Annotated in this window: 56 protein-coding genes (1 of these 56 only partly in view); 19 read left to right on the plus strand and 37 right to left on the minus strand. The window is 59.3% G+C overall.

Annotated elements, in window-relative coordinates; all coding sequences use genetic code 11:
• Positions 1-207 precede the first annotated feature (207 nt).
• On the minus strand, positions 208-1,689 hold the full coding sequence (locus J1W56_RS17550; protein ID WP_223614597.1) for a sensor domain-containing diguanylate cyclase: 1,482 nt from the start codon (positions 1,687-1,689) through the stop codon (positions 208-210).
• Between the two features lie 415 nt (positions 1,690-2,104).
• On the opposite strand from J1W56_RS17550, the gene J1W56_RS17555 reads away from it, so the two are divergent.
• Positions 2,105-3,316, plus strand: a complete 1,212-nt coding sequence (locus tag J1W56_RS17555) for an MFS transporter (protein ID WP_223614598.1) — start codon at positions 2,105-2,107, stop codon at positions 3,314-3,316.
• A 15-nt stretch (positions 3,317-3,331) separates the two neighbouring features.
• On the opposite strand, the gene J1W56_RS17560 is transcribed toward J1W56_RS17555, so the two are convergent.
• The 4 genes from J1W56_RS17560 to J1W56_RS17575 are packed head-to-tail and all read right to left on the minus strand — an operon-like array spanning position 3,332 to position 6,553.
• Positions 3,332-4,207: an SMP-30/gluconolactonase/LRE family protein gene (locus J1W56_RS17560; protein ID WP_223614599.1), complete on the minus strand. Its 876-nt coding sequence runs from the start codon at positions 4,205-4,207 to the stop codon at positions 3,332-3,334.
• A gap of 2 nt (positions 4,208-4,209) precedes the next feature.
• Positions 4,210-4,854 (minus strand): 2-dehydro-3-deoxy-6-phosphogalactonate aldolase, encoded by a 645-nt coding sequence (locus J1W56_RS17565; RefSeq protein ID WP_223614600.1) that lies wholly within the window; start codon positions 4,852-4,854, stop codon positions 4,210-4,212.
• Between the two features lie 5 nt (positions 4,855-4,859).
• A complete protein-coding gene (locus J1W56_RS17570) occupies positions 4,860-5,789 on the minus strand; it encodes a 2-dehydro-3-deoxygalactonokinase (RefSeq protein WP_223614601.1) in 930 nt (309 codons plus the stop codon).
• Complete coding sequence (locus J1W56_RS17575; protein ID WP_223614602.1) at positions 5,786-6,553, minus strand: SDR family NAD(P)-dependent oxidoreductase; 768 nt, start codon at positions 6,551-6,553, stop codon at positions 5,786-5,788. The genes J1W56_RS17570 and J1W56_RS17575 overlap by 4 nt, the downstream gene beginning before the upstream one ends.
• A 99-nt stretch (positions 6,554-6,652) precedes the next feature.
• On the opposite strand from J1W56_RS17575, the gene J1W56_RS17580 reads away from it, so the two are divergent.
• Positions 6,653-7,435 carry an IclR family transcriptional regulator gene (locus J1W56_RS17580; RefSeq protein WP_223614603.1) on the plus strand — a complete coding sequence of 261 codons (783 nt, stop codon included), beginning with the start codon at positions 6,653-6,655 and terminating at the stop codon, positions 7,433-7,435.
• Positions 7,436-7,448: 13 nt separating this feature from the next.
• Here J1W56_RS17580 and J1W56_RS17585 read toward each other — a convergent pair whose 3' ends face one another.
• The 6 genes from J1W56_RS17585 to J1W56_RS17610 form a co-directional block, all read right to left on the minus strand.
• A complete protein-coding gene (locus J1W56_RS17585; protein WP_404928444.1) occupies positions 7,449-8,474 on the minus strand; it encodes an alpha/beta fold hydrolase in 1,026 nt (341 codons plus the stop codon).
• A 33-nt stretch (positions 8,475-8,507) separates the two neighbouring features.
• Positions 8,508-9,134, minus strand: a complete 627-nt coding sequence (locus tag J1W56_RS17590; RefSeq protein ID WP_223614604.1) for a nucleoside/nucleotide kinase family protein — start codon at positions 9,132-9,134, stop codon at positions 8,508-8,510.
• 34 nt (positions 9,135-9,168) lie between these two features.
• On the minus strand, positions 9,169-9,858 hold the full coding sequence (locus tag J1W56_RS17595; protein ID WP_223614605.1) for a D-lyxose/D-mannose family sugar isomerase: 690 nt from the start codon (positions 9,856-9,858) through the stop codon (positions 9,169-9,171).
• Positions 9,859-9,874: 16 nt separating this feature from the next.
• Positions 9,875-10,654: an ATP-binding cassette domain-containing protein gene (locus tag J1W56_RS17600; RefSeq protein WP_223614606.1), complete on the minus strand. Its 780-nt coding sequence runs from the start codon at positions 10,652-10,654 to the stop codon at positions 9,875-9,877.
• Complete coding sequence (locus tag J1W56_RS17605) at positions 10,654-11,736, minus strand: ABC transporter permease (RefSeq protein WP_223614607.1); 1,083 nt, start codon at positions 11,734-11,736, stop codon at positions 10,654-10,656. Before J1W56_RS17605 ends, J1W56_RS17600 begins: the two co-directional genes overlap by 1 nt.
• A gap of 94 nt (positions 11,737-11,830) precedes the next feature.
• Positions 11,831-12,847, minus strand: coding sequence for a sugar ABC transporter substrate-binding protein (locus tag J1W56_RS17610; RefSeq protein WP_223614925.1), 1,017 nt, complete (start codon positions 12,845-12,847; stop codon positions 11,831-11,833).
• Positions 12,848-13,160: 313 nt separating this feature from the next.
• Here J1W56_RS17610 and J1W56_RS17615 point away from each other — a divergent pair, with 313 nt between their 5' ends.
• From J1W56_RS17615 to J1W56_RS17625, 3 genes are read left to right on the plus strand one after another with little or no spacing between them, the layout of a single operon-like run.
• Positions 13,161-14,309, plus strand: a complete 1,149-nt coding sequence (locus J1W56_RS17615; protein WP_223614608.1) for an ROK family transcriptional regulator — start codon at positions 13,161-13,163, stop codon at positions 14,307-14,309.
• 2 nt (positions 14,310-14,311) lie between these two features.
• A complete protein-coding gene (locus J1W56_RS17620; protein ID WP_223614926.1) occupies positions 14,312-14,758 on the plus strand; it encodes an RbsD/FucU family protein in 447 nt (148 codons plus the stop codon).
• Positions 14,755-15,687 (plus strand): carbohydrate kinase family protein, encoded by a 933-nt coding sequence (locus tag J1W56_RS17625; protein WP_223614609.1) that lies wholly within the window; start codon positions 14,755-14,757, stop codon positions 15,685-15,687. Before J1W56_RS17620 ends, J1W56_RS17625 begins: the two co-directional genes overlap by 4 nt.
• Positions 15,688-15,760: 73 nt before the next feature.
• On the opposite strand, the gene J1W56_RS17630 is transcribed toward J1W56_RS17625, so the two are convergent.
• From J1W56_RS17630 to J1W56_RS17650, 5 genes are all read right to left on the minus strand, one after another.
• Positions 15,761-17,365 (minus strand): ABC transporter ATP-binding protein, encoded by a 1,605-nt coding sequence (locus J1W56_RS17630; protein WP_223614610.1) that lies wholly within the window; start codon positions 17,363-17,365, stop codon positions 15,761-15,763.
• Position 17,366: 1 nt separating this feature from the next.
• On the minus strand, positions 17,367-18,497 hold the full coding sequence (locus J1W56_RS17635; protein WP_223614611.1) for an ABC transporter permease subunit: 1,131 nt from the start codon (positions 18,495-18,497) through the stop codon (positions 17,367-17,369).
• The gene (gene oppB / locus J1W56_RS17640; RefSeq protein ID WP_105733698.1) at positions 18,490-19,413 is read right to left on the minus strand and encodes an oligopeptide ABC transporter permease OppB; all 924 of its coding nucleotides are present in this window, start codon (positions 19,411-19,413) and stop codon (positions 18,490-18,492) included. The genes J1W56_RS17635 and oppB overlap by 8 nt, the downstream gene beginning before the upstream one ends.
• A 79-nt stretch (positions 19,414-19,492) precedes the next feature.
• Positions 19,493-21,094 carry a peptide ABC transporter substrate-binding protein gene (locus J1W56_RS17645; protein ID WP_223614612.1) on the minus strand — a complete coding sequence of 534 codons (1,602 nt, stop codon included), beginning with the start codon at positions 21,092-21,094 and terminating at the stop codon, positions 19,493-19,495.
• A 191-nt stretch (positions 21,095-21,285) separates the two neighbouring features.
• Positions 21,286-22,881 carry a peptide ABC transporter substrate-binding protein gene (locus J1W56_RS17650; protein WP_223614613.1) on the minus strand — a complete coding sequence of 532 codons (1,596 nt, stop codon included), beginning with the start codon at positions 22,879-22,881 and terminating at the stop codon, positions 21,286-21,288.
• A 636-nt stretch (positions 22,882-23,517) separates the two neighbouring features.
• On the opposite strand from J1W56_RS17650, the gene J1W56_RS17655 reads away from it, so the two are divergent.
• Positions 23,518-24,315: a DUF1295 domain-containing protein gene (locus J1W56_RS17655; protein WP_223614614.1), complete on the plus strand. Its 798-nt coding sequence runs from the start codon at positions 23,518-23,520 to the stop codon at positions 24,313-24,315.
• 50 nt (positions 24,316-24,365) lie between these two features.
• Here the strand turns inward: J1W56_RS17655 and J1W56_RS17660 are convergent, their stop codons facing one another.
• Complete coding sequence (locus J1W56_RS17660) at positions 24,366-25,991, minus strand: cisplatin damage response ATP-dependent DNA ligase (protein WP_223614615.1); 1,626 nt, start codon at positions 25,989-25,991, stop codon at positions 24,366-24,368.
• Positions 25,991-27,007: a ligase-associated DNA damage response exonuclease gene (locus tag J1W56_RS17665; protein WP_223614616.1), complete on the minus strand. Its 1,017-nt coding sequence runs from the start codon at positions 27,005-27,007 to the stop codon at positions 25,991-25,993. Before J1W56_RS17665 ends, J1W56_RS17660 begins: the two co-directional genes overlap by 1 nt.
• 90 nt (positions 27,008-27,097) lie before the next feature.
• Between J1W56_RS17665 and J1W56_RS17670 the strand changes: the two genes are divergently transcribed.
• A complete protein-coding gene (locus tag J1W56_RS17670; protein ID WP_404928328.1) occupies positions 27,098-29,641 on the plus strand; it encodes a ligase-associated DNA damage response DEXH box helicase in 2,544 nt (847 codons plus the stop codon).
• 26 nt (positions 29,642-29,667) lie between these two features.
• Positions 29,668-30,354 carry a ligase-associated DNA damage response endonuclease PdeM gene (gene pdeM / locus J1W56_RS17675; RefSeq protein WP_223614928.1) on the plus strand — a complete coding sequence of 229 codons (687 nt, stop codon included), beginning with the start codon at positions 29,668-29,670 and terminating at the stop codon, positions 30,352-30,354.
• A 7-nt stretch (positions 30,355-30,361) separates the two neighbouring features.
• Here pdeM and J1W56_RS17680 read toward each other — a convergent pair whose 3' ends face one another.
• The 3 genes from J1W56_RS17680 to J1W56_RS17690 all read right to left on the minus strand — a co-directional run bounded on the left by J1W56_RS17680 (position 30,362) and on the right by J1W56_RS17690 (position 31,433).
• A complete protein-coding gene (locus J1W56_RS17680) occupies positions 30,362-30,643 on the minus strand; it encodes a type II toxin-antitoxin system RelE family toxin (RefSeq protein WP_223614617.1) in 282 nt (93 codons plus the stop codon).
• Positions 30,633-30,878: a type II toxin-antitoxin system Phd/YefM family antitoxin gene (locus tag J1W56_RS17685; protein WP_223614618.1), complete on the minus strand. Its 246-nt coding sequence runs from the start codon at positions 30,876-30,878 to the stop codon at positions 30,633-30,635. The genes J1W56_RS17680 and J1W56_RS17685 overlap by 11 nt, the downstream gene beginning before the upstream one ends.
• A 93-nt stretch (positions 30,879-30,971) precedes the next feature.
• Positions 30,972-31,433 carry an Lrp/AsnC family transcriptional regulator gene (locus J1W56_RS17690; protein ID WP_105733708.1) on the minus strand — a complete coding sequence of 154 codons (462 nt, stop codon included), beginning with the start codon at positions 31,431-31,433 and terminating at the stop codon, positions 30,972-30,974.
• A 121-nt stretch (positions 31,434-31,554) separates the two neighbouring features.
• Here J1W56_RS17690 and hppD point away from each other — a divergent pair, with 121 nt between their 5' ends.
• Genes hppD through J1W56_RS17705 form a run of 3 tightly spaced genes read left to right on the plus strand, consistent with a single transcriptional unit; the run spans position 31,555 to position 33,726 of the window.
• Positions 31,555-32,667 carry a 4-hydroxyphenylpyruvate dioxygenase gene (hppD, locus tag J1W56_RS17695; protein WP_223614619.1) on the plus strand — a complete coding sequence of 371 codons (1,113 nt, stop codon included), beginning with the start codon at positions 31,555-31,557 and terminating at the stop codon, positions 32,665-32,667.
• A gap of 55 nt (positions 32,668-32,722) precedes the next feature.
• Entirely contained in the window at positions 32,723-32,947 is a 225-nt protein-coding gene (locus J1W56_RS17700; protein WP_223614620.1) for a hypothetical protein, read from the plus strand.
• A gap of 35 nt (positions 32,948-32,982) precedes the next feature.
• Entirely contained in the window at positions 32,983-33,726 is a 744-nt protein-coding gene (locus tag J1W56_RS17705) for a nucleotidyl transferase AbiEii/AbiGii toxin family protein (protein ID WP_223614621.1), read from the plus strand.
• A 9-nt stretch (positions 33,727-33,735) separates the two neighbouring features.
• Here J1W56_RS17705 and mazF read toward each other — a convergent pair whose 3' ends face one another.
• The 5 genes from mazF to hmgA form a co-directional block, all read right to left on the minus strand.
• Entirely contained in the window at positions 33,736-34,071 is a 336-nt protein-coding gene (mazF, locus tag J1W56_RS17710; protein WP_223614622.1) for an endoribonuclease MazF, read from the minus strand.
• Positions 34,071-34,313 carry an AbrB/MazE/SpoVT family DNA-binding domain-containing protein gene (locus tag J1W56_RS17715; protein WP_223614623.1) on the minus strand — a complete coding sequence of 81 codons (243 nt, stop codon included), beginning with the start codon at positions 34,311-34,313 and terminating at the stop codon, positions 34,071-34,073. The genes mazF and J1W56_RS17715 overlap by 1 nt, the downstream gene beginning before the upstream one ends.
• A gap of 64 nt (positions 34,314-34,377) precedes the next feature.
• On the minus strand, positions 34,378-35,022 hold the full coding sequence (gene maiA, locus J1W56_RS17720; protein WP_223614624.1) for a maleylacetoacetate isomerase: 645 nt from the start codon (positions 35,020-35,022) through the stop codon (positions 34,378-34,380).
• Positions 35,022-36,044 carry a fumarylacetoacetate hydrolase family protein gene (locus J1W56_RS17725; protein ID WP_223614625.1) on the minus strand — a complete coding sequence of 341 codons (1,023 nt, stop codon included), beginning with the start codon at positions 36,042-36,044 and terminating at the stop codon, positions 35,022-35,024. The genes maiA and J1W56_RS17725 overlap by 1 nt, the downstream gene beginning before the upstream one ends.
• Positions 36,041-37,357 (minus strand): homogentisate 1,2-dioxygenase, encoded by a 1,317-nt coding sequence (gene hmgA / locus J1W56_RS17730; RefSeq protein WP_223614626.1) that lies wholly within the window; start codon positions 37,355-37,357, stop codon positions 36,041-36,043. Before hmgA ends, J1W56_RS17725 begins: the two co-directional genes overlap by 4 nt.
• Before the next feature lie 74 nt (positions 37,358-37,431).
• Here hmgA and J1W56_RS17735 point away from each other — a divergent pair, with 74 nt between their 5' ends.
• Positions 37,432-37,899, plus strand: a complete 468-nt coding sequence (locus tag J1W56_RS17735; protein WP_223614627.1) for a MarR family winged helix-turn-helix transcriptional regulator — start codon at positions 37,432-37,434, stop codon at positions 37,897-37,899.
• Between the two features lie 18 nt (positions 37,900-37,917).
• Here the strand turns inward: J1W56_RS17735 and J1W56_RS17740 are convergent, their stop codons facing one another.
• From J1W56_RS17740 to J1W56_RS17760, 5 genes are all read right to left on the minus strand, one after another.
• Positions 37,918-39,387, minus strand: coding sequence for a M81 family metallopeptidase (locus J1W56_RS17740; protein ID WP_223614628.1), 1,470 nt, complete (start codon positions 39,385-39,387; stop codon positions 37,918-37,920).
• 22 nt (positions 39,388-39,409) lie between these two features.
• The gene (locus J1W56_RS17745; RefSeq protein WP_223614929.1) at positions 39,410-39,778 is read right to left on the minus strand and encodes a RidA family protein; all 369 of its coding nucleotides are present in this window, start codon (positions 39,776-39,778) and stop codon (positions 39,410-39,412) included.
• A gap of 19 nt (positions 39,779-39,797) precedes the next feature.
• Entirely contained in the window at positions 39,798-40,625 is an 828-nt protein-coding gene (locus J1W56_RS17750) for a carbohydrate ABC transporter permease (RefSeq protein ID WP_223614629.1), read from the minus strand.
• Positions 40,622-41,491, minus strand: a complete 870-nt coding sequence (locus J1W56_RS17755) for a carbohydrate ABC transporter permease (RefSeq protein WP_223614630.1) — start codon at positions 41,489-41,491, stop codon at positions 40,622-40,624. Before J1W56_RS17755 ends, J1W56_RS17750 begins: the two co-directional genes overlap by 4 nt.
• 97 nt (positions 41,492-41,588) lie before the next feature.
• Positions 41,589-42,818, minus strand: a complete 1,230-nt coding sequence (locus J1W56_RS17760; protein ID WP_403181714.1) for an ABC transporter substrate-binding protein — start codon at positions 42,816-42,818, stop codon at positions 41,589-41,591.
• Positions 42,819-43,100: 282 nt separating this feature from the next.
• Between J1W56_RS17760 and J1W56_RS17765 the strand changes: the two genes are divergently transcribed.
• Genes J1W56_RS17765 through J1W56_RS17780 form a run of 4 tightly spaced genes read left to right on the plus strand, consistent with a single transcriptional unit; the run spans position 43,101 to position 46,906 of the window.
• Entirely contained in the window at positions 43,101-43,892 is a 792-nt protein-coding gene (locus J1W56_RS17765) for an SDR family oxidoreductase (protein WP_223614632.1), read from the plus strand.
• 1 nt (position 43,893) lies between these two features.
• A complete protein-coding gene (locus J1W56_RS17770) occupies positions 43,894-44,961 on the plus strand; it encodes an ABC transporter ATP-binding protein (RefSeq protein ID WP_223614633.1) in 1,068 nt (355 codons plus the stop codon).
• Position 44,962: 1 nt separating this feature from the next.
• Entirely contained in the window at positions 44,963-45,844 is an 882-nt protein-coding gene (locus J1W56_RS17775; protein WP_223614634.1) for a MurR/RpiR family transcriptional regulator, read from the plus strand.
• A 3-nt stretch (positions 45,845-45,847) separates the two neighbouring features.
• On the plus strand, positions 45,848-46,906 hold the full coding sequence (locus tag J1W56_RS17780) for a D-TA family PLP-dependent enzyme (protein ID WP_223614635.1): 1,059 nt from the start codon (positions 45,848-45,850) through the stop codon (positions 46,904-46,906).
• Here the strand turns inward: J1W56_RS17780 and J1W56_RS17785 are convergent.
• Positions 46,903-47,610 carry a DUF3053 family protein gene (locus tag J1W56_RS17785; RefSeq protein WP_223614636.1) on the minus strand — a complete coding sequence of 236 codons (708 nt, stop codon included), beginning with the start codon at positions 47,608-47,610 and terminating at the stop codon, positions 46,903-46,905. The genes J1W56_RS17780 and J1W56_RS17785 overlap by 4 nt on opposite strands.
• Before the next feature lie 350 nt (positions 47,611-47,960).
• On the opposite strand from J1W56_RS17785, the gene J1W56_RS17790 reads away from it, so the two are divergent.
• Positions 47,961-48,383, plus strand: coding sequence for a hypothetical protein (locus J1W56_RS17790; protein WP_223614637.1), 423 nt, complete (start codon positions 47,961-47,963; stop codon positions 48,381-48,383).
• A 76-nt stretch (positions 48,384-48,459) separates the two neighbouring features.
• Positions 48,460-48,654 carry a hypothetical protein gene (locus J1W56_RS17795; protein ID WP_223614638.1) on the plus strand — a complete coding sequence of 65 codons (195 nt, stop codon included), beginning with the start codon at positions 48,460-48,462 and terminating at the stop codon, positions 48,652-48,654.
• 13 nt (positions 48,655-48,667) lie between these two features.
• On the opposite strand, the gene J1W56_RS17800 is transcribed toward J1W56_RS17795, so the two are convergent.
• The 5 genes from J1W56_RS17800 to J1W56_RS17820 form a co-directional block, all read right to left on the minus strand.
• Positions 48,668-49,429 carry an ABC transporter permease gene (locus J1W56_RS17800; protein ID WP_223614639.1) on the minus strand — a complete coding sequence of 254 codons (762 nt, stop codon included), beginning with the start codon at positions 49,427-49,429 and terminating at the stop codon, positions 48,668-48,670.
• Complete coding sequence (locus tag J1W56_RS17805; protein WP_223614640.1) at positions 49,426-50,352, minus strand: ABC transporter ATP-binding protein; 927 nt, start codon at positions 50,350-50,352, stop codon at positions 49,426-49,428. Before J1W56_RS17805 ends, J1W56_RS17800 begins: the two co-directional genes overlap by 4 nt.
• Before the next feature lie 222 nt (positions 50,353-50,574).
• Positions 50,575-52,764, minus strand: a complete 2,190-nt coding sequence (locus tag J1W56_RS17810) for a TonB-dependent siderophore receptor (RefSeq protein WP_223614641.1) — start codon at positions 52,762-52,764, stop codon at positions 50,575-50,577.
• Positions 52,765-52,934: 170 nt separating this feature from the next.
• The gene (locus J1W56_RS17815) at positions 52,935-53,816 is read right to left on the minus strand and encodes a helix-turn-helix domain-containing protein (RefSeq protein WP_223614642.1); all 882 of its coding nucleotides are present in this window, start codon (positions 53,814-53,816) and stop codon (positions 52,935-52,937) included.
• A 216-nt stretch (positions 53,817-54,032) separates the two neighbouring features.
• A complete protein-coding gene (locus J1W56_RS17820) occupies positions 54,033-55,259 on the minus strand; it encodes an MFS transporter (protein ID WP_223614643.1) in 1,227 nt (408 codons plus the stop codon).
• Between the two features lie 131 nt (positions 55,260-55,390).
• On the opposite strand from J1W56_RS17820, the gene J1W56_RS17825 reads away from it, so the two are divergent.
• Positions 55,391-55,992, plus strand: the 5' portion of a protein-coding gene (locus J1W56_RS17825; protein ID WP_223614644.1) for an AraC family transcriptional regulator. Its footprint extends 226 nt past the window's final position; only the first 602 of its 828 coding nucleotides appear in the window; the start codon lies at positions 55,391-55,393; the stop codon falls past the right edge of the window.

Here is a 55,992-nt window from a genome sequence, read left to right on the forward strand (position 1 = left end):
CAGTTCGCGTTCGCTCATTAAAATCAGTCCCAAAATCCGCATCCCAAATCTCGTTGCAATCAACGAGAAGGTGACACAGCGACGTTTCTACTTTGCAGAAACAGGACATTTTAACTTTGCGGCTACACATCAAAATCGCATAAGAGTAGTTATGGAACTACTCTTTGTTGCCAGGATACAGACATGTCCCGACAACAGCCAAGGCAATCAGCCCTGTTCGCGCACGGTCGTACCGCTGCGCCAACCGGTTTCACCGGTCGAATAGCGCAACCGCTTGTCCTGGTACATCTGCAGGTCCGCGCGCTTTGCCACGGCTTCCAGTTTCTCGCCGGCGGCGCTGGTGGCCCAGCCAATCGAAAAACTCAGCGGAATATTGGAATAGTACTGGTTGTTGATCTCGATCAGGCTGACAATTTCCTCGACGACCGCCACCGCGCCGGGTTCATCGACTGCCGGCAGAAGCACGGCAAATTCATCGCCGCCGATCCGCGCGGCATAGTGCGGCGGCTTCACGGCTTCGCTGAGGATTTCGCCGGCCCGGCGCAACAGTCCATCGCCGACACCGTGGCCCCATTGATCGTTCGTCGTCTTCAGTCCGTTGAGATCGAGGATGACGATGGAGACCGGAAAGAACTCCCGGCGTTCCAGCCGGTTCAACTCATCGACGTAGAAGGCACGGTTGTGCAGACGCGTCAGCACATCATGCTTGCCGAGATATTCAAGATAGGCTTCGGCTTTCTTGCGCGCGGTGATATCGGTCAGCGATATCTGAACCAGTGACCAGTCTGTTTCGTGCCCGGGCAGCACGGAAAACTGCAGAAGGACATGGCGTTCGGTGCCGTCGAGCGCGTAATTGACCGTCTCGCGCTGATGGAACAGCTTGCCGTTCCACAGGTCGATCAGCTGTTCGCGGAAATGCACGTTCATCTCGTCCTTGAAGACGTCGGGCAAGCGGCGCAGCAAGGTCATGGCGTCCGGCGCCTGGAACAGCTTGAGCGTTTCGCGGTTCACATCGATGACACGGATTTCGCTGGCGCATTGCTGGACGAATTCCGGGTGAACATCGGTGAAAACCCGGAAGTCTTCGATGCCGCGGTTGCGCAGCCCGTCGAGCAGCTTCTTGATCTTGCTGAAATCCTCGACCCACAGGGATACGGGAGAATGCTCGAAGAGACCCTCGGCATAGCGCTGGCTTGCCGCGTGCTGCCGTCTCGCCTCTTCCCGGTCGGTCACGTCCTCGATGGAGATAAGGACCTTTTCCCAGCTTGTTTCATAGCCGGGCAAGACCTTGCCGCGCAGCTGGATATCGAGCCGCTTGCCGGACAGCGAATAGTTCACGGTGTCGCTGGAGAACTCGCCCTTGCCTTGCCAAAGCTGCGCCAGCTCCTGCACATGCGTCTGCAGCATGTCGTCACGGAAAATGGCGCCGAGATTGGCGACGAGTTCGCTGAAATCAGCGGCTTCAAACAGCGACAGCGTCTTCTTGTTGACCTTGATGACGCGGATGAGCCTTGCGCAATCGCGCACCCGGTTTTCATCCTCGCGCAGATAGGACGTGATGTCGTCGACACCGGTCTGCCGGAGGGAATCGAAGAATTTCCGGACATCGCTGAAATCTTCCAGCCAGAGGGAAATGGGAGCAAGATCAAATGCGTCTATTTCGTCCTGATGCAAATTCAGCTTGTCCATCGGATTATGTCTCCCGGCCGGAGGAATATGGTTAACATTCCAGCCTGATTGGCAGCTTTGACGCTATTGTCAACTACTCCAAGTTGCGTTCACTGCAAATTGCACCGGTTCTCCCGGACATGTGTCCGGAAACACGCATCGGCGTGGCCTTTTTTCGCTGCGAGGGAGAGTCAGACACCCTTCCCTGCCGTCTCTAGTCCGTTGGTCTAATTCTCAGTCATTTCGATCTGATGTAGGTTTTGTGCGAGGATAATCCAACAGAGCATGATTATGACAAACCAGCATACATTGCTACAACCGATGGAGAGGATACAATAGCCACGACCGCTGGTTGTACTTCGGTGTCTTGGTCGCCAGAAGTCATCTCGCTGCATGGCGATAGCCAGAAAATCGGTTAAAATACGGCGTTTTCCCATTGCCCTTCTTGCCCGCGGACAGGACAGTTCGCGGGCTTGCCATTGCCCAGACGATGGGTGCCGTCGCCGCCGGTGTATATTTTTCCAGTTCTGCCTTGTTCTTTTCCAGAGCATCCGGTTTGGCGCCGCTCGAAATAGGCCTTGGTCTGACGGTAGCCGGATTGGTTGGCTTGCTTGTGCCATTGCCCATCGGCATTCTTGCCGATCGCTGGAACGCGCGCAACATTGCGGCGTGGCTGACCGTTGGGGCCGGCGTCAGCGACTGGATTTTCCTGTTGGTTAGCGGGGTCACGGCCTTTGTCATAATCGCCTGTTGCTTTGCCGCAGGTCTGCGTGGCGCCATGACCGCGCGCATGGCGATGATTGCGACCCTTATTGATGCCAGTCAGCGCACGCAAACGAGCGCGTATCTGCGTGCGCTAGGCAATTGCGGCCTATCGGCCGGTGCCATGATCGGCGGCCTGGCATGGTATTTCGACAGTTTGACCGGCTATCGGCTGGCCTTTGCCCTTGGCGGGGCAATTTTCCTCGCTGCTGCTGCGGCCTATCGTTTGCTGCCGCCCGTGGCGCCGGGGCTTGCCACCATCCGGAAAGGTTCTCCGCTCACCGTGCTGGGAGACCGGCCCTATATGATCCTGACGCTGCTCAACACGGTCATTCTTCTCTACATTCCTCTGCTCAACATGGCGCTGCCCCTGTGGATTGCCCTGCACACCAACGCCCCGCTTTGGATCGCTTCGGTCCTCTATGGCTTGAACACGATAAGTGTCATGCTGATGCAGGTGCGGCTGGCGCGCCGGGTCACCAACGCTTGCGAGGCGCGCAGGTCGATCTTCTTCGCCACCCTTCTGTTGTCTGTGGCCTGTTTCTTTTTTGCAGCAATGGCTGTGCCGTCGACGGTATGGCTGACGGTGGTATTCGCTTTCCTGGCGGCCTTGCTGCATGTGTTGGGTGAGATGATGCACATGGCCGGAGCCTGGGATCTAAGCTTCCGACTGGCGCCGCCGGGGCAGGAGGGCGAATATCAGGGTTTCTTCAATACCAGTTCTGCGGCCGCCGAAATGTTCGGCCCCATTCTGCTCACGGCCCTGCTGGTTGGCTGGGGTTTGCCGGGCTGGCTGCTTCTGGCCATTGTCTTTTCAGCCACCGGCTTCATCATCATGGTCCTATTCGGCAAGCGGGCGTATCTGACACGCGACCTTTCGGGTTGACGGGAGGCGAAATCGTCACAATCTCACGGGCGGATCGAAACGCCCCTTCCCGGCCAGTTCGATCAGGAATGTCTTGCCGGCATTGGGATCGGATTTTTGCTCCGCTTCCGTCATGTCATGATAGGCAGTCGTTACCACCAGGGTTGCGGAGTCGGCGTCGATGAACGCCGGGCAGGATGGTTGCCGCGCCGGGGTTGCGATCGAACGGATGCGTCTGCCATCGGGCGAATAGACATCGATATGCGAACGGCCCCAGCACGCATTCCAGAGATTGCCGTCGCGGTCAACGACGGAGCCGTCAATGCCGCCGGCGTCCTTGTGCTGGTAAAAGACCGCGGGCTCGCCGATGGGCAGGCCGGTCTGCGGATCCGTATCGACTCGCCAGATGATATTGCGGGTGGTATCGGCGAAATAGCTGATGCGCCCGTCCGGCGAGAAGCAGATCGAATTGGTGATCGAAATGCCGGTGAAAAGGGTGCGCAGCTGCCCTTCCCGGTACCAATAGATCGATCCTGCCCCCTTCTGCGATTTCTTGCCCATGGTGCCGATCCAGAAGGCGCCCGCCGGATGGACGCGGGCGTCGTTCGAGCGGGTCACCGGATTGTCCGCCTCGATGGGCTGGTGCATGACCGTGTGTCCGGTCTTGCGGTCGCGGATGAACAGACCTGTTTCCGTCGCGATCAGCTGGCGCCCCGCATCGATCACCGCAAGCGCGCTCGCCATCTGGCCGAGCGGGTGGATGGCGGCCGGACCCCCGGCGCGCGGCTTCTCGAAAAGCCGGCCGGTGACGATATCGAACCACCAGATCGTGCTTGTCAGCGGATCGTAACCGGGGCCTTCGCCGAGTTCACATGGGTCGTCGTGCAGGATGCTGATCTTCGGCTGATCCATGGTCAGGCTCCGGCTTGGAAGGTGCGGTCATAGGCCTCAACCGTGGCCCTTGCCCGTTCAGCGACGTGGGAAGCGGATGCGCCGACCTTGTACAGGCTGGAACCCAGGCCGAAGGTACGAACCCCGACCTTGGCGTAGGCGGCAAAGCCGTTCTCGTCGACGCCGCCGACGGCGCCGATGACTGTTCCCTTCGGCAGGATGGCGCTGATCGCCTTGATGCCGTCCGGCCCCAGGACGCTTGCCGGGAAAAACTTGAGGCCCGAGGCCCCGGCCTGCAAGGCGGCCAGCGCTTCCGTCGGCGTGAAAACGCCGGGCATGGTGACCATCCCGGCCCGGGCGGCGGCGGCCAGCACGGCGGCATCGACATTGGGGCTGATCATCAGGCGGCCCCCCGCTGCATCGAGGCGCGCGATGTCGGCGGGATCAAGCACAGTTCCTGCCCCGATCAGGACATGGGACGGCAGTGTCTTTGCCAGGAGCTCGATGGACTGGAACGGTTCGGGTGAATTCAGCGGCACCTCGATGACATCGATACCGGCTTTCACCAGTTCTTCGCCGATGGCCAGCACTTCATCCGGCTTGACGCCGCGCAGGATCGCGATGAGATCGCGCTTCAGTTTCGGCCAGGGAGCGGACGATTGGGGCATTGGAATTATCCTTGTATGGCTGGCCAAAGCTGTGACGCGGCAACGAACAGGCCCTTGCGCACCGCTTCATCGGCGTCGACGATATCGAAGTTCAGGCCGGCAACGGTCATGGCTTTGGCATAAAGCGTGGCCATCGCGCCGGATGCGACGAGTGCAATGGTGGCCGAGGTGCCGAATTTTTCCTTGGCCCCGGCAATTTCCGTTCCGATAAGCAGACCGGACAGCCGCGACGCGGCACCGTTCGGGGGCAGATTTTCCAGCAGCATCGCCGCGCGGATGCCAAAGAGCTCGCCCAGCATGCGCCGGTTGCCGCCGAGCATCAATTCGAGCCCCGCGGTGAATTGGGGGTGGTCGGGTGTCACCGCTTCCGCGGCGTTGCCGATGGAATGCCGCAGGATCGAATGCCCGGCCAGAAGCGCATAGAGCTCGCCGGTCAGGAAGGTCGAAAATGACGTTGCCCTGCCCTCGTCCAGCTCGACCCATTTCGAATGCGTGCCGGGCATCGCCACGAGGCCGCTGCGCAGATTGCGCGCCAGCATGGCACCCAGCAGCTGGGTTTCCTCTCCCCGCATGACATTGGGCGCGCTGCCCGACTGCGACAGACCGGGAATGATACGCACATCGCGCCTGATACCGGCAATCTTCACCGCCCCGGAAAGAATGGCGGTGAGATCCGCCGGAACCGGGACATAATTGGCTTCCACCCAGCCCTGACGCGAACCCGCCATGCCGCAGATGATGACCGGCAAATCCACCGGTGCGCGCAGACTGGCGAGATGATCCTCGAGCGTTTCAGCGAAACCGCGCGCGCGGGAGGTATCCAGGCCATCGTCCGAACGCCGTTCGGCGACGACATGGCCTTCACGGTCGAGAAGCCAGAGACGGAAACGGCTCGTTCCCCAGTCGGCAACGGCATAGGTTGCAGCGGTGGTCACAGATAGCCTCCATCGACAATCAATGTCTGGGCGGTGAGCATGCGGGCGGCATCGGAGGCGAGAAACAGGCAGGGACCGACCATATCGCCGGGCTGGATTTCTTCCTTGAGGACCTGCTTGCCGATGTGGGATTTCAAACCGTCTTCCGTCACCCAGAGTTCGCGCTGGCGGTCGGTGATGACCCATCCCGGCGCGATCGCATTGACGCGGATTTTCTCCGGCCCGAGGCGTCCGGCAAGGCCCTTGGTCAGGCCGATAATCCCAGCCTTTGCAGCGGTATAGGAGGGAAAGTTGCCCTGATTGATCATGAAGGACGTCGAGGTGAAATTGACAATGGAACCGCCCCCCGCCTGCCGCATGCCCGGCACAACGGCCTGCGCGGCGAAGAACTGCGGACGCAGATTGACCGACTGGTTCTTGTCCCAGTATTCGACGGTCACATCATCGATGTCGTGCCTGTCGTCCCAGGCGGCATTGTTCACAAGCACCGTCACCGGGCCGTGGGCCGCAATGGCGCGGCCGATTGAGGCACGCAGCGCTTCGATATCGCGCAGGTCCGTATTGAGATAGAGCGGCCGGTTGCCATATTCGCGGTCGAGGCGCTCTGCCAGTGCCTGCGAAGCCTCATCTGCAATGTCGATGAAGGCGACGCGCGAACCCTGGCGTACGAACCCTTCCGTCAACGCTGCGCCGATCCCGGACCCTCCCCCGGTGATCAGGACAGAACGATCTTTCAGGTCAGGGAAAATCGCCGAGGGCATCATGAGAAAATCTCGCTGCAGTGTTCCATTATTTGGAACTTGATTTGACTATATAGAATAGTCATCCTATGGTGCCGAAAGTCAAGAGGCGGTTGCGATTCAATGGGCAAGGCACGGGAAAATTCAACGGGGACGCTCGGAAAGGCGCTTGAGGTCGTGCACATCATTGCATCGTCGCCCGTGCCGCTTCGCTTTACCGATGTGCTCAAACTGTCCGACCAGCCGCGTGGCACGCTGCACCGGCAAATATCCAATCTGATCGAGGAAGGACTTCTCGACCTGAACCGGGATCACTCCTACGGTCTCGGGCTGCGCCTGCTGGAGCTCGCCTCCAGGGCCTGGGCCAGCAATGATTTTCGCGCCATTGCCGAACCGCACCTGCAGAGACTGCATGAGCAGACCGGTGAAACGGTTCATTTGGGTGTGTTGCGGGGTATCGAGGTGATCTATCTCGACAAGGTCGAAAGCCGGCAGAGCGTGCGCATGTATTCGCAGATCGGCAATACCGCCCCGGTCTATTGCACCGGCGTCGGCAAGGCAGCCCTGTCCGCCCTGCCCGACGATGAGCTTCAGGCGCGCATTGCCCAGATCGCGTTTCGGCGTTTTACCGCGAGCACGCTGCCCGATGCCAAGGCGTTGCGGCAGGAAATCGAGCAGATCCGGGTGGAAGGCAATGCCTATGACCGGGAAGAACACGAGGCGGACATTTGCTGCGTTGCCGCGCCGATACATGCCAATAACCGGCACTTCGTTGCGGGCATTTCCGTCACCGGCCCCGCCTACCGCATAACTCCGGAAGTCTTGCAGTCCTGGGCCGGCATTACCCGCGCGGCGGCTGCGGCAATCATGGCAAACATGGCCACACGCCTTTCACCCCGCGCATAGGCTTTCGGCTGCATCAAATGCCGACCGCACCATTTGACGGCCCGCTTGCAAACCGGTCCATTGCGGCGATAATGGCGTCCGTCATGCCGGGACTGGTTGGGGAATGACCCGTATTGGGCACGATGACAAGCGTGCCATCCGGCCAGACCTTCGATAACTCCCACGCGGTGACAAGCGGGGCTTCAAGGTCGAAACGGCCCTGAATCATGACACCAGGAATTCCCTTCAACAGACTGGCTTGGTTCAATAAAATGCGGTCTTCCAGCCAGGCATTGTGATGGAAATAATGGGTGATGATGCGGGCGCGTGCCAGGATATAGCGATCATCCGACCATTTCGGTGACAGTTTTGCCGCGGGATCGACAAGAATGGACGCGGACTCCCACGCATGCCAGTCGCGCGCCGCCTGCAAACGGATGGCGGGATCCGCATCATTGAGCAGGCGATAATAGGCAGCGACAAGATCGTCATCGGGCTCATCGGTGTTTTTGGCCAAGTCTTGCTGCATTGATTGAGTGCGTGGTTCGACAAGCTCACCATGAGGCAGGTCTTGTTTCTGCAGGGCACTCAATCCCCTCATGGCGAGCTTGTCGAACCACGCACCGGAGACATGCCGGACATTGTCCAGCTCAGCGCCGCGCCGGAAATGCGCCCATTGCTCGGGAAACAGCGGAGCGATGCCGCGATAGAGCCAATCGATCTCGGATCGCCGCGTCGTGGTCACCCCTGCCACCACCAAAGCCCGGACACGCTCCGGATAGGCCTCGGCATAGGCAAGCCCGAGCGTACAGCCCCATGACATGCCGAACAGAAGCCAATGCCCGATATCAAGATGGGCGCGCAAACATTCGATATCCCTCAACAAATGTTCCGTCGTGTTCACGGACATATCGGTCTGGGGATCGCTGGCATGCGGTATGCTGCGTCCGCAGCCCCGCTGATCGAACAGGATGATGCGGTAGCGCTCAGGATCGAAGAAACGCCGCGCGTTTGCGGATGAGCCGGAACCCGGCCCGCCGTGCAGCACGAGGGCCGGAATTCCCCGCGGATTGCCGCAGGCTTCCCAATGGCTTTAGTTGACGACCGTGTAGTCAGCGGGGCGCGAGGCGGAGAGCACAAGGTCGGCATTGGGTATGTCGTTCGACAGGGCACGCTGCTGTGCCGAGCCGACATTGTAGCCATAGCCCAGCCACCGTTGCACGAGGCGATTTTCCATTTCGACACGATCCACCTGCAGGAATACGGTGAGGTCGAACAGCGGAGCCAGCCGGTCCCAGGGCGACTGGTTCAGAAGAAGATAGTTCCCCTCGACCAGAAGAATGCGCTGATCGCCGCTGACCACGGCAGCGCCCGCCCGGGCGAGATCGAGCTTGCGGTCAAAGAGCGGAATGACGACATTGTCTTCCCCTGCCCTGAGGCGTTTCAACAGCACTTCCAGGCCGGCACAGTCGAAGGTCGGCGGCGATCCCTTGCGCTTGCGCTGGTCGCGCGCATCGAGGATGGCGTTGTCGAGATGGAATCCGTCCATGGGCACCACGACGGCCGCATTGGCCTCGCGCGCGTTGATTGCCGCTGATATAGCGGCGGAAACGGTGGATTTGCCGGCCCCCGGAGGGCCGGCAATGGCAACGATCAAACGTTTGTTTTCGGTGGCGCGGGCCAGAATGGCTGTCACCAGCTCATCGATCGCTATAATCATGGAATGCTATCCGTTGCCGTAACCGTCCGATGGTTCAGGCAAGCCATTTGTCATAATCGGAAACCAGAAGATGCACCGGTGCCTCGTCTTCTTCAATCGAAGAGAAGCGGCCGATGGGCTCGCGGAAGATATTGTCGGTCAGGTCGTCATTGACCGTGGAAACCTCGCCGATCAGGACGTCGCCGCCCTCGCCCCAGAATGCGTGCCAGTTTCCCGGCAGCAGCGTCACGCTTTCGCCCGGCTGCAGCTTCAGCAGGCCGCCGGCCTTCAGCGTGACGATACGCCCGTCGGTTGCCACTTCCACATCCGTCTTCTCGTCGACGCTGCCATCGGCATTCGAGTTGAACAGTTCGAGCACGAGCGTGCCGCCGCCGCGGTTGATGATGTCCTCGGCCTTGACGATATGGCGGTGCATCGGCGAGAGCTGCTTTTCGCGGGAGATCATGATCTTTTCCGCATAGAGCATGCCGCCGCCCTTTTTCAGGTCTGCCTGATTGCCGTTGCGGGTGGTGAAGAGGAACAGGCCGAGTTCATCGAACTTGCCCTGCCCATAGTCGGTGATATCCCAGCCGAGCCTGGCATCGAGAATGGCCCTGGAATCGCTTGACGTGCGGGCCTTCAGCTCTTCCGGCGACCAGTAGGCGAAAGGCGGCATGACATAGCCGAAGGAGCGGATGAACTTGTCGCTTTCACGGATGATCGCGTTGACTTCTGAGCGTTTCATTTTTCAATTCTGTCCTTCATGCAGCAAGACTGGCGGGTGGTTCCTTGGCGCCGGTCATGAATGCCACGGCATCCGACATGCTGTATTCCTTCGGGTCGATGACACAAAGGCGTTTGCCAAGCCGGTGAATGTGGATGCGGTCCGCCACTTCGAAAACATGTGGCATATTGTGCGAGATCAGCACAATCGGCAATCCGCGCTTTTTCACATCCTGGATGAGCTCGAGAACGCGGCGTGACTCCTTGACGCCGAGCGCCGCCGTCGGTTCGTCCATGATGACGACCTTGGAGCCGAAGGCGGCCGCGCGTGCCACGGCGACACCCTGCCGCTGGCCGCCGGAGAGTGTTTCCACCGCCTGGCTGATGTTCTGAATGGTCATCAGGCCAAGCTCGGTCAGCTTGTCACGGGCCTGCTTTTCCATGGTCTTGCGGTCGAGCATGCGCAGCCAGCTGCCCAGAATACCCGGCTTGCGGATTTCGCGGCCGAGAAACATGTTGTCGGCGATGGAAAGTGCCGGCGACAGGGCAAGGTTCTGATAGACCGTTTCGATCCCGGCATCGCGCGCTTCCATGGGAGAGCGGAAATGGATCGGCTTGCCATCGAGCGTGATCTCGCCCTCGTCGGGATGAACCGCACCGGAAATCGCCTTGATCAGCGAGGATTTTCCCGCGCCGTTGTCGCCGATGACGGCGAGGACTTCGCCGGCATAAAGATCGAAATCCGCATGATCGAGCGCGGTGACACGGCCATACCGCTTGACCAGGCCGCGGGCGGTGAGAATGGGTTGCGGTGTCATCAGCCTGCTACCTTTCTGATCCACTGATCGATTGCCACGGCCGTGATGATCAGCACGCCGATCATCAGATAGGTCCATTGGACATCCGTGCCGTACATGCGCATGCCGAAGGAGAAGACGCCGACGATCAGCGCGCCGAACAGCATGCCGAGGATGGAGCCGCGTCCGCCGAAGAGCGACATGCCGCCGATAACCACTGCGGTGATGGATTCGATATTGGCGAACTGGCCGACCTGCGGTGACACCGAACCGTTGCGGCCGATCTGGGCCCAACCGGCGAGCGCGCAGATGAAACCGGCCAGCACGTAGACGGAAATCAGCACGCGCTTGGTCCTGACACCCGCCAGTTCCGCCGCTTCCGGATCATCGCCGATCGCATAGAGATGGCGGCCCCAGGCGGTGTGGTTCAGCACGTACCAGAGAACGGCGATCAGAAGGATCATGGCAAACACGCCATAGGTGAAGGTGGCGCTGCCGATCTGGATTTTTTCGCCGAAGAACTGCAGCATGCGCGCCTTCGCTTCGATGTCCTGCGCCCGGATCGTTTCGTTGGCCGAGTAGATATAGGTCGTGGCCAGAAAGATCTGCCAAGTGCCGAGCGTGACGATGAAGGGAGGCAGTTTCACATAGGCAATGAGAATGCCGTTGATGAGACCGCACAATCCGCCGAGGGCCACGCCGCACAGGATGGAAAGTTCGACAGGCAGTCCGTAACGGAAGGTGAACTGGCCCATGACAACCGATGTGAGGACCATGATCGCGCCGACGGAAAGGTCGATACCGGCGGTCAGGATCACCAAGGTCTGGGCGGCGCCGACAATGCCGACGATCGCGACCTGTTGCAGGATCAGCGACAGGGCAAAGGGTGTGAAAAAGCGCGAACCGACAATAATGGCGAAAACCGCCAGCGACAGAACGAGAACGATCAGCGGTACCGCTGCCGGGCTCGAATGAAGAAAATGGCGCGTCCGCTCGACCAGGCTCTTCTGCTCGCCGTCGAAACTGGCGATGGCCGTGGCGCTCTGTGTCAGAACGCGCTCGAATTCCTGTTTGGGTTGTGATCCCGGATTGGCTTCGTTCATGGGTTGGTTCCCCCAAAATTTGCGCAGCTCAGAGAGGACGGTTTTACACCGTCCTCTCGCTGTTTGCTGGCTTTTCTGTCAAATCAGGGCGCGATCAGCCCCAGCACTTGGCAAGGCCGCTTTTCACGTCGATGGACTCGACGCCCTTGACCGGCTTGTCCGTCACCAGGGAAACGCCCGTATCAAAGAAGCTCTTGCCTGCCGTTGGCTTCGGCTTTTCGCCGGTATCGGCGAACTTCTTGATTGCCTCGATGCCGAGCGAAGCCATCATCAGCGGATACTGCTGCGAGGTTGCGCCGATGATGCCGGCTTCGACATTCTTCACGCCCGGGCAGCCGCCGTCGATGGACACGAGAAGGACGCCCTTGTCCTTGCCGAATGCCTTCAGTGCTTCGTAAGCACCGGCCGCGGCCGGTTCATTGATCGTATGAACGACGTTGATGCCAGGATCTTTCTGCAGAAGGTTTTCCATCGCCTTGCGGCCGCCTTCTTCATTGCCGTTGGTAACGTCATGGCCGACAATGCGCGGGTCTGTTTCGTCGCCGATCTTGTTGATGTCGACCACGTCAATGCCAAAGCCCTTCATGAAACCCTGGTCGCGCAGCACATCGACCGACGGCTGCGAGGGTGTCAGGTCAAGGAAGGCAATTTTTGCATCCTTGGCCTTGTCGCCCAACGTTTCAGCGGCCCACTTGCCGACGAGTTCGCCTGCCAGAAGATTGTCCGTGGCAAATGTTGCGTCTGCCGCATCGATCGGATCAAGCGGTGTATCGAGTGCAATGACGAGGACGCCGGCAGCGCGGGCCTGCTTGACCGACGAAACAATGCCGGCCGTGTCGGATGCGGTGATCAGGATGCCCTTGGCACCATCGGCGATGCAGGTTTCAATCGCGGCCACCTGGCTTTCGCTGTCGCCGTCGATCTTGCCGGCATAGGTCTTGAGGTCGACGCCGAGTTCCTTTGCCTTGGCAACGGCGCCCTCTTTCATCTTGACGAAAAACGGATTGGTGTCCGTCTTGGTGATCAGGCAGGCACCGACGCCTGCAGCCTGTGCCGGAGCGGCAAAGGCGGCGATGGCCACAACGGCGGCACCAAGAATGGTTGATTTCAGATAAATGCTTTTGCGCATGTCACTACCTCCCAGAGTTTGATCGTATTACGACGCGCTGCCGGTGGGCAGCCCTATTTTCGCATGAACACCTCGGACAGTTATCCTCCCGGCCAAGTGCTGCTCTAGGAAATACCAGCCTCGCCAAGCTGTCAACATTAATAAATCACTCTTATTTATTATTGACAGGTTTGCCTGATGGCTCCATTGTCGCGCCGATATCAGGGAGGACGTCCTTTTGGGCATCAGACTATCGGAGCGCCACGGTCCGGGAGGAACACGGCCGCCGCTTCATCAGGGAACAAACCAGAGCGGCATGCGCGACCACAATGAGCGGGTCGTGCTTTCGCTGTTGCGCCAGCATGGCAGCCTTGCCAAAACAGCCATTGCGCGGATGACAGGACTTTCGGCGCAGACAATCTCGATCATCATGCGCATGCTGGAAGCCGACGAGCTGCTTTCGCGCGAAGAGCCGCTGCGCGGCCGCATCGGCCAGCCGCTCATTCCCATGTCGCTCAATCCGGAAGGTGCCTTCTTCCTCGGCCTCAAGATCGGACGGCGCAGCGCGGATCTGGTGCTGATCGATTTTGTCGGGCGTATCCGGTCCATGCTGCATATGCCCTATGCCTATCCGACGCCGGATTCGGTCCTGGCTTTCACCAGGGATGGCATCGCGACGATGCTGGATGGCCTTGACGCGAAGCAGCGTTCGAAGGTTGCCGGTCTTGGCATAGCCGCGCCGTTCGAACTGTGGAAATGGGCCGATACAGTCGGGGCGCCACAGGAAATCCTCGATCAATGGCGCCAGTCCGATATCAAGGCATCGATTGCCGCCATCTGCGATTTTCCGGTCTATCTGCAGAATGACATCACGGCGGCCTGCGGTGCGGAGCTTGTCTTCGGCGAGACAAAAGACCTCAATGATTTCGTCTATTTCTATATCGGCTCGTTCATCGGCGGCGGTATCGTCATCAATGGCAGCCTCTATGCGGGGCGCAGCGGCAATGCCGGCGCGCTCGGTTCCATGCCGGTGCCCGGTCCCGACGGGACCACGCAGCAGCTGATCGACATTGCATCGATCACCGCGCTGGAGCGCATCGTCACCGGCCTTGGCCGCGACCCCTCCCCGCTGTGGACCTCGCCCGATGATTGGGGCCCGATGGGGGAGGAATTGGACGGTTGGATCGACCGTTCGGGCAAGGCCATTGCGCAGGCTGTGATTGCCGCCGCGTCGGTTGTCGATTTTGAAGCGGCTGTTATCGATGGCTGGATGCCCGCGCACGTGCGTGCGCGGATCGTCGATGCCGTGCGCACCCATGTCGGAACATTCGATCTGGAGGGGATCGAGCTGCCCGTCATTGTCGAAGGCTCGGTCGGCATTCATGCAAGAGCCCTCGGGGCCGCCAGTCTTGCCCTGTCGGACCGGTTCCTCATCGGACAGAAAATATTCAGAAAGGTCGATTGAACGTGCTGATTGGTATTCCGCCCATCCTGGGCCCGGAGCTTCTCGCGACCTTGCGTGCCATGGGCCATGGCGACGAAATCGCGCTGGTCGACGGCAATTATCCGGCGCTGGAACATGCCCGGCGGCTGATCCGGGCCGATGGCCTGCCGCTGATTCCCATCCTCGATGCAATCCTGCAGGTCATGCCGGTGGATGATTTCGTGCCGCACGCGCTGTTCCGCGCAACGGTGAAAGGAAATCCCGATCTCCTTGATCCGGTGCACGAGGAGATGAGCGAAGTTTGCGCGCGCCGCGCCCCCGGATTTTCGCTCTTGCCGCTGGTTGGCGATGCGTTCTACACACGGGTGAAGGATGCCCACACCATCATCGCGACAAGCGAGCCAAGGCTTTACGGCAATATCATCGTCCGCAAGGGCGTCATCTATCCATCGAAAGAAACTGACAAATGATCCTATGTTGTGGTGAAGCGCTGATCGACATGTTGCCGCGCACGAGCGAGGCGGGTGAACCGGCTTTTGCGCCCTATGTCGGCGGCGCGGTTTTCAATACAGCCATTGCCTTGGGCCGCCTCGGCGTGCCGACCGAATTCTATTCTGGCGTTTCCTCGGATTTCTTCGGACAGATGCTGCGTGAAAGCCTGGCGGCCAACCATGTCGGCACGCGCTACGCGCATATATCGCCGCAGCCCACGACGCTTGCCTTCGTGCGCCTGACCGACGGCCAGGCCAGCTACACCTTCTACGACGAGAACAGTGCCGGGCGTTCACTCGCCCTCGGCGATCTGCCGGCGCTGGAGGACAATGTCACGACGCTGCAGTTCGGAGCGATCAGCCTCATTCCGGAACCCTGCGGCTCGACCTATGAAGCGCTGATGGCGCGCGAGCATGAAAAGCGCGTCATCATTCTCGACCCCAACATCCGGCCGGGCTTTATTCCCGACAAGGAAAAGCATCTGGCGCGCATGCGCCGTATGATCGCCATGAGCGATATCGTCAAGATTTCCGATGAGGATATGCGCTGGTTCGGTGAAAGCGGCACGATGGAAGAGATTGCACGGCGCTGGATTGTCCCGGCGTCGCAGCATGGCCCGAAGCTCATTCTCGTCACCCATGGTGCGGATGGCGTGACCGGCTATACATCCGAGCTGGCCGTGCACGTGGCGGCGCAGAGGGTTGCGGTTGTCGATACGGTCGGCGCCGGCGATACGTTCACGGCGGGCGTCCTGACCTCGCTGCAGGAAGCCGGCCTTCTGGCCAAAGCTGCGCTGACGTCGCTTGAGGAAGAGCAAATCCGCGAGGCCTTGCTGCTCGGCGTCAAGGCGTCTGCGGTCACCGTATCGCGCGCGGGCGCCAACCCGCCCTGGCGGTCTGAACTCTAATTGTTTCGCGCTCTGCAAAACGCCGTTCCGTGACAATCCACAGAACGGCGTTTTACATTGGACACGGGCGTCTTCAATCCAAATCGAAAGCAGCGCCGATCAGCGTCTTGGTATAATCGTGCTGCGGCGCATCGAAAATATCATCGGTCTGGCCTTCCTCGACGATCTTGCCGCTCTTCATCACGATCACATAGTCGGACATCGCCTTGATCACTGCGAGATCGTGACTGATGAAGATATAGGACAGATCGTGCTTGGCCTGCAGGTCGCGCAGCAGTTCGATCACCTGCCCCTGCACAGACCGGTCGAGCGCCGAGGTCGGTTCATCGAGAATGACGACCTTCGGCTTGAGGATCATGGCGCGCGCGATGGCGATGCGTTGCCGCTGTCCCCCGGAAAACTCGTGCGGATAGCGATTGCGTGCACCCGGATCGAGCCCCACTTCTTTCAATGCGGCTATGGCACGCTTGTCGCGGTCGGCGCGCGACAGTTGCGGCTCGTGGATGAGCAGGCCTTCGGTGATGATTTCACCCACTGTCTGGCGCGGCGAAAGCGAGCCGTAGGGATCCTGGAACACCAGCTGCAATTCCCGGCGCAGCGGCCGCATGGCGGCGCGATCAAAGCCGGAAATGTTCTTGTTTTCAAAATGATACTGGCCATTGCTCGGCAGAAGCCGCAGGAGTGCCCGGCCGAGCGTTGACTTTCCGGAGCCGGATTCACCGACAATGCCGATGGTTTGCCGCTGCTTGAGCCGGACCGTTACACCGTCTACGGCGCGGAAGCGTGTGTGTGCGCTGGTGAAGAAACCGCCGCCAATGGCGAAGTCGACCGTGACATTGCGCCCTTCCAGCATGATCGGCGCCTTGTCTTCCGGCGCCGACTTGCTGCCGCTGGGCTCTGCGGCCAGCAGCATCTTGGTATAGTCTTCCTGCGGGCGTTCAAAGATGTCCTTGATTGTCCCTTTTTCGACGACCTCGCCGCGCCGCATGACAACCACGCGCTCGGCAAAATGTTTGACCACGCCAAGATCATGGGTGATCAGCACGATGGCCATGCCGAACCGCTTCTGCAAATCGCGCAGGAGATCAAGAATCTGGGCCTGGATCGTCACGTCGAGCGCGGTGGTCGGCTCATCGGCAATCAGAAGATCCGGTTCGTTGGCAAGCGCCATGGCGATCATGACGCGCTGACGCTGACCGCCGGACATTTCGTGCGGGTAGCTGTTGATGCGCCGTTCCGGTTCGGGAATGCCGACAAGCTTCAACAGTTCGAGCACGCGCACCTTCGCCTGCTTGAAGCTGACACCCTTGTGGTGGACGATGGGCTCGGCAATCTGTCGCCCGATCGTGTAAAGCGGGTCGAGCGAGGTCATGGGCTCCTGGAAAATCATGGTGATTTTCGAGCCGCGCACCTCGTTGAGCGCCTTGGTCGACAGGCCGACCAGTTCCTTGCCGCGATATTTTGCCGAGCCGGCCACGCGGCCGTTCTGCGCCAGGAGACCCATGATGCCCATCATGGTCTGGCTCTTGCCGGAGCCGGATTCCCCAACGACGGCCAGCGTTTCGCCGGGAAGAACATCGAGATCGATGCCCTTGACGGCATTGACATCGCCGTCCGGCGTGGTGAAGTCGACTTTCAGTCCGCGCACGGACAATACTGCATCTTTGTTGTCCGTCATGTCAGCGGTCCTTCGGGTCGAGTGCATCACGCAGGCCGTCACCGATGAAGTTCAGCGAGAACAGGGTGACGACAAAGAAAATGGCAGGGAAAATCAGCAGCCATGGTGCAGATTGCATCTTGTTTGCACCTTCGGAAATCAGCGCGCCCCAACTGGTCAGCGGCGCCTGAACACCGAGACCGAGGAAGGACAGGAAGCTTTCCAGAAGGATGACTTTCGGAACCACGACCGTGACGAAGACGATGACGGGACCAATCGTATTGGGAATGATGTGCCGGCGGATGATCTGCCAGTCGGTCAACCCCAGGGCCTGTGCCGCGCCGATGAATTCGCGGCGTTTCAGGGCAAGGGTCTGACCGCGCACAATGCGTGCCATATCAAGCCATTCCACGGCACCGATCACCAGAAAGATCAGGATAAAACTGCGCCCGAAAAAGACGACGAGCACCACGACGAGAAACACGAACGGCAGGGAATAGAGAATCTCGATCAGGCGCATCATCACATTGTCGACGCGCCCGCCGATGTAACCGGAGATGGCGCCGTAGGTCACGCCGACAGCCAGTGAAACAAGACTGGCAAGGAACCCGACGGCCAGCGAAATCTGCCCGCCAAGCATGATGCGGGCCAGCATGTCGCGGCCGTTGGCGTCGGTGCCGAAGAAGAAGTATTCGCGATTGACATTGCCCGACAGCTTGAGGGTTTTGCCATCGTCTTCCGTGGCCGCCACCTTCGTCCCCTGAAACTCGTTTGCCCGGTCGAAATAGCGGGTCGCCCGCGGATCGATTGGCTGGTCCGAATGAATGGTTGCGGTGAAGGTGTTGCCGTCGACGGCAAATTCCTTCAGCTGCACCCGGGCACGGCTTGCCACGCCTGCCATCACGTCGCCGAGGGTATCGGCCTTCGGCAAGGCTTCAAGGCTCGGCGGGATGGTGACGTAGGACGGGAATACCTGATCGTAGGTATGACTGAGGAAATAGGGTCCGAAGAAGGAAAACAGGGTGATGAAGAACAGCACCACGCAGCCGGCCATCGCCGCACGGTTGCGGCGGAAGCGGAGCGTTGCCAGCTGAAACAGGCTGCGCCCCTGGGTTTCTTTCTCGGGGATGTTTGTTGTTGATATATCAGTCATGGCGAACCCTCGGATCAAGAAGGCCGTACAGAATATCGACCACAAGATTGAAAACGATGACGAAAATCGCCACGAGAACGACCGTTCCCATCACGAGCGTGTAATCGCGATTGATGGCGCCCAGCACGAAGTAGCGGCCGACGCCGGGAATGGTGAAGATGGTTTCGACCACGGCGGAACCGGTCAGCAGCGCGGCGGCGCAAGGCGCGAGATAGGAGACAACCGGCAGGAGTGCCCCGCGCATCGCATGGGTGATGACGACGGTCCTTGGCGGCAATCCGTAGGCGCGCGCCGTGCGGATGTGATCGGTATGCAGGCCTTCGATCATCGAGCCGCGCGTGAGACGGGCAAAGACGGCCAGCTGCGGCAGCGCCAGCGCAATCATCGGCAATATCAGGAAGCGCCACGATCCGTCACCCCAGCCACCCGCGGGCAAAAGGGACAACAGCACCGCGAAAATCAGCGTGAGCACCGGGCCCACGACGAAATTGGGTACCGTCACGCCGATTGTCGCGACGGACATGATGAGGAAATCGAGGAAACTGTTCTGGCGCAAAGCCGCGATCGTCCCGACAATGACCCCGCCGAAGAGTGCAAGGAGCAAGGCATAAAATCCAAGCTCTACCGAGTAAGGCAGGCCCTTGCCGATCAGCTCGGCAATCGTGTTGTCCTTGTAGATGTAGCTCGGGCCGAAATCGCCGGTCACTGCATTCTTGAGATATTGCAGATACTGGTTCCAGAGCGGCTGATCGAGATGGTAGGCCTTCATCAGGTTTTCCATCGTCGCCGGCGGTAGCGGTCTTTCAAGGTTGAAGGGCCCGCCCGGTGCAAACCGCATCAGGAAGAACGAAATGGTGACGACAATGAACAATGTCGGCACTGCACTCGCCAGTCGGCGAAGGACGAAATGAAACATGGAGATATACTCTCTCTTCTGTGCAGCTTTCGCAGCAGCTGCACCCACTCACTCAATTAGACCGTTGCGTTCAAACCGCTCATCGTTCCGCAAGGCTCAGATATTTACTCAGATGGTCGTTGGTGCCGTTGTCCTTCCAGCCATTGACGCGGTTGGACACGAGCCAGAGCTGCCCGAAATTCATCATCGGCGCGACGGGCTGTTCCTGCAGGACCAGTGCTTCGGCTTCATGCAGAATCTTGGCGCGGGCCGCGGGGTCTTTTTCGTCGTAGGATTTCTTGACCAGGGCATCGAAGTCCGGATTGTTCCAGCGACCATAATTGAAGGTGGTGTTGGTGCTCAGATTGATCACCATGAAGTTCTCGGCATCGGCATAATCCGCGGTCCAGCCGGCCCGCGCCACATTGAACTTGCCGCCCTCCTTCAGATAGGCGTAATGGGCGCTGATATCGTTCTGCAGCAGGGTCACATTGGCGCCGAAAGCCTTTTTCCACATATCGGCAACGGCGATGGCGACCCGTTCGTGATTGGGATTGGTGTTGTAGCGGATCTCGATGGTGAGCGGCTTGCCGCCCGCGCCATAGCCCGCCTCCTTCATCAGCGCGACCGCCTTGTCGTCGCGGTCGAGCTGCGACATGTCGGCAAAATCGGGCTTGGCCGGTTCACCGTAATTGGCAATGCCGAGCGGCACGAGCGAATAGGCCGGCAGCTGCGCACCCTTGTAGATTTCCTTCGACAGGAAATCGCGGTCGATCGCCATGGACAGCGCCCGGCGCACGCGCACGTCGCTGAACGGTTCGACGCGGGTGTCGAAGGAATAGAAATAGGTCGACAGCGCCGGGGTGATGCGCACCTGATCGCCCATGGATGCACGCAGGCGCTCGATCTGGTCGGCCGAGAAATTGTAGACGAGGTCCATTTCCCTGGCCTCGAAGCGGCGCACGGCGGCGGCCTGATCCTCGGTCGGGTAGAAGATGACCTTGTCGAGTTTCACATCGCCGGCACCCCAGTAATCCGGGTTCTTGGCGGCGGTCAGATGATCGTTCTGCACGTGTTCGACAAGCTCGAAGGCGCCGTTGGAGACCAGTTTGCCCGGCTTGATGAAGTCGGCGCCGTTCTTTTCAAGGCTTGCCCTGTTGACTGGCAGGGCGGTCTGGTGCGCCAGCAGTTCGACGAAGAACGGCGTGGCGCGCTCCAGGGTGATTTCGAGCGTCTTGGCATCAATCGCCTTCATGCCGATCTGGTCGACGGGCAGCTCGCCCTTGTTGATCTTCTCAGCATTCTTGATGGGGTAGAGCATGTTGGCGTAGCCGGCGGCCGTCTTCGGCTCTTCGACACGCTTGAAGGAGAAAATGAAATCGTCCGCGGTGACGGGCGAGCCGTCCGACCAGTTGGCATTGGCGCGGATCTTGAAGGTATAGACCGTGCCGTCGTCGGAGACAGTCCAGCTCTCGGCCGCGCCCGGCACGATCTTGCCGGCGGGGTCATAGCTGGTCAGACCTTCATAGAGGTCTTTCAGGATGAATGCCTCGATCTCCAGCGAGGTCTGGGACGGATCCAGCGTTTGCGGCTCGCCGGAATTGCCGCGGTGCAGCACCGCTTCGGCAAACGCCGGGCCTGCCGCCAGCACAAGCGAACCGGCAAGCAGCGCGGCGGTCATATTCAACTTCGCAAACGTCATCTGGCTGTTCCCTCGCCGTTTACTGGTCGGTGTTTGACATGAAATGGCAATATCCATCCGTTCACGGTCCTGTCGAAAGGGCCGTGCCGGGTCATGTCTGTTTGTCGATTTGCGGTCGGTAGCTGGCACATAGCGAGCCGGGCAAAAGCGTGACGCGCAACCCGCGGGTGCGGGTTGCGCGTCAGATTTTGCTATTCAACGCTGAGATATTTGCTCAGGTGCTCGTTGTTGGCGTTGTCACCCCAGCCCTTGACCTTGTCGGCCACGAGCCAGAGGTTCGCATCATTCATCAGCGGCGCGATCGGCTGGTCGCGCATGATCAATGCTTCTGCCTGGTGCAGGATCTTGGCGCGTTCCGCAGGATTGCGCTCTTCATAGGACTTCTTCATCAGGGCATCAAATTCCGGATTGGAATAATGCCCGTAATTGAAGGTCTTGTTGGTGCTGACATTGAGGTTCAGGAAGTTTTCCGGATCGGCATAGTCCGCCGTCCAGCCGGCGCGGGCAACGTTGAATTTGCCGCCTTCCTGCAGGTAGGCATAGTGCGATGAAATATCGAGGTTCATCAGCGTGACCTTGGCGCCGAAGGCCTTTTTCCACATGTCGGCAACAGCCGTCGCCACACGCTCGTGGTTCGGGTTGGTGTTGTAGCGGATCTCGATGGTGAGCGGCTTGCCGCCTTCGCCATAACCCGCTTCCTTCATCAGCTTGAGCGCCTCATCTTCACGGTCAAGTTGCGACTTGTCGGCAAAATCGGCCTTGGACGGTTCGCCGTAGTTTTCCATGCCCGGAGGAACCAGGGAGTAAACCGGCAGTTTGGTACCGTTGTAGATGTCCTTGGCAAGGAAATCGCGATCGACGGCCATCGAAAGGGCACGGCGCACGCGCACATCGTTGAACGGTTCGGTGCGCGTATCGAAGGGGTAGTAGTAGGTTGCCATGGCCGGGGTCACGTGGACCTGCTTGGCATTGGCGGCGCGCATGCGCTCGATCTGGTCGGAGGAGAAGTTGTAGACGAGGTCCAGTTCACCGGCTTCGTATCGTCGGACGGCGGCGGCCTGGTCTTCCAGGGGATAGAAGATGACCTTGTCGAGCTTGACGTTCGCCGCGTCCCAGTAATGTTCGTTCTTGGCAACGGTCAGATGGTCGTTCGGCACGTGCTCAAGCAGCTTGAATGCGCCATTGCCCACCAGTTTGCCCGGTTTGACGAAATCGGCGCCATTCTTTTCGAAGCTGGCCTTGTTGATCGGCAGCGCAGTCTGGTGCGACAGCAGTTCGATGAAGAAAGGGGTCGGACGTTCGAGCGTGATTTCCAGCGTCTTGGCATCGATGGCCTTTACGCCGAGTTCTTCCACCTTGGCCTTGCTCTTGTTGACGGCTTCGGCATTCTTGATGGGATAAAGGATATTGGCGTAGCCAGCAGCTGTCTTCGGGTCTTCGACGCGGCGCATCGAGAAGACAAAATCTTCCGCCGTTACCGGCGTGCCATCCGACCAGTTCGCATTGTCGCGCAGCTTGAACGTGTAGACGGTGCCGTCATCGGAAACCTTCCAGCTTTCCGCGGTGCCCGGAACAATCTTGCCCATGGCGTCATAGATCGTCAGGCCCTCGTAAAGATCCTTGACGATGAATGCTTCGATATCGATCGAGGTCTGTGACTGATCAAGGGTCTGCGGTTCGCCGCTGTTGCCGCGATGCAGCACGGCTTCTGCCAGTGCCGGGCTTGCGCCGATCATCAGCGATCCAAGCAGCAGCGCCGCGCGGAGGTTGAGTTTCATAAATGACATTTTTTGGTCCTTCCCCTTTGAAGAATTATGAAGGCATGAACAAAAGCCAAAATTTTGCCAAACGCAAGCCGTCGATTCTGCGAATTATGCGAAATATGCGAGTCGACGAAACGGCCTAAATCGAGTTAAACTCAGGATAGAGCAGCATTTTCAGGCTGTTTGGCCTGCAAGCAAATTTTACGGAAACGTCAAAAAAATTGTGCACGATGTGGACCATCGGGCCCATTCTCGTCACTTTTTGCTCCAAAATCGCCGCTCTGGCGCGTTTCACGGTGTCTGTTTTGATATTTTTCCCCGAAATGGAAATCTGGTTAGCAAAGCCTTTCCGGCACCGTGCGGGTGCCCGCGCAGACGATGAGCGCTCGCAGCCCCGTGCCTGGTCAAGGGCTGAGGACCATTGTCGCCCATTGTTGTTGCCACACCGCGCAATACCCCCAATTTTATCCTTGGACAGCCGGACAAGAATAGGTCTTAAGCGGGTGGTGATTTGCTGATCGAGAAAATCCTGTATGCTGCAGTGCCCCGCCCCTTGAACATCAGCCTAGGGTCAGAACTCATTGATCTGGCCTCATACCATTTCAACCAGATCAATGAGTTCTGACCCTGACATCCCCGGTGAACAACAGGTAAACGTGCATGACAGCTCTCGTCATTCTTACTATCGCAGCTGTCGCGCTCTGCGGCGTGATGGCCTGTGCCTTTCTTGTGCAGCGCCAGACCGGGAACAGCGGCTGGGCGGATGCCTTCTGGTCATTCGGTGTCGGGGCAATCGGCATTCTTTCCATCCTGTTTTCCAGCGATATGGTCTCGCCGGCCCGAAAATGGCTGGTGATTGTCCTGCTTGCGCTATGGTCGCTGCGGCTGGGCGGGCATATTCTGCTGCGCACACTCAACAGCGAGGATGATCCGCGCTACGCGCGGTTGCGCAGGCAATGGGGTGCCTCTGCCAATTCGCAGATGTTCTTCTTTCTGCAAACGCAGGCCTTTGCCGGCATTCTCCTTGTCATCAGCGTTTACATTGCCGCCGCCCGGCCGGATGTCGAGCTGGAATTTCCCGATTATCTCGGGCTCGTGGTGGCGCTTGCTGCGCTTGCCGGCGAAGCGATTGCGGACTGGCAGCTCAAGCGGTTTTCGCGAAACCCGGCCAATCGCGGCAAGATCTGCGATACGGGTTTCTGGCGCTGGTCACGCCATCCGAATTACTTCTTCGAATGGCTGGGCTGGGTAGCCTATGTGCTGATCGCTGCGGATTTCGACGGCGACTACGTGCATGGCTGGCTCACACTTGCCGCGCCGGTTCTGATGTATGTGCTGCTGCGCCATGTCTCCGGCGTCCCGCCGCTGGAGGAGCACATGCTTGCCTCGCGCGGCCAGGCTTTCCGGGACTATCAACGGCGCACGAGCATCTTCTTTCCCAAGCCGCCTCAAGAATAAGGTGAGAAAACAGGTATTAACCTATTGAAGTATGGATAATATCCATCGTGTCAATCGGTGGCATCGGAATCGCGCAAAAGGGCTTCCAGGGTTTCCAGCCTGTCCGCCTCGATCGGCGGTTTGTCCCAGCGCAGGCGGGCGATGCGGGGAAAGCGCATGGCGACGCCGGATTTGTGCCGTTTTGACCGGTTCAATCCTTCGAAGGCCACTTCAAGCACAAGGCCATGACCCGGCTCCGCCCGCACGGAACGCACCGGCCCGAAGCGTTCGGTGGTGTTGTTGCGCACATAGGCGTCGAGCTGTTTCAACTCTTCGTCGGTAAAGCCGAAATAGGCCTTGCCCACCGGCACCAGATGCGGGTCGTCTTCCGGGCCGGTCCACACGGCAAATGTATAATCCGAATAGAAGCTTGATCGCTTGCCGTGGCCGCGCTGGGCATAGACAAGCACGGCATCGATGGTGAAGGGATCGCGTTTCCACTTGAACCACGGTCCCTTCGGGCGTCCGGGCACGTAGGAAGAACCCCACTGTTTCAGCATCAACCCTTCGATAACGGGGTGCGGCGGGTTCCGGCGCAGCGCGACAAGGTCTTCGAAGGTGGAATACGGCACGAGAGGCGACAGATCGAAACGTGTGGAATCGAGATCGGAGACAAAGCGCTCAAGCCTTTGCCTTCGTTCAGCAAAAGGCAAAGTCCGGATGTCTTCGTCGCCGTCAATCAGCAGATCGTACAGCCGCACGAATGCCGGATGGCTTTCCATCTGCCTGACCGAGACCGCTTTCCGGTTGAGCCGCTGCTGCAGATCGCCGAAGGCACCGATTTCGACGCTTTCGGCCGTGCTGCGGGCAACAAGGAGTTCGCCATCCAGCGTTCCCGCGAAATGCATGGCATCGGCAATATCGGGAAAAGCGTGGGAGATGTCGTCACCCGTCCGCGAATAGATGCGCCGCTGGCCGGCTTCAGCCGTCAACTGCACGCGGATGCCGTCCCACTTCCACTCCGCCGCATAATCTTCCGCGACGATCCTGGCGTAATCTGGCTCTTCGAGCGGCGTTGAAAGCATGACAGGCCGAAACGGCGCGGCGGCAAGGCTCGCAGGCTTTTCCGTCTTGCCTTCCAGCCAGGCGAACAGGGATTGATAGGGCGGCTTCAGCCCGTGCCAGAGCTCCTCGATCTCGCCGACATCCACTGCGCCGAAATCAGCAAGTGCCTGCTTGGCCAGTCGTGCCGAAACGCCGATGCGCAGGCCGCCGGTCACCAGTTTCAGCAGGGCGTAGCGGGCGGAGGCGTCCAGCTGGTCGAGCCATTTCTCCACGAGCCTGATGGCGTCGCTGCGCGAGGCGCGCGCGAGCGAGGCAACGACGTCGCCAAGGGTGGGAATGGCGTTGACACGCGATGGCTCCTTGGCTGACCAGACCAGGGAAATCGTTTCAGCGAGATCGCCGACATAGTCATAGGAATAGGCAAAGAGCTGCTCGTCCATACGCTCGGCGACGAGCGCGCGCAGCATGGCGGGTTTGACATTGGCGATGTCGAGATCCCGCGTGATGGCGGCAAGGGCAAGGCCGCGGTCGGGGTCCGGTGTCTGCCGGAAATAATCGACGAGCAGCCTGATCTTGCCGTTGCGCTGCGGCGTGAGCACCAACCTGTCGAGAAGGGCGGCGAACTCGCGCATCAGTCCCCCTCGTCTTCATAGCCGACGAGATGCAGCGGCCGTGCGGCAAACCCGTTGAGATCGCACCATCGGACAAGCGCCTCCTCGCAGCCATGGGTCACCCAGATCTGCGATGGGGCCAGTTCCCTGATCGTACCGGTCAGCTCATCCCAATCGCAGTGATCGGACAGGATGATCGGCAGTTCCACGCCCTGCTGGCGCGCGCGCTGGCGGATGCGCATCCAGCCCGAGGCAAAGCATGAAACAGGATCGGGGAAGCGCCGGGCCCAGCGGTCCTGAAAGGAGGAAGGCGGTCCGACAACGACACTGCCGGCAAAATCTTGCGGCGCACCTGTTTCCAGTGTCGCCGGGGACAGGGGGCCAAGATCGATGCCCTGCGACTGGTAGTATTCGCAGAGTTTTGTGAGTGCGCCGTGGATGTAGATCGTCCTGTCATAGCCGGCATCGCGCAGCATGCGGATGACCCGCTGCGCCTTGCCCAGCGCATAGGCGCCGACAAGATGCGAGCGCTCGGGAAATTGCGCGATGGACTTTATCAGTTTGGCAATTTCGTCCCTGGCATCGGGATGCCGGAACACCGGCAGGGCGAAGGTCGCCTCGGTTATGAACACGTCGCAGGGAACGGGTTCAAACCCGATGCAGGTGGGATCCGCCGCCCGCTTGTAGTCACCCGAACAGACGATGCGCATGCCATCCTTCTCGACGGCAATCTGTGCCGATCCCAGAACGTGACCCGCCGGGTGAAAGCTGACCTTGACGCCATTGATGTCGCTGACGGTTCCAAGCTCCGCCGCCAGCGTCGTTCCGGCAAAATTGTCGCCATAGCGTATCCCCATGATATCGAGTGTCTGCTGGGTTGCCATGACGTGCTGGTGGCCGGGTCTCGCATGATCGGCATGGCCATGGGTGATCAGGGCGCGCTCCACCGGACTGACGGGATCGATATGGAAATCCCCCGCCGGGGAATAGAGACCCGCTGGCGTTGATCGCAAAAGTGCCTCCGGACGGGTCAGCATTGTTCTTCCACCTTTCTGCACCAACGAAGATAGGCAGCGTTCGGCTCCACGCAAATGCCGAAAACCGCGAAAGAAAACTTGGCGCTTTCCTTGCACACCATTACATTCGCTCTTGTGAGCACCAAGACAAAGCCCCTTTTTATCGAAGGCAGTTCTCTCCTGCCAAAACCTTTCCTGGACTGGTTTCAGGCCAAGGGATGGTCGCCGCGCGCGCATCAGCTGGAATTGCTGGAGGAGGCGCAAGCCGGCCGTTCGACCCTGCTCATCGCGCCAACCGGTGCGGGCAAGACGCTAGCGGGTTTTCTGCCGGCGCTGGTCGATCTGGCGACACGCGGCAAAAGCAACAATGCCAGCCGTGGTATTCACACGCTCTACATCTCGCCGCTCAAGGCACTGGCCGTCGATATCGAGCGCAATCTGGCCCGTCCCATTGAAGAGATCGGGCTCGATATCACCATCGAAACCCGCACCGGCGATACACCGGCGTACAAACGGCAGCGGCAGAAGCTTGTTCCACCGGATATCCTCCTGACCACGCCGGAGCAGCTCGCCCTTTTGATCGCCAACAAGGATGCCGGGCGGTTTTTCGCGGATTTGCGCTATGTCATCTTTGACGAGCTGCATTCGCTGGTGACGTCCAAGCGCGGACACCTGCTGTCGCTGGGACTGGCGCGGCTACGCAAGTTGCAGCCCGGCGTGCAGACCATCGGGCTTTCCGCAACCGTTGCCGATCCGGATGCCCTGCGGCGCTGGTTGCTGCCGCAATTGGAAGGCAGGCCCATGGCCAGCCTCGTCAAGGTTGAAGGCGGTGCCAAACCGCATATCACCATTCTCGAAACATCCGACCGTATTCCCTGGGCCGGTCATTCAGCCGTTTATGCCCTGCCGGGCATTTACGAGGCGATCAAACGCCACCAGACCACGCTCATTTTCGTCAATACCCGCAGTCAGGCGGAGCGCCTGTTCCACGATCTGTGGATGGCCAATGATGACAATCTGCCGATTGCGCTGCATCACGGCTCGCTGGATGTCAGCAAGCGGCGCAAGGTCGAGCAGGCGATGGCCAGCAATGCCCTGCGCGCGGTCGTTGCCACATCGACGCTTGATCTGGGCATCGACTGGGGCGACGTCGATCTCGTCATTCATGTGGGTGCGCCGAAAGGGGCGAGCCGGCTGGCGCAGCGCATCGGCCGTTCCAACCACCGCATGGACGAGCCTTCGCGTGCCATCCTGGTTCCGGCCAACCGGTTCGAGGTGATGGAATGCCAAGCGGCGCTCGATGCCAATTATCTCGGTGCCCAGGATACGCCGCCGCTCGGCGAGGGTTCGCTGGATGTGCTGGCCCAGCATGTCCTCGGCATGGCCTGCGCTGAACCGTTTCATGCGGATGCACTTTTCGAGGAGATTACGACGGCGCTGCCCTATGCGGGCTTGCCGCGTGAAACGTTTCACCGGATCGTCGATTTCGTCGCCACCGGCGGTTATGCCCTGAAAAGCTATGAACGCTTTGCCAAAATCCGCCAGACCGCCGATGGTTCCTGGCGTGTGACGCATCCGCGCGTTGCCCAGCAATACCGGCTGAATGTCGGCACCATTATCGAGGCGCCCAGCCTCAATGTGCGGCTCACCCGCCAGCGCGGCAAGGGGGGCAATGCGCGCGGCGGCCCGGTGCTCGGCAAGGTGGAAGAGTCGTTTCTCGAAGCCCTGTCGCCGGGCGATACGTTCTTCTTCTCCGGGCGCGTGCTGCGTTTTGAAGGCATTCGTGAGAACGAATGCCTTGTTTCCAATGCCGAGGGGTTCGACGCAAAAATCCCCGCCTATGCCGGCGGAAAATTCCCGCTGACCACCTATCTCGCCGATCAGGTGCGCTCCATGCTGGCCGATCCGGATCGCTGGGGTGCCCTGCCCGATCAGGTCAGCGACTGGCTGAGAATCCAGAAGGAGAAATCGGTGCTGCCTGATCCCGGCAGCCTGCTGGTCGAAACCTTCCCGCGCGGTGAACGCTATTACATGGTGATCTATCCCTTTGAAGGGCGGTTGGCGCATCAGACCCTTGGCATGCTGCTGACGAGGCGGCTGGAGCGGGCCAAGGCGCGGCCCCTCGGCTTTGTCGCCACGGATTACGCGCTGTCGATCTGGGGCCTGCGCGATATGGGCCGTATGTTCCGGAAGGATGAACTGCCGCTTTCCGAATTTTTCGACGAAGACATGCTGGGCGATGATCTCGAAGCATGGCTGTCGGAAAGCTGGATGCTGAAGCGCACGTTCCGCAATTGCGCGCTGATCTCCGGCCTTGTCGAGAAGCGGCATCCGGGGCAGGAAAAAACCGGACGGCAGGTGACCGTCTCCACCGACCTCATCTATGATGTCCTGCGCACGCATGAACCCGACCACATTCTCATCCAGGCCACGCGGGCCGATGCCGCCACCGGGCTTCTCGACATTCGCCGCCTTGCCGATATGCTGGCACGAATCAAGGGTCACATCATCCACAAGGAGCTCGACCGGATATCGCCGCTCGCCGTTCCCGTGATGATGGAAATCGGCAAGGAGCGTGTTCCGGGCGAAGCCCACGAAACGCTGCTTGAAGAGATTGCCGACGAACTGACCCGCGAGATGATGGAACGGACATGAATCTGGCGGTTCACACGACACGGACTATGCTGCACGGCGCGGTCGAGACCGATATTGCCGGCCATGCAGCCATATGTGACCCGTCCGGTGCGCTTTATCTGGAGGCCGATCGCATCCTGATCGTCTCGGACCTGCATTTCGAAAAGGGCTCGTCCTTCGCCCGGCGTGGCATGATGCTGCCGCCCTATGATACCGCCTCCACATTGAAGGCACTGGCGGCAAGCATTGCCCGCTATCAACCCGCCTGTGTCATCAGCCTTGGCGATAGTTTTCACGATGGCGATGCCGCCGCGCGCCTGCCCGCCATCTATGCCGAGCAGCTGGCGACATTGATGCATGGCCGCGACTGGATCTGGATCACGGGCAATCACGATCCGGAGCATCCGGCTGATCTTCCCGGCGAGACCTATACGGAACTGGCTTTCGGGGCGCTGGTGTTGCGCCACGAACCTTCAAAAACCGCATCGCGGGGTGAAATCGCCGGGCATCTGCATCCGGCCGCCAAGGTGGTAAGGCGCGGCCAGGCAGTGCAGCGGCGCTGTTTCGTCACCGACCACACCCGCATGATCATGCCGGCGTTCGGTGCCTATACCGGCGGGCTCAATATTCTTGGCCGGGCCTTTCATGGCCTGTTCGACAGCAATAGCCTCAAGGCCTATATGCTCGGCCATGCCAGGGTTTACCCCATGCTGCGCAAGACGCTGTATCCTTGAAATGGCTCTAGCGCTTTCTGGCGCGTTCATAGACTTCGCCGCGTTCCCGTTTCCCGACGGCAACAACGAGCACGGTGATGGTTTCGTCATCTACACGATAAACCAGCCGGTATCCCGCTTGTCGAAGCTTGATCTTGTAATGATCGGGCATGCCATGCAGGGCGGCGCTGGCTATACGAGGAAGCTCCAGTCGTTCTCTCAGCTTCTTCACCAGTTGCTGGCGTATGGTTGCTCCCAGTCTATCCCATTCCTTGCGCGCAGATGGGAGAAATTCGAGCTTAAAGGTCATCGATATCGACCGGAACGCCCTTCTCATCCGAACGGGATTTGATGATCTCGGCCAGATGGATATCGTCCAGCCGATCAAGCATGGCTTCGTAAACATCAGCCGGGACCATATAGGCCATGACGCGATTATGATTGAGGACGGCGACGGCTTCGCCCTGTGCCTCATTCATGATGGCGGTTGGACTTTTTTTCAGGTCCGATACGGTCACCGCCACAGAGGCTTCGACACGCTGCATGGCAAACTCCATTGTGTATGAAATATGGTACTCATATTGATATAATATTCAACCCTATTTATCAATCTCAAAATGAGGATTGCAGCACTGGTATCAAATCGGCAGCCTGCCATCCTCCTTCAATGTGTCCAGCACGATGGCGGTCTTGACGTTCTGTACGGACTCATGCGGCAGCAGCACGTCGTTGACGAAGGCCGAGAGCGCCCGCAAATCTGGTGTGACCACCTTGATGAAATAATCCATCTCTCCCGTCAGCGCATGGGCTTCCATGACTTCCGGCAGCTTTGAAATGAGGTCGGAAAAGCGGCGGGCGTTGTCCCTGTTATGGGTGGCAAGTGTGACAGAGATGATGTTGACGATGCCAAGACCCAGTTTTTCGCGATCGATTTCCGCCCTGTAGCCGCGAATGAATCCCTCCTCCTCCAGCCGGGAGCGGCGGCGCGAGCATTGCGAGGCGGACAGGTTGATCCGCTCGGAAAGCTCGTTGTTCGTGAGTCGTCCATCCTCCTGCAAGGAAGACAGTATTTTGCGGTCAAACGCGTCAAGTTGCTCCACTCATGCTCTCCTTGATGGTTATATGCACGAAATGTGCGCATTATGCCTCCACGGAGCGCTGAAATGCAAACACTTTGCATGCCATTTGCGCGATAATGCGGATAATTTAGAGGAGGATGCCATGGGCCCATTTCCGCACGACGCACCGGTCGCCACGATCAGCAAGGAAAATCCTGCCGGGACGGATGGTTTCGAGTTTGTCGAGTTCTCGCATCCGGAGCCGGAAAAGCTGGAAGAGCTCTTCACCCGCATGGGCTACAAGCCCGTTGCCCGGCATCGCACCAAGAACATAACGTTGTGGCGTCAGGGCGACATCAACTACATCCTCAATGCCGAACCCAATTCCCATGCGGCGAAATTCGTCGGTGAGCATGGCCCGTGTGCGCCATCCATGGCCTGGCGCGTGGTCGATGCCAAGCATGCCTTCGATCATGCGGTTGCCAAGGGTGCGACACCCTATACCGGCGATGACAAGACCATCGATGTTCCCGCCATTGTCGGTATCGGCGGTTCGATGCTCTATTTCATCGAAAAGTATGGCGAGAAAGGCTCGGTCTATGAGGACGAGTTCGAGTGGCTGGGCGAACGCGACCCGAAGCCGGAAGGTGTCGGTTTCTATTATCTCGATCACCTGACCCACAACGTCTATCGCGGCAACATGGACAAGTGGTGGGCGTTCTACCGGGAGCTGTTCGGCTTCAAGCAGATTCACTTCTTCGACATCGCCGGCAAGCTGACGGGCCTCGTTTCCCGCGCCATCACCTCCCCCTGCGGCAAGATCCGCATTCCGTTGAATGAATCGACGGACGACAAGAGCCAGATCGAGGAATATCTGCGCAAGTACAAGGGCGAAGGCATCCAGCACATCGCTGTCGGTACGGAAGCCATTTATGACGCGACGGACAAGCTCGACGCCAATGGCCTCAAGTTCATGCCGGGCCCGCCGGAGACCTATTACGACATGTCGCATGAGCGCGTGCATGGCCACGATGAACCGATCGACCGGATGAAGAAGCATGGCATTCTCATCGACGGCGAAGGCGTGATCGATGGTGGCATGACAAAAATCCTGCTGCAGATATTCTCCAAAACCGTTATCGGCCCGATCTTCTTCGAGTTCATCCAGCGCAAGGGTGACGAAGGTTTTGGCGAGGGCAATTTCCGCGCTCTGTTCGAGTCGATCGAAGAAGACCAGATCCGCCGTGGCGTGATCAAGGTGGCTGCTGCGGAATAAGGTACAACGGAGCGGGCTATAAATCGGGTTGGTTGTGCATTATATTGAGTGCATGATGACTGCAGCTTTTGTAGCCCCTATTATTCCCGCCGATTTCCCCGAGCTGAAACTGCTCGCGTGGAACAGGGGTGCTGCACGTCCAATCCCCGCCGAAGAAGTGTTTGAGCTGTATGAGCGCAACTGGCGCTTTGTCGATGCCGAGCACCTGACCACCCGTGAAGCCAAACTCATTCGGGAGCTGACGCGGGTTTTCGGTAATGGTGTATTGCTGATTTCCTGACTTTTCCATCCATAGCGGTTCCTGCATAGTGCAGGATGGAAAAACGTGATCGGAAAGTCATGCAGGAATTCAAGAGGCAGGAACATCGCGTCATCATTGAAGCGCTTGGGCTGATGGATCATGCGTTTCTGTCTGCCAATCATTGCTGGTTTGGTGGTGGTACGGCAATCGTTCTCAAGCTTGGCGAATACCGGCAATCCCTGGACGTTGATTTTCTCTGCTCCGATGCGGATGGATACCGTGAACTGCGTTCAGCGGCAGTGGAGAAGGGAATTCGTGCGTTTTTCCCGGAACCTGTTGAATCCTTGCGCAGCTTCAAGATTGACCAGTATGGCCTGCGGGCTGCCTTGCTGTTGCATGGCCAGACCATCAAGTTTGAAATCATCCGCAAGGCCCGTATCGATGTGCAGGGGCATATCGATGAGCAGCTCGGTGTTCCCGCTCTTGTTGTTGCGGACATGTTCGCTGAAAAGCTCCTGGCGAACGCGGATCGCTGCCACGACCGGTCGATTGCCTATCGTGATGCGATTGATCTTGGAATGTTGGTTCGACGTTATGGATCTATTCCCGATGCAGCAGTCCAAAAGACCATGAAGGCCTATGGCCAGGACATTGAGCGCAAACTTGGATGGGTTGTAAACCGGCTCCAGGATGGCAAGGAATTGCACCATGCTGCTGATGTTATGCAGATGGATATGAGTGATGCTTTCGAAGGCATTGCTGCGCTGAAAAGCGATATGGCCCGCATCTGGCCGGAAGGCCGTTTAGAAGCCGAATAGGCGTTGTCTCTAACGCTTGCCGATCAGCGCGGCGGCCTTGCTGCGGATTTCGGCAAGTTCTGCTGCCGACACGCTGCCCTTGTGCATTGCGCGCCGAACTCGCCAGTCGAGACTCTTGACCTGATCGGCTAGGACTACGCCTGGTCGATCACCTGCGATCAGCACTTCGAACGGATACCCCTTGATCTGCGTGGTCATGGGGCAGCACAGCATGAGGCCGGTCTTGCCATTATAACTGGCAGGGCTGAGCACGACGGCGGGACGATGTCCGGCCTGTTCATGACCAGCCTGAGGATTGAAATGCAGCCACACGATGTCACCGGCATCGGGTACGTAGGCCGGCATCAAAAGGATTCCTTGCCGACGGCAGTGCCAAAGTCGGCCTCGGAATGCATGTTCTCGGATGTGACGCCCTCGATCAGCTGATCCAGGTCATATTCGGCCTGACGGACCGGCTCGATGATGATCAGGCCATCTTCTTCACGCACATCAACCACCGTGTCGAGTTGCAGCCGCGCCGCAACCATGACAGCGGCCGGGATGCGCACCGAAGCACTGTTCCCCCATTTCTTCACGGTCACACGCATGGTCAACTCCTTGTATCATCATTGTCGATACAATGACGAATTCCGCTTGATGTGTCAACAATGTCTATACGTCAGGTTTGGCTTTATCGGGATGCGCTGCCACGAAGGCCTTGAGTTTTTCGCAGCGACTGGAGATGGCATTGACCCGTTTCAACCCTGAGATATCGGCGCCCCAGCGGCGGGCATTGTAGACCTGCGGCACAAGACAGAAATCGGCCATGCCCGGCTTGTCGCCATGGCAGAACTTGCCGCTATCCGGATTGTCGAGGAGCCGTTCGAAGGCTTCCAGTCCTTGCGCGATGAACTTCTGCATCCAGGCGTCGCGCGCGGCATCGCCGCCCCCGGTGATATCCATGACATGCGCGGTCACGCCCATATTGCAGACCGGGTGAATATCCATGGCAATGGCATAGGACAGCGCCCGCACACGTTGCCTGCCCGCCGGATCGGGGGGCAGAAACGCTGCATCGGGGTAAATCTCATCGAGATATTCGATGATGGCCAGAGACTGTGTCATCATCCTGCCGTCCATGGCCAGCGTCGGAACGAGGCCTTGCGGGTTGCGGCTCAGATTGTCCGGTTGTTTGTGCTCGCCCTTCAGCAGATTAACCGGAACGGTTTCATAGTTCAGCTTGAGGCTTTGCAGGGCAATCCGCACCCGGTAGCTTGCCGACGAGCGCCAATAATCAAAGAGGACGAGCCCGTTCATCACTCGGCGTCCGTTTGATAGCGTGTCACCTGCTGCTCGATGGCGCCGAAAACGGAATGGCCGGCATTGTCTTTCATTTCAATGCGCACCGTGTCGCCAAACTGCATGAATGCCGTCTTCGGGGCGCCGTGATTGATCGTCTCGATCATGCGGATTTCCGCGATGCAGGAATAACCCGCCCCGCCCTCCGCGACGGGTTTGCCCGGTCCGCCATCCAGCTTGTTGGAAACGGTGCCGGAACCGATGATCGTACCCGCCGACAGCGGGCGGGTTTTGGCCGCGTGGGCAATCAGAACCGGGAAATCGAAGGTCATATCGAGGCCCGCATTGGCCCGGCCGAACGGCTTGCCATTGTAGTCGACACTGAGCGGCAGATGCACCTTGCCGCCATCCCACGCCTCGCCCAGTTCATCCGGCGTGACCGCAACCGGCGAGAAAGCCGAAGACGGTTTCGACTGGAAGAAACCGAAACCCTTGGCGAGTTCCGCCGGGATCAGCCCGCGCAGGCTGACATCGTTGACCAGCATGATGAGACGGATCGCATTGCGCGCCTGATCGGGCGTTGCACCCATAGGCACATCGTCGATGACGACAGCCACTTCGCCTTCCATGTCGATGCCATAGGCTTCGTCGGCCATGACGATCGGCGCGCGGGGGCTGAGAAAACTGTCGGAGCCACCCTGATAGATCAGCGGATCGGTCCAGAAGCTCTCGGGCATCTCCGCCCCGCGGGCCTTGCGTACCAGCTCGACATGGTTGACGTAGGCCGATCCATCCGCCCATTGAAAGGCGCGTGGCAATGGTGACAGCGCCTCATGTTCGTGAAAGCGCTCGGAAGGGACAGCCCCATGGTCGAGACTTTCTGCCAGCGCTTCCAGATGCGGCGCAATGCGCCCCCAGTTGTCGAGTGCGGATTGCAGGGTGGGTGTGAGAAACGACGCATCGGTGAAACGGGTCAAGTCCCTGGACACGATGACGAGCCTGCCGTCCCGCGTTCCATTGTTCAAAGATGCAAGTTTCATTCGGACCAGTCTCCTTCGGGTGTGCCGTTGAACCGCTTCTTCAGGTCCGTCCAGCAATCGGCATAATTGTCCTGCAGCGAGTCCAGTTCCGCCGCAAACCGCGTGAGATGCTGCGGGAAACGGGTTTCGAACATGAAGGCCAGGGTATTCTCCAGCTTGTGCGGCTTCAGTTCCACGGTCGACGCCTTGTTGAAGCCCATCGTATCCGGCCCGTGCGGCAGCATCATGTTGTGCAGGCTCATGCCTCCGGGAACGAAACCCTCCTCCTTGGCGTCGTACTGACCATAAACCAATCCCATGAATTCCGACATGATGTTGCGATGGTACCATGGCGGGCGGAAGCTGTGCTCGGCAACCAGCCAGCGCGGCGGGAAAATGACGAAATCCACATTGGCGGTGCCTTCCTCGCCGGATGGCGCGGTCAGTACCGTGAAGATCGACGGATCCGGATGATCGAAGAGGATGGCGCCCACCGGCGAAAAGGTGCGCAGGTCGTACTTATACGGCGCGTAATTGCCATGCCATGCCACCACGTCGAGCGGGGAATGGCCGAGATCCGTCCGATAGAACTTGCCGCACCATTTCACATGCAGGCGGCAGGGGGTTTCCTTGTCCTCATAGGCGGCAACCGGCGTCTTGAAATCGCGCGGGTTGGCTAGGCAATTGGCGCCGATCGGTCCGCGATCCGGCAGCGCGAATTTCGCACCGTAGTTTTCGCAGATATAGCCGCGGGCTTCGCCGTCAAGGGCCGCGACCTTGAACACCATGCCGCGCGGGATGATGCAGATTTCCGAGGGCTCGATCTCGATGATGCCCATCTCGGTGAATACCCGCAAGCGGCCCTTTTCCGGTACCAGCAGCATTTCGCCATCGGCATTGAAGAAGTAGTCATCCTCCATGTCGCGATTGAACGCATAGACATGGGCGGCCATGCCGGTCTGGCCGTGCACGTCGCCTGCCGTGGTCATGGTGCGGATGCCGTCGATGAAATTCACCGGCTCCTGCGGCATGGGCGTCGGGTTCCAGCGCAGCTGGCCGATGGGCAGCTCGTGATCGTCGAGATTGGGTGCGGTCTTCCAGTCCTTGCGCGACGCGGGCGTGAAACGTCCCGAATGTTTGACCGACGGTCGGATGCGGTACAGCCAGGAGCGTTCATTGATGCCGCGCGGCGCGGTGAAGGGGGAGCCGGACAGCTGTTCCGCGTAGAGACCATAGGCACAGCGCTGCGGCGAGTTCTGTCCCTGCGGCAGCGCGCCGGGGAGCGATTCGGTTTCAAAGTCATTGCCGAAGCCCGGCATGTAGTGAAGGGTCATGATCAATCCTCCCGATCTATTTAGTTGCATTTGTGACGATCTTTTTTGTAACTATCAACGGCAAAGGAGATCAAATGACCGGGAAACAGAACGAGGCGGCGATGCCGCCGCTGGTGCTGGAGGATTTCATTCCCTACCGGCTGAACAAGGCGGCGGAGGCGATCAGCCAGCGCTTTGCCAGCCAGTACCGCGATGAATATGGCCTGACGCGGCCGGAATGGCGCACGCTGGCGACACTCGGCCAGTTCGGGGCGCTGTCGGCGACGGCCATTGGTGCACATTCATCCATGCACAAGACCAAGGTCAGCCGGGCGGTGTTTTCACTGGAGCAGCGCCATTGGCTCAAGCGCAAGCGCGATGACGCCGACCGTCGCACGGAACATCTGGAACTGACGCAGGCGGGACGCAAGGCGTATCAGCATCTGGCGACGATGGCGCACGACTATGAGACCGAGCTGTTTGCCAGGCTCGGCGAACGCGGCGCCAAAGAACTGAAGGCGGGATTGGCGGCGCTGGAAGCCTACTACCGGCAGGGCCGGTAGCAGCAGGTTGCAGGCCGGTCAGAACGGCATGTCGACCCGCGGCCAGATTTCGCGGGACAATTTCCGGTAGTCGGTCTTCTTCGGGTTCGACGGATAGGGCGCGCCCGCATCGATATAGATGATCTCGGCTGCGACCGGCTCGAAACCCGCATGGAAATGGTTGGTCGACTTGACCAGCAGGATGTCCTTGGCAGCGGGTTCGATGCCAAGATTGGAAAAAATGTCCGGCTCGAATGTCTGGGTGCGATTGGTATTGAGGATGACCTCGATATCCGTGCCTTCGAGGCGAATGACAGCGGCCGGTCCAAGGGTGACCCGGCTTTTGCCGAAACTCTGCCAGCCTTCCTGCACGGCCTTCACGACTTCCACCCGGGCATCCAGCGGTGCACCGCCATCCGGCCCCGCCTTGCCGCCGAAGCGCAGCTGAATCCGCGCGCCCTCGCCCGCAGCGAGACAGAACGTGACGGCAATCGGATCCCAGATCGTTGCCACCGCCACGTTATCGATGCCGCGCTCGATAATGCGGCGCAGGATCAGCGTGCCGTCACCGGCAACACCGCCGCCCGGATTGTCCCAGACATCGGCGACAACCACCGGCATTCCGCTCTTCTGCGCAGCCAGAGCCACAGCTTTATCGAGCCCGGCTTCCGTATCGAGCATCGGCATGGCGGTGCGGCCGCGCATGCCGAAAATTTCCATGCCGAGGGATTCAGCCAATGCCTCGCCACGCGGTGCATCATTGTCGGTGACGACCATGACCTGCGTGCCGAGTTCCGGCACGTCGCCCGCCATGAAGCCGTGGATCAGCGAGATGGAGAGAATATTGTTGTTGCCCTGCAAGGCTTGAATACGGTCGACGAAGGAACGCATCGGTTCGCGGCTGGTCGGGAAAACACCGATCATGCGGCAATCGAAGGTGGAGATGACCGGCTTGATCTCGCCGCGCAGCGTGCGCAACGCGAGATCGACGACGTGTTCGCCGCGCTCGTAGAAATCCGTATGCGGGAATTCAAGGAAGGCGGCGAGAATGTTGGAATTCTCCACGCGTTTGCGTGTCAGATGGCTGTGCGGATCAAGTTCCGATGCAATGAGCACGTCAGGGCCGACAATCGCGCGGATGCGCTCGAGCAGATCGCCTTCGCAATCATCATAGCCCTGGGCGACCATGGCCCCGTGCAGGCCAAGAATGACCGCGTCGACAGGCAAGGCCGCTTGCAGCTGGCCGAGAATTTCGTCGCGCAATTCCTCGTAGGCCCGCTGCTGCAAAAGCCCGCCGGGTTCGGCCCAGGTCGCGGTGCCCTCGATGAGTTCAAAGCCCTCCTCCCGTGCGCGGCGGCGCAGAACCACCATGGGCGCCGAACACAGCGTCGGTGTTTCCGGGTGTTCGCCGGGACCCGCATAGAAGGCCATTTCAAAACTGGCGCGGTCGGTTGGAACCGGCGAAAACGTATTGGTTTCCGTCGCGAAGGAGGCGGTGAAGATGCGCATGGAAATGCCTGTTCTTTATGTATCAGAGGGGCTTGTAGGCAATGGCTTCGATTTCGATCTTGATGTCGATCATCAGGCGCGATTCAATCGTGGTGCGGGCTGGCGGGTTCTGCGGGAAATAGGCCGCGTAGGTCTTGTTGAAGGCGGCGAACTCGCGCGCATCTTCGAGAATGACGAAGGTCTTCACCACATCGGACAGATCCGCACCGGCTAGCGCCAGCGCTGTCCTGATGTTCTCCATCACCTGCTTTGTCTGCGCTTCGATGCCGCCTGTGATGACGGTGCCATCGGCGCCGACCGGGACCTGGCCGGAAATGTAGATGAAATCCCCGGCACGGACGGCCGGTGACAGCGGCACATGCGATGATCCGAAATGCTGTTTTGTCATGATGTTCAATTCCCTGACTTGGTTACTTGACGGCGCCGATGGAAAGCCCGCGCACCAGATAGCGCTGCAGCCACGCAAAGAGAATGGCGACCGGAACGGATGCCACAAATGCCGCAGCCATGACGTAGTGCCAGTCGACCGTGTAGCGGCCGGCGACAAGCGAGAGCACGCGGATCGGCAGGGTGTAGTTCTCTTCCTTGCGCAGCATGGTAAGCGCGATGACGAACTCGTTCCAGGCATTGATGAAGGTGAAGATGGCGGTGACGACCATTGCCGGGACTGCAAGCGGCAGGAAGACGCTGCGCAGCGTGCGCCAGCGATTTGCCCCTTCCATCCATGCGGCTTCTTCGAGATCGCGTGGAATTGTGGAGAAATAGCTCTGCAGCATCCACACGCAGAAGGCGATGTTGAAGCCGGTGTAGATGATGACAAGCACATTCAGATTGTCGATCATCCCGGCATTGGCCACAAGCCGGAACAGGCCGATGACCAGCACGATGGGCGACAGCATCTGCGAGACGAGGAGAAATTGCCGGTAGGCGTTGCGGCCGGCAAACTGGTAGCGGCTGAGGGCATAGGCGGCGGGAATGGAGACGACGATGGTCAGCAGGGTCGACAGCGTCGATACGTAGAGCGAATTGGCAAGCGCCGACGCAATGCCGGAGGTCTGCCACATCTCCGAAAAGTTCTGCCAGTGCAGCTCTTCCGGCCACCAGGTTGGGTTGAGCACCTCCGTTGCCGATTTGAGCGAGGTGATCGTCATGACGACATAGGGAAAGAGGATCACCACGACGATCGGCGACAGGAACAGCCAGAACACGAGGGAGCGCTTGAGCTTGCTGTTCATCATTCCTTCTCCTCGCGCATGGCCAGCCGCACATAGATCAGCGTGAAGACCAGAAGGATGGCGAACATGATCAGCGAGATCGCCGCTGCCTCGCCCAGGCGCCCGAGGCGGAAGCCGAGCTCGTAGAGATAGGTTACGAGAATATGGGTCGAATTGGCAGGCCCGCCCTGCGTGGTCACCCAGATGATCGGGAAGGAGTTGAAGACGTAGATTGTGTTGAGCACGAACGCGATATTGATGAAGGGCCGCAACAGGGGAAGCGTGATCAGGCGGAACTGGTCCCAGCGCCCTGCGCCTTCCGTGGCCGCCGCCTCATAGAGATCATCGGGAACCGAGGACAGTCCGCCGAGGAAGATGGTCACCGTAAACGGCACTGACACGAGGATGCCGATCAGGATCTGCATCGGAAAGGCGGTGGACGCCTCGGCCAGCCACTGGATATTGCTGCCGATCAGGCCGAGATCACGCAGCGCCGAATTCAGCATGCCGCTTTCGCCGTTGAGAGCCCAGCGCCAGACCACGGCGGTCATGGTCAGCGAGATCGCCCAGGGCAGCATGATGAGGATGCGGGCAATGCCGCGCCCGTAGAAATCCTCGTTGAGGATCAGCGCGATGGGGACCGATACGATCAGCGTGCCAAGCACGACGCAAACGGTCCAGACCAGCGTGCGCCAGGTCGCGGCGATGAAATCCGGATCGGCGAACAGCACGCGGAAATGCTCAAGCCCGACGAATTCGCGCAGCATGCCGAAACGGTTCACGTCGTGCAGCGACAGCGAGACGATCTCCTTCAGCGGCCAGAGGATGATGGCGGCTGCCAGAATGAAGCTGGGCAGGATGAGAAAATAGGGGGCCGTTGCCCGTTGCATAAGCGTGCGTTCCTTGACCGGAGAATATGGGACCGGAGAATATGGCGTCTGAAGGACGGAGCGGGAAAGCGGCTGGCGCCACTCTCCCGCGGCCGGCTTATTTCAGCGTCGCGTTGATCTTGGCAGCCGCTTCCTTCAGCGTTGCCTCGGCCTCGCCCTGGCCAAGATAGATCTTCTGCACGGCATTGGAGGTTGTCTTGGCGATGTCCTCCCAGCCCGGAATGACCGGTGCAAACCGGGCGTTCGGCAGCAGCGAGGTGAAGACCTTCAGATCGGCATTGTCAGCGAAATAAGGATCCTTCGCTTCTTCCGCGTTGACCGGCAGGAAGCCTTCGATCTTGTCGAACTTGGTGCGCTGTTCCTTGGTGAAGATGAAATCAAGGAACTTCCAGGCCGCTTCCTTGTTCTTGGAATTCTCGAACAGAACAATGGAGTCGGTCACGCCATAGGTGCCCTTGTCGCCGCCCGGACCTGCGGGAATGGGTGCGACGCCATAGTTGAGCTTCGGCGCTTCGGTCTTGATCTGGCCCGAGAGGAACGGTGCGGTGATGACCGTTGCCACCTTGCCCTGCTTGAACAGGTTCTGCACGTCTTCACGCGAATAGGAGGTCACGCCCGGCTGGGTCAGGCCCTCATCGATGAAGCTCTTGTAAAGCTTGGCGGTGTCGATGGCTGCCTTTGAATCGAGGCCGGATTTGCCGCCCTTGACGATTTCGCCGCCATTCGACCACATGCCGTAGTAGAAATAGACGTCCGTCTCGATTTCCTTGCCCTGCAGACCGAAACCATAGGTCTCGCCGCCGAGCTTCTTGATCTTTTCCGCATCGGTCTTGAAGTCGGCCCACGTTGCGGGCGGCGCGCTGATGCCGGCCTTGGCGAAAATATCCTTGTTGTAATACATCGCCCGCGCCGAGGCGGCGACCGGCAGGCCGTAGACCTTGCCGTTCATGACCGAAGGCGTCAGGAACGTGTCGATGAAGCGGGCCTTGAAGTCCGGTTTGATGTGCTCGTCAAGCGGCGCAACGATGCCTTCCGACACATAGTCGAGCAGCCAGCGCGTGCCGATGATGGAAAGATCGGCATTGGCGCCGGCCGAAATATCGGTGGTCAGCTTCTGCTGCAGGCTGTCCCACGGCACGACCTCGATCTGGATTTTGACATCAGGATTGGCGGCTTCAAACGCCTTGGCCGCTTCCTGGAAATAAGGGCCCGTGCCCTTGCTGTATTCGGCGATGGTGACACGCACGGTGCTCGCGGCAAAGGCGCTGCTGCTGAAGGCAACGATGCTTGCTCCGGCAAGAAGGCATAGTTTCTGTTTGAACGTCATTGTCATTCCCCTTGTTATCGCCGCAGTCACACGGCGTTTGTTTGTGTCCGCGAACCGTCTTCGGCGGGTAGGCTCCTTCGCCTCCCGCAAGCCGCTTCTTCCAACCAGCCTCTCTATCTTCAAATGTAATTTAATTTCATGCAAGCGAATTTTGCATCGGTTTGATGTATTTTTATGTTGCTTTTTTTCACGCTCCGCCATTAGCTGGGCAACAGGCGGGTAGAATCCGCGAGAGATTGTCTGCGGAAGCGGGCCAATGATACGGGAACAGATGAACGCGCAATGACTTCACCCAATTTGCATGATTTCTACGGACTAAAAGGCAGGCAGGTGCTGATCACCGGTGCCGGCGGCGGTATCGGCCAGGCATTGATTGCAGCCTTCACCGCTGCGGGCGCCGTCGTCTCGGGTGCCGATAGGACGGACGCGGCATTGGAAAACCTGCCCCTCGCCCATCGTCTTGTTTTTGAGCTCACGGACCGCGCCGGCATCGCAAAGGCCGTCGGTGATTTCATCGGCGAGAACGGTGCGCCTGACGTGCTGGTCAACAATGCCGGCTTCACCCGCGGTGAAACACTGGATCAGGTGGATGGCGACGTCTGGGATCGCGAGATTGCGATCAACCTGAATGGTGCCTTTCATGTGACGGCGCCGGTCGTCGAAGCCATGGCCAGACACGGCGGCGGTAATGTGGTGTTCATATCCTCGGTCAATGGCCTCTCGCATTTCGGCAACCCGGCCTATTCGGCTGCCAAGGCCGGGCTTATCTCCTATGTGAAGGCGCTGGCCGTGGAGCGCGGACGGTATGGCATCCGCGCCAATGCGGTCTGCCCCGGCTCGGTGCGCACACCCGCATGGGATCATCGCCTCGCCAGTCAGCCGGAACTCCTGGCGAAAGTCTTGCCGCACTATCCGCTCGGGCGCATGGTGACACCGGAAGAAGTGGCACATGCCGCCCTGTTTCTGGCTTCCTCGGCAGCATCTGGAATAACAGGCACGGCGCTGGCCGTGGATGCCGGGTTGACGTCAGGCAATCTGCGCTTCATCAACGACGTTCTTGCGGGAGAAGACTGACATGGCCGGACTTCAGATCAAACAACTCGTCAAATCCTATGGAGCCATGAGCGTTCTGCATGGCATCGATCTTGAGGTGCGTGACGGCGAGTTCCTCGTTCTCATCGGCCCTTCCGGCTGCGGCAAGTCCACGCTTCTGCGCATGATTGCCGGTCTCGACGATATTTCTTCGGGGGAGCTATGGATCGGCGATCGCCTGACCAATGGCCTCGCGCCGCAGCAGCGCAATATTTCAATGGTCTTCCAGAGCTATGCGCTGTTCCCGCATATGACGACGCGCAAGAATATCGGCTTTGGCCCGAAAATCCGGCGCGAAGCCGGAAGTATTATCGATGCCAAGGTGAACAAGGCAGCGGAAACGCTCAACCTGCACAACTATCTCGACCGCCTGCCGCGCCAGCTTTCGGGCGGCCAGCGCCAGCGCGTTGCCATGGGCCGGACCATCGTGCGGGAACCCGACCTGTTCCTGTTCGATGAACCGCTGTCCAATCTGGATGCAAAACTGCGCGTGCAGATGCGCACGGAAATCAAGGCGCTGCATCAGCAGCTCAAGACTACCATCGTCTATGTGACGCACGACCAGATCGAGGCCATGACCATGGCGGACCGGATCGTGGTGATGAATGGCGGCCGCATCGAACAGATCGGCTCGCCGCTTGAGCTGTATGACCAGCCCGCCAACAAATTCGTCGCCGGTTTCCTTGGCTCGCCCGCCATGAGCTTCATTCCCGGGACGCTGGAGCGGGGTGACGGGATGGTACGCATGCGGACATCGGATGGTTTCGCGATCCCGGTTGGCGATACGACGGCCGCTTCCGGTCAGCCGATCGAGGTGGGCATCCGTCCGGAACATTACCGCCTGGCGGCTAGCGGTCAGGGTTTCCCTTATAAAGTTGCCGTGATCGAGCCGACCGGCTCGGAAACGCATCTTTTCGGCACGATTGCCGGCGTGGATGTGCGCGCGGTGTTCCGTGATCGCATTGCGCCGGAACCGGGCAGCCTGATGATGCTGACGGTTGATCCTGGCAAGGTGCACGTCTTCGACGGGAAAACCGGAAACCGGATCTGACATGGCTTCGCCGCTTTTTGACATCGTTGCCCGGTTGCGTGAGATCGCCGAGAATGGCCAGCGCTCCGATCAAAGGGTGGCTGCCGCCGTTCTGGCGGATGCGGATTTTGCCACCCATGCTTCCATTGAAAAGCTTGCGGAAAAGGCGGGGGTCAGCGAGCCGACGATTACCCGTTTCTGCCGCTCGCTCGGCTTCGAAGGCACCCGTGATTTCAAGGTGGGGCTTGCCCAGTCCCTGGCGGTTGCCGGGCGGTTCATTTCGGTCAATGCCGCCGATGGTTCGGCGAGCCATGGCATTCCGTCCATCATAGCAACCAGTGCCGTCAGTGCGATTGAAACGGTGACCAATCTCATCGACCGGGCAAGTCTCGACCGCGCTGCGGCTATCGTTGCCGGTGCCGGCATGGTTCGTGCCTACGGGTCGGGCGGTGCCTCGTCGATGGCCGCGACCGAGCTCGAAAACCGGTTGTTCCGGTTGGGTCTTCCGGCCTCCTCCCATATCGATGGCGAAATGCAGCAGATGACCGCTGCTACCAGCAACAAGGATACGGTCATCGTCGCCTATTCCCTGTCCGGCGAGGTCAAGCCGGTTATCGACGCGGTGACCATTGCCGGACGCTACGGGGCAAAGACAATTGCCTTCACCGCGGCCAAGTCGTCTTTGGCGGCCGCGGCGCAACTGGTCTTGCCTTTTCACATCGAAGAAGGCACGAATGTCTACCGGCCCTCACCTGCCCGCTATGCCCTGCTTGCCCTGACCGATATGCTGGCCATGAGCGTAGCGGAAAAAATCGGCGCGCCCGCAGTGGAACGCATGCGCCGGATCAAGAATCTTCAGGGCATGCAAAAGAGCGATGCACCCAACCTTCCGCTTGGAGACTGAGAATTGAAACTGTCCGACCTTGATACGCCTGCCGTCCTGATCGATGTGGACCGGGCCGATGCCAACCTGCAGCGCTTCCAGGCCTATGCCGATGCGCATGGGCTGCGCGTGCGCCCGCATATCAAGACGCACAAGCTGCCGCGTTTCGCCAAACGGCAGGTGGAACTTGGCGCTGTCGGCATCACCTGCCAGAAGCTGGGCGAGGCCGAGGTGATGGCCGATGCCGGTTTGACTGACATTTTCATTCCCTACAATATCATCGGCAAAGCCAAGCTCGACCGGCTCGTTGCCCTGCACGGACGCATCAAGCTTGCGGTGACGGCGGACAGCGCCGCAACCGTCAGCGGTCTTGCCGCGGCCTTTGCCGGTTCGGCGAAGCCGCTCGAGGTTCTGGTGGAATGCGATACGGGCATGGGCCGCTGCGGCGTGCAGACACCCGATGACGCGGTTGCGCTGGCGAAAGTGATCGACGCCGCCGACGGTCTTCGCTTTGCCGGTTTCATGACCTATCCGAAGGCGGGTGGCGTGCAGGAGAACCAGGCATGGCTGGCAGCGGCAAAGCAGAAAGCGGCCGATGCGGGACTTGATCCGCGCATCATCTCCAACGGCGGTTCGCCGGATATGTGGCGTGCTCATGAGGTGACGGCGGCCACCGAACATCGGCCCGGCACGTATATCTATATGGACCGGTTTCAGGTGGCAAAGAATGCCGGCACCTGGGACGATTGCGCCCTCACCGTTCTGGCAACCGTGGTCAGCCGCCCGACGGACAACCGTGCGATCATCGATGCCGGCTCAAAATCGCTGTCGAGCGATACGTTCGGCATGGAAGGGTTCGGGCGGATTGTCGAATTTCCCGATGCGGTGATCACCTCGCTCAGCGAGGAGCACGGGACGATCGACGTGTCGGCATGTAAATCCAAGCCGCAGATCGGCGACCGGGTCCGCATCATTCCCAATCACGCCTGCGTAGTCTCCAATCTGTTCGACAGCGTGGTGCTGATATCAGGCGACGCGGTTGTCGACATTGCCCCCGTCGCCGCGCGAGGCCGGGTCGGCTAGTTTCCGTAGATGGCCGCGCGCATTTTCCGCTGCGCGTCGGATATCGCCTGCCCCTTGGCATTGACCTGATCGAGCAGGATGTTCAACTGCGCCTGGATGGTGGGATCCGAAACTTCGAACATCGAGCCGGAGATGGTGATCTTGTCCCTGTTCTGATCGACGAAATCGACGACCTTCAGGAGGATGTCAAAGGTCTCGCTCGTGGCCGGAAAGATTTCCTTGTAGGTGTTGGCGAGATTGCTCACGGTCTTTTCGTAGGCCTTGTCAAAGACGGGCTTGAGGTCTTCCGGCTGCTTCAGCGCCGCATGGGCCCTGTCGGCGACGCTCTGTTCTTCATCCATGGTCGTGCGCAGCGTGCTGAGGCCGGCATAGGCGGCCTTGATGTCATCCTTGCGGTTCATGGCATCGTCGATGGAGGTGATTGCACCTTTGGCAGCAAGGGCTTCCATGGGTTTGCTGATCTTTTCGTTCATTGCCGAATGAAAATCGGTGATGATCTTGTATTGTGCTGCATAGCTGCCAAGAGACTTGGTTTCTTCCGTAGTCAATTGCGGGACGCTCACGCCCTTCTTGTCGACAATACGCGTCTGCAGAAAGTCGATGAATGCCTTGCGCTGGGTGGCCTCGTTGTCCGTACAGGCGGAGATCGAGAGGGCCATGAACACGGTCATGACCGCCGCAATGGCAAAACGGAATCCTGGCATTTTGTTATTTTCCTTTTCTTCTTCTTGACGTCCGCTCAGGCAAGTGGCCTGAACGATAGGGCCTGTCGGCCTTGTTGCTCCCTGTGGTGCTGCAGAAATTGGGCGCCAGCATGGGAAGAGTGGCATTTCCCTCAAAATTGATCGGATCGCTGGGTAGGGCCTAGTGCAGAAAGATATGTTGCACAACCGTGACGGGCGCCGTCAGGCATGTTTTCCAGAAGCAATGGAAACTGCGGGAGGCCGGGGCCGAACCATCTTGCGTGCCGGACCAATCGATCAAGGCTCCGATTGTGGCCGCTCCCGATTGGCCATAGAATGCCATGCGTTCAGGGCCGGAGGAAGGAATTGCCATGGAGGAAGATGCTGCGGAATTTGCTCATCGTTTGCGACATCGTGCAGTGACCTATGGGGTCCTGACCTGCGTCCTCATGGTGGCAACGTCGCTCGTCGCCGACAAGGGCGGCGCTGTGCTTGCCGGCCTGTGGCCCCTGATGATGGTGGGCGGGCTCATCACCCTGTTGCTTACCGGCTACCTTCTGTTTGATGCCGCTCTGTTTCGCTTCATCGCCTCGCATGAGGATGAACTGGACGGGTGCAAGGCTCTGGACGACATGCTGGCGCGGATGCGGCTGCGGTCCCGTCCGGAAAAGACGCGGCCGTTGCAGGCCAGAATATCAGGAACCAAGAGCGTTCTGGTGAAATTGCATATCGCCTTTGCCGCGTTTGTCACCCTGTTCGTGGCACTCGTTGTCTACGGATTCTGGGGGCACTGAAGGGACTCGACTCCCGGCGGGTCTTTCCTGCATCATGCAGGCCTTCGCCAGAGCTTATGCGTGCAGGACACGGGGAATGCGTATGGGGCCAACTGTAAAGGTGTTGTTCAAGCAGCCTGCATTGCCAAGCGGCCCGGCAGATGTCGTCGAGCCTGATCCGGACCGCTTTGCCGTGCTGAAGCCGGAAGAAATCCCGGCGGCCTTCCTTTGCGCCGAGGAGCGCAATCATACGACGGATGATCGCGATCCCTTCCAGCGCTGGGAAGAATAGGCCAAGAATTGGCCTAGCTTTTCAGCCTGTACCCCGTTTTGAACATCCAGCGCACAATCAGAATGCAGACGATGAGGAACACCAACGTCATCGCAAGACTGGTTCCGATGTGCACATCGGACAAGCCGTAAAAACTCCAGCGAAAGCCGCTGATGAGATAAACGACCGGATTGAACAGGGTGACCGTGCGCCAGAACGGCGGAAGCATGTCGATGGAGTAGAAGCTGCCGCCCAGGAACGTCAGCGGCGTGACGATCATCAGCGGCACCAGCTGCAGCTTTTCAAAGCCGTCGGCCCATATGCCGATGATGAAGCCGAACAGACTGAATGTCACCGCGGTGAGCACGAGAAACAGCACCATGACAAAGGGATGCTCGATCCGCATCGGCACGAACAAGGCGGCCGTTGCCAGAATGATCACGCCGAGAATGATCGATTTCGACGCCGCCGCGCCAACATAGGCGATGACAATCTCGAAATAGGATACGGGTGCCGACAGCAACTCGTAGATCGTCCCGGTGAATTTGGGAAAGTAGATACCGAAGGACGCGTTCGAAATGCTCTGCGTCAGCAGCGACAGCATGACCAGTCCCGGTACGATGAACGCACCGTAGCTGACGCCATTGATCTCGGGAATGCGCCCGCCAATGGCCGAACCGAAGACGACAAAGTACAGGCTGGTGGAAATGACAGGCGAGATGATGCTCTGCATGATCGTGCGCCATGTACGATGCATTTCAAAGAGATAGATCGCACGGATCGCGTAAAGGTTCATTTGCGTTCCCTCACCAGATTGACGAAGATTTCCTCGAGAGAGCTTTGCTTCGTCTGAATGTCGTTGAACCCTATGCCTGCTTTGTCCAGATCCTTGAGCAGGGAGGCAATGCCGGTTTTGTCCTCATGCGCATCGTAGCTGTAGATCAGCTCGCTGCCGCTGGCGGCCAGTTCGAGCCCGTACTTGGCCAAGGTGTCGGGTACGGCTGAATGCTCTTCCTGCAAATGCAGGCGCAGCTGCTTCTTGCCCAGCGAGCGCATCAGTTCGTTCTTTTCTTCGACCAGGATGATCTCGCCTTTGCTGATGACACCGATGCGGTCGGCCATCTGTTCGGCTTCCTCGATGTAATGGGTCGTCAGGATGATGGTCACGCCGGACTCGCGCAAGGCGCGCACAACATTCCACATGTCACGGCGCAGCTCGACGTCGACACCGGCAGTCGGTTCATCGAGGAACAGGATCTCCGGTTCGTGCGACAGTGCCTTGGCAATCATGACGCGGCGCTTCATGCCGCCGGACAAGGTGATGATCTTGTTGTCTTTCTTGTCCCAGAGCGAAAGGTCTTTCAGGATCTTCTCTACATGGCTGGGTTTGGACGGCTTTCCGAACAGACCGCGGCTGAAACTCACCGTGTTCCACACCGTCTCGAAGGCGTCAGTCGTCAATTCCTGCGGCACCAGGCCGATCTTGGTGCGCGCCGCACGATATTCCTTCTGGATGTCGTGCCCATCGGCGAGGATCGTGCCGGATGTCGGATTGACGATGCCGCAGATGGTGCTGATCAGCGTCGTCTTGCCGGCGCCGTTGGGGCCGAGCAAGGCAAAGATTTCACCGTGATGAATGTCGAGATTGATGTTCTTGAGTGCTTCAAACCCGGAATCATAGGTTTTATGCAGATTGGAAACAGATATGGCTGAGGACATGGGGTCTATCCGGACGGAATTTTCGGTTGCGACGTCTCCGGTAGAATGAAACAGGAGGCATGAACCGTCATTGGAAGAATGGTTTTCCTTATATGGTGATCCAAACTGGTTTTCAAACCACCTCCTGACAAAACAAGTCAGGAGGCCCATCAAACAAAACACCCGCCACGCGACGTGCATGGCGGGTGTCCGGATGGGCAGTTTTCTACAAGGGCTGTGCAACTACCATTTGGTGTGGGCTGAAAGCGTGATCGTCCGGCCGTCGCCATAACCGCAGACCGCCTCGCCGTCGCAGCCCTTGACGTAGGCCTTGTCGAAAAGATTGGTGACATTGAGAGCGACGCCCCAGCTGTCCTTCTCGTAGCGGATAGCGGCGTCGAACAAGGTGGCGCCGGGAACCTTCAGCGTGTTGGCCTTGTTGGCGTAGGACTCGCCCTGATAGCGGACCCCTGCCCCGAGATTGACCCCTTGCAGCGGTCCCTGGTCGACCGTGTAATCCAGCCAGAACGCGGCGGACACTTTCGGGACGATTGTCGGCCAGTTGCCGATCAATGCCGGGTCTTCATCCTTGGTGATCTCCATATCGAGCACGGTCAGCGATGCCAGGGCCTTCCAGTTCTGGTCGATATTGACCTTGCCTTCCAGTTCCAGCCCGGTCGATTTGACCTCGCCCAGCTGCGTGTCGATAAAGGTACCGGGAACGCGCGACAGCGCGTTCTGCTTGGTGATCTGGAACACGGATGCCGTCAGCAAGCCGTCAACGAAATCCGGGGCGTATTTGACACCCGCTTCGAACTGATAGCCCTCTTCCGGCTTCAGCGGTTCGCCAAGGGTGACGCCAATCACCGGATTGAAGAAGGTTGCCGCGCTGATATAGGGCGTCACGCCATTGGAGAATTCATAACCCAGCCCGACGCGGCCGCTGACGGCGCTCTTGTTGTAGTCATAGGTCGGGCCAAGCGGGAAGAACGGGCCTTCGGCGGAATCCGACGAGATGTTGACGTAGTCATAGCGGCCGTTCAGGGTCATCAGCCAGCCATCGCCGAACCGCACCTGATCCTGCGTGTAGACGCCAATCTGGTTCATCTTCAAAACCTGATCGAGATAGACGCTGGTCGGGCCCTGCGGGGCACCATAGACCGGATTGCTGGCGCTGATCGGCGTTGCACCGCCCGATGCCTGCACCTGGTCGATCTTGAAATATTTGTAGTCGACGCCGAACAGGAAATTGTGTTCGAGCGCGCCGGTGGTGAATTGCTTCTCGGCCCGGTTGTCCATCAGGAACGTGTCGACCTTCGTATCGTGGTTGAAGCCGATCCGGTACAGGAGATTGTCGGGTGTTGTCGGCTTCAGACCGCCGCCATAGGGGAAGGCCGGATCAACATAGCCATAGGGATAGGGGCTGGTTTCTTTCTTGTTCTGATGGCCGTAGCGCACATTCTGGCTGAGCTTCCAGCCATTGTCTAATGTGTGTTCCGCTTCGTAGCCAAACAAATATTGGCGGTTCTGGCCATCATCGATACCTGGTTCGGTGAAATTCGCCTTGCGACTGATCTTGCCGAATGCCGCGTCCTTGACGGTGCCGTAATAAGGCAGGAACCCGCCGCCCGCATGGGTCTGGTCGAGGGCGGAGAACTGGCCGAACACGGTGACTTTTGTGTCGGCTGATGGCGCATAGGTGATCTGCGGCATAAGCGAGCCACGGAAATCCTTGGCAAAATCTGTCTGTTGCTCGCCGCCGGCGATCCGACCGGTGAAGCGGTAGGTCCAGACGCCGTTTTCATCGAGCTTGTCGCCGACGTCGACACCGAGATAGGCATTGCCATATTGGTTGACACCCGTCTCGATCCGGCCGAAGCGATCCTTTTCCGGACGTTTGCTCACCATATTGACGATGCCGCCGGGATTGGCACCACCATAGAGAACCGAAGCAGGGCCCTTGAGGGCTTCAACCCGCTCAAGCATGAAGGGATCGATCTGGAATCCGCCGAAGCCATAGCCGAAGAGCGGCAGGCCATCGAGGAAAACGCCGCTTTGCGTGGCCTGGAAGCCACGAATGAAAATCCAGTCCGTATCGGGGTCTTCGCCGAAGGGCGCTGCGGTGATGCCTGCGGTATAGCGCAGGGCTTCATCGACTTTCTTGACGCCGCGATCCTGCAGTTCCTGCTGGCCGATCACGGAAACGGACTGGGGAATGGCGGTGATCGGCAGGGCGGATTTCGAACCGGCAGTGGTCTTCTTGGCGACGTAGCCGTTGACGGGTCCGGTCGCCGTGCCGTTGCCGCCATCGATGACGATTTCCTTGAGGACGATGGATTCTTCCGCCATGGCTGCGATTGGCAGAAGCGCAATGCTGAGGGTTGTGCCGGCAAGCAGAAGCCCTGCCCGCCGTGTCCGGTTATGTCTTGTCATGTGTCGCCCCAAAAACCCCAAAGAACAATGACACCGCACGCCGCTGCGCCCGCGCCGGTATCATCGTGTGCCTGAAATATTATGACTATTTAACTCAACTATAAATGCGGGTCTTGTCCGAAATCACGGCCGTTGAATGTTTCTGGGCTAAAGTCGCCTGGCGACAATGCTTATTTCCGGCTGCGTTGCCAGGCGGCCGGCGTGAGGCCGGTGTGCTGGCGGAACACGCGGGTGAAATGCGCCTGATCGGCAAAGCCTGCAAGCTCCGCGATGTGGTTGAGACTGTGACCGGTCCGCAACAGCATTTCTTCGATGCGGCGCACGCGCGCGTGCATCTGCCACTGGTGCGGCGGCATGCCGGTCGAAGCCTTGAAGGCATGACTGAAATGCGATTGCGACAATCCGGTCAGATCAGCCAGTTCCTGCAGGCGGACCGCACGCATCCAGTTGTCACCGAGATAGTTGGTGACACGGCGCAACTGCCAGGGCGCGAGTTTGCTGCGCTTGCGCTCTGCTTTGGCCTTGATGTCGAACAGCAGCGTGAAGACCGAGATTGCCAGGCTCTCACCGTAGAGCGGGTGCAGCGGATCGGGATTGGTACACTCCCCTGCCATGAGATTGGCCAGCGCCAGGATGCGCGGATCGGAAAACATCAGGCGTGGCCGCGTGACCGCGCCAAGATCAACCCCGTCGCCAAAGCGTTTGACCAGTGTTTGGACGTTGAAGTGCAGGTCGATGTGGCGGATATGTTTGACCTCGCGGAGGCGGGACCAGAGCGGCATTCCCGCCGGGACATAGCACATCGGATTGGCAACGCCATCGCTGCCGAGATCCTTGCTCTGCGGGTCCAGCCGCACGTTGAACGTGCCGGTGTTCAGGCCGTCGAGAACGATGAAGAGCCGGGGATCCCTCGCCTCATACTGACCGCTGGCATCGGGCGCGCAATTCACGCTGAATAGATCGGCGACAACACCGTCCCAGGCGCGCTGCTGCAAGCCCCCGACGACGGAAAAGCCGTTTATCTTGGTATTCATCTGCGGTTGAAACGTCATTTGATTGGCATAAAACCATTGGAAATATCAGGCAATGCCAATGATTTAGAACATTTCTAGCAGGCTTTGCACTAGCGCAGTTAATATGAGTATAAAAATCATCTTTAGTTCTTGAAATTGTTGAGCCAATTGAAAACGGGGCCGGATCACGCATGATCCGGCCCCGTTATTGTCGAGTGCCGTTATTTCAGCGACTGTCGCTCTATGGCAACAATGTTATACCGGGACTGCCACGGGTTCACCCTTCACCTCGCGCATGCTCGGCAGGAAGATGGTCAACAGGCCGAGGAATGGCAGGTAGGAACAGACCATATAGACAAAGTCGATCCCCTTGTTGTCGGCAACGACCCCGAGAACCGCGGCTGCAATTCCGGCCATGCCGAAGGCGAAGCCGAAGAAGATGCCGGCGATCATGCCGACCCGACCCGGCACCAGTTCCTGCGCAAACACCACGATAGCGGGGAATGCCGAGGACAGGATGAGGCCGATGAACACGGTCAGCACGCCGGTCCAGAACAGGTTCGCATAGGGCATCAGCAGCGTGAACGGCAGGACGCCCAGGATCGAGAACCAGATGACGGTCTTGACACCGATCTTGTCGCCAACCAGTCCGCCGCCGATGATGCCGACAGCAGCGGCGCCGAGGAACAGGAACAGCATTAGCTGCGACTGTTGTACGGTGATGCCGAATTTGTGGATCACGTAGAAGGTGTAGTAGCTGGAGATGCTGGCGAGATAGATGTTCTTGCTGAACACCAGCAGTGTGAGAATGATCAGCGACATCGTCACCTTGCGGCGCGGCAGTTTCAGGGTACGGCTGACCGGCGGCTTTTTCGCATTGGCGGCGCGATAGCGCTGGTACCAGTTGCCGACCTGATAGAGGACGATCATGCCGATCAGTGCCGCCGCCGAGAACCAGGCGATGCTCTGCTGGCCGTGCGGCAGGATGATGAAGGCTGCAAGCAAAGGTCCGAGCGCCGTGCCGAAATTGCCGCCGACCTGGAACAGCGACTGGGCGAGGCCATGACGTCCGCCGGATGCCAGGCGCGCGACGCGCGAAGACTCCGGATGGAAGATGGACGAGCCGATGCCGATGAAAGCGGCGCCGATCAGCAGCATCGAATAGTGCGTGGCGATCGACAAGAGGCCGAGGCCAACCAGCGAAAAGCCCATGCCGACCGGCAGGGAATAGGGCATCGGGCGCTTGTCGGTATAGGTGCCGACGACAGGCTGCAGCAGGGACGCTGTGACCTGAAAGGTGAGCGTCAGCAGGCCGATCTGCTTGAAGTCGAGTCCGTAGTTGGTCTTGAGCATCGGATAGATGGCCGAGAGCATGGACTGCATCATGTCGTTGAGCAGATGGCAGAAGCTCACGGCAAAGATGATGCCGAAGGCAGTTATTTCAGCGGAAGAGCGCTGTGCGGGCAGGGATGTATCGGTCATATCAGGCGTTCCATCGGAAAATGAGGGTGTTGATTGCGTGCTTCGCGTCACCCTTCCCTTCCCTGATATACCTGTTGCACAAAACCTGCCTTCGTGGTTTGGTCTATTTCTTTCGCAAGTGGGCCAAGCCGATGCTCTATCTGAAGTTTCCCGAGATGAGTTTCCACGCCAGGGATCTGGGGCGCGTGCATCTGCAGCGGCTGGAATGGCTTGAGCAATCGAAGGGCGATGTGGTTGCCGGATTGGCGCACTATCCCACCGGGTGCCATGTTCCGGAGCATCAGCACAGCCTGTCGCAACTTCTGCACGCGATGACCGGGGTTGTCATGGTCTCCACCAAGTTCGGCCGCTGGATGGTGCCGCCGCATCATGCGCTATGGCTGCCGGCGGGCGTGCGGCATGCGGTGGATATGCACGGCGATGTCGCCATGCATTCGATCTATGTCCGTCCCGATGCCGTTGAAGGATTGAAGAACCATCTGCACGTGGTTGCTCTGACCCCGCTCATGGATACGCTGATCCGGGAGGTTGTCGCTTCTCCGTCCGACGAGCAGGCGAGCCCGCGCACGACGTTCATGATGGGATTGCTGCTGCACGAGATTCCCAAGCTGGAAGAGCGCCCGCTCGGCCTGCCCTTCCCCGATGACACCAGGCTGGCGGCGCTGTGCCGGGGTTTTCTGCAAGACCCTTCACCCCGCACCAATATCGACAATTGGGCCGATCGCCTCGGCAT

Origin of the sequence: Phyllobacterium calauticae, assembly GCF_019991125.1 — a bacterium.
Lineage (GTDB): Bacteria > Pseudomonadota > Alphaproteobacteria > Rhizobiales > Rhizobiaceae > Phyllobacterium > Phyllobacterium calauticae.

Bases quoted from the DNA above. Each gene is read 5' to 3' on its own strand.
- hmgA (WP_223614626.1), bottom strand. From the start codon at position 37,357: ATGACCCTTCACTACATGCCGGGCTTCGGCAATGACTTTGAAACCGAA.
- J1W56_RS17820 (WP_223614643.1), bottom strand. From the start codon at position 55,259: ATGACCGATACATCCCTGCCCGCACAGCGCTCTTCCGCTGAAATAACT.
- J1W56_RS17700 (WP_223614620.1), top strand. From the start codon at position 32,723: ATGACTGCAGCTTTTGTAGCCCCTATTATTCCCGCCGATTTCCCCGAG.
- J1W56_RS17770 (WP_223614633.1), top strand. From the start codon at position 43,894: ATGGCCGGACTTCAGATCAAACAACTCGTCAAATCCTATGGAGCCATG.
- J1W56_RS17735 (WP_223614627.1), top strand. From the start codon at position 37,432: ATGACCGGGAAACAGAACGAGGCGGCGATGCCGCCGCTGGTGCTGGAG.
- J1W56_RS17600 (WP_223614606.1), bottom strand. From the start codon at position 10,654: ATGACACCGCAACCCATTCTCACCGCCCGCGGCCTGGTCAAGCGGTAT.
- J1W56_RS17650 (WP_223614613.1), bottom strand. From the start codon at position 22,881: ATGTCATTTATGAAACTCAACCTCCGCGCGGCGCTGCTGCTTGGATCG.
- J1W56_RS17560 (WP_223614599.1), bottom strand. From the start codon at position 4,207: ATGGATCAGCCGAAGATCAGCATCCTGCACGACGACCCATGTGAACTC.
- J1W56_RS17760 (WP_403181714.1), bottom strand. From the start codon at position 42,818: ATGACGTTCAAACAGAAACTATGCCTTCTTGCCGGAGCAAGCATCGTT.
- pdeM (WP_223614928.1), top strand. From the start codon at position 29,668: ATGCTGCACGGCGCGGTCGAGACCGATATTGCCGGCCATGCAGCCATA.
- oppB (WP_105733698.1), bottom strand. From the start codon at position 19,413: ATGTTTCATTTCGTCCTTCGCCGACTGGCGAGTGCAGTGCCGACATTG.
- J1W56_RS17765 (WP_223614632.1), top strand. From the start codon at position 43,101: ATGACTTCACCCAATTTGCATGATTTCTACGGACTAAAAGGCAGGCAG.
- J1W56_RS17705 (WP_223614621.1), top strand. From the start codon at position 32,983: ATGGAAAAACGTGATCGGAAAGTCATGCAGGAATTCAAGAGGCAGGAA.
- J1W56_RS17665 (WP_223614616.1), bottom strand. From the start codon at position 27,007: ATGCTGACCCGTCCGGAGGCACTTTTGCGATCAACGCCAGCGGGTCTC.
- J1W56_RS17595 (WP_223614605.1), bottom strand. From the start codon at position 9,858: ATGAAACGCTCAGAAGTCAACGCGATCATCCGTGAAAGCGACAAGTTC.
- J1W56_RS17660 (WP_223614615.1), bottom strand. From the start codon at position 25,991: ATGCGCGAGTTCGCCGCCCTTCTCGACAGGTTGGTGCTCACGCCGCAG.
- J1W56_RS17645 (WP_223614612.1), bottom strand. From the start codon at position 21,094: ATGACGTTTGCGAAGTTGAATATGACCGCCGCGCTGCTTGCCGGTTCG.
- J1W56_RS17805 (WP_223614640.1), bottom strand. From the start codon at position 50,352: ATGTCCTCAGCCATATCTGTTTCCAATCTGCATAAAACCTATGATTCC.
- J1W56_RS17630 (WP_223614610.1), bottom strand. From the start codon at position 17,365: ATGACGGACAACAAAGATGCAGTATTGTCCGTGCGCGGACTGAAAGTC.
- J1W56_RS17590 (WP_223614604.1), bottom strand. From the start codon at position 9,134: ATGATTATAGCGATCGATGAGCTGGTGACAGCCATTCTGGCCCGCGCC.
- J1W56_RS17625 (WP_223614609.1), top strand. From the start codon at position 14,755: ATGATCCTATGTTGTGGTGAAGCGCTGATCGACATGTTGCCGCGCACG.
- J1W56_RS17795 (WP_223614638.1), top strand. From the start codon at position 48,460: ATGCGTATGGGGCCAACTGTAAAGGTGTTGTTCAAGCAGCCTGCATTG.
- J1W56_RS17605 (WP_223614607.1), bottom strand. From the start codon at position 11,736: ATGAACGAAGCCAATCCGGGATCACAACCCAAACAGGAATTCGAGCGC.
- J1W56_RS17785 (WP_223614636.1), bottom strand. From the start codon at position 47,610: ATGCCAGGATTCCGTTTTGCCATTGCGGCGGTCATGACCGTGTTCATG.
- maiA (WP_223614624.1), bottom strand. From the start codon at position 35,022: ATGAACGGGCTCGTCCTCTTTGATTATTGGCGCTCGTCGGCAAGCTAC.
- J1W56_RS17800 (WP_223614639.1), bottom strand. From the start codon at position 49,429: ATGAACCTTTACGCGATCCGTGCGATCTATCTCTTTGAAATGCATCGT.
- J1W56_RS17655 (WP_223614614.1), top strand. From the start codon at position 23,518: ATGACAGCTCTCGTCATTCTTACTATCGCAGCTGTCGCGCTCTGCGGC.
- J1W56_RS17725 (WP_223614625.1), bottom strand. From the start codon at position 36,044: ATGAAACTTGCATCTTTGAACAATGGAACGCGGGACGGCAGGCTCGTC.
- J1W56_RS17685 (WP_223614618.1), bottom strand. From the start codon at position 30,878: ATGCAGCGTGTCGAAGCCTCTGTGGCGGTGACCGTATCGGACCTGAAA.
- J1W56_RS17815 (WP_223614642.1), bottom strand. From the start codon at position 53,816: ATGACGTTTCAACCGCAGATGAATACCAAGATAAACGGCTTTTCCGTC.
- J1W56_RS17715 (WP_223614623.1), bottom strand. From the start codon at position 34,313: ATGCGTGTGACCGTGAAGAAATGGGGGAACAGTGCTTCGGTGCGCATC.
- J1W56_RS17580 (WP_223614603.1), top strand. From the start codon at position 6,653: ATGGGCAAGGCACGGGAAAATTCAACGGGGACGCTCGGAAAGGCGCTT.
- J1W56_RS17550 (WP_223614597.1), bottom strand. From the start codon at position 1,689: ATGGACAAGCTGAATTTGCATCAGGACGAAATAGACGCATTTGATCTT.
- J1W56_RS17740 (WP_223614628.1), bottom strand. From the start codon at position 39,387: ATGCGCATCTTCACCGCCTCCTTCGCGACGGAAACCAATACGTTTTCG.
- J1W56_RS17635 (WP_223614611.1), bottom strand. From the start codon at position 18,497: ATGACTGATATATCAACAACAAACATCCCCGAGAAAGAAACCCAGGGG.
- mazF (WP_223614622.1), bottom strand. From the start codon at position 34,071: ATGCCGGCCTACGTACCCGATGCCGGTGACATCGTGTGGCTGCATTTC.
- hppD (WP_223614619.1), top strand. From the start codon at position 31,555: ATGGGCCCATTTCCGCACGACGCACCGGTCGCCACGATCAGCAAGGAA.
- J1W56_RS17810 (WP_223614641.1), bottom strand. From the start codon at position 52,764: ATGACAAGACATAACCGGACACGGCGGGCAGGGCTTCTGCTTGCCGGC.
- J1W56_RS17575 (WP_223614602.1), bottom strand. From the start codon at position 6,553: ATGATGCCCTCGGCGATTTTCCCTGACCTGAAAGATCGTTCTGTCCTG.
- J1W56_RS17750 (WP_223614629.1), bottom strand. From the start codon at position 40,625: ATGATGAACAGCAAGCTCAAGCGCTCCCTCGTGTTCTGGCTGTTCCTG.
- J1W56_RS17680 (WP_223614617.1), bottom strand. From the start codon at position 30,643: ATGACCTTTAAGCTCGAATTTCTCCCATCTGCGCGCAAGGAATGGGAT.
- J1W56_RS17755 (WP_223614630.1), bottom strand. From the start codon at position 41,491: ATGCAACGGGCAACGGCCCCCTATTTTCTCATCCTGCCCAGCTTCATT.
- J1W56_RS17775 (WP_223614634.1), top strand. From the start codon at position 44,963: ATGGCTTCGCCGCTTTTTGACATCGTTGCCCGGTTGCGTGAGATCGCC.
- J1W56_RS17565 (WP_223614600.1), bottom strand. From the start codon at position 4,854: ATGCCCCAATCGTCCGCTCCCTGGCCGAAACTGAAGCGCGATCTCATC.
- J1W56_RS17615 (WP_223614608.1), top strand. From the start codon at position 13,161: ATGCGCGACCACAATGAGCGGGTCGTGCTTTCGCTGTTGCGCCAGCAT.
- J1W56_RS17790 (WP_223614637.1), top strand. From the start codon at position 47,961: ATGGAGGAAGATGCTGCGGAATTTGCTCATCGTTTGCGACATCGTGCA.